The following is a 52,258-nucleotide window of genomic DNA, read 5'->3' on the forward strand; positions in this document are numbered from 1 at the left end:
GACGTGGAAGCGGTGCTCGGCTTTGCCGGTGCGCTGGACGCCTTTACGTTCGTGCCGGGTAGCCACCCAGCCTTGCATCCAGGCCAGACTGCACGTATCGAGCGTGAAGGTCGCTTGGTAGGCTTCGTGGGCGCCATTCACCCAGAACTGTCGAAAACCTTGGGGCTGGACCGTCCAGTCTTTGTGTTTGAGCTAGTCTTGGCTGAAGTTGCGTCGGGCAAGATGCCTAAATTCAGCGAGTTGTCGCGCTTCCCTGAAGTGCGTCGCGACCTGGCCCTGATTGCCGACCGTGAAGTCGCTGCCACTGCAGTTCTGGATGTAATCCGTGAAAATGCAGGGGAATGGCTGACAGACCTCAGGCTATTTGACGTCTATCAGGGTAAAGGCATTGATCCGCATAGAAAAAGCCTCGCAGTTGGCTTGACCTGGCAGCATCCATCGCGCACTCTTAATGACGATGAGGTGAATACCACGACGCAAAATATCCTCACCTCGCTCGAACAAAGGTTGAACGCCACGTTAAGGAAGTGACGTATGGGGGCTTTGACGAAAGCTGAGATGGCGGAACGTCTGTACGAAGAGTTGGGTCTGAACAAGCGCGAGGCCAAGGAATTGGTTGAGCTGTTTTTTGAAGAGATCAGACACGCTCTGGAAGACAACGAACAGGTCAAATTGTCCGGTTTCGGCAATTTTGACCTGCGAGACAAACGCCAGCGGCCTGGCCGCAATCCAAAAACGGGAGAAGAAATCCCGATCACGGCTCGCCGTGTGGTCACCTTTCGTCCAGGGCAGAAGTTGAAGGCCCGAGTTGAGGCTTATGCTGGAACCAAGTCATAACGACGAGCTACCCGTCATCCCAGGCAAGCGCTACTTCACCATCGGTGAAGTCAGCGAGCTGTGTGCGGTAAAACCGCACGTGCTGCGCTATTGGGAGCAGGAGTTTCCTCAACTCAACCCCGTCAAACGCACCGGGAACCGTCGGTATTATCAGCGCCAGGACGTGCTGATGATCCGACAGATCCGCGCGTTGCTGTACGACCAGGGGTTCACCATCAGCGGCGCACGTCAGCGTATGTCCGGTGATGAAGCCAAAGACGACACCACCCAATACAAGCAACTGATCCGCCAGATGATCTCCGAATTGGAAGATGTACTGGTGGTGCTGAAAAAATGATTCAAGCTTTAAAAATACTTCCACATTTCAAAAGCTTGCGGTATATTCCGGTTCGCTTCGTTAAGAAGCGAACCCAGTAACACGCCTAGTCGGGGCGTAGCGCAGTCCGGTAGCGCACTAGCATGGGGTGCTAGGGGTCGAGTGTTCGAATCACTCCGTCCCGACCATATTATTCAATGACTTAGGCCAATGTTCACAGCATTGGCCTTTTTCATGTGCGTGACATTTGCGTGACTTGTCGTTTTTTCACGCCTGCTTCCTCTTCAAGATTGTCAGCACCGGTCCGCGAGAATCGGTTACTGATACCATGTTCGCAGCTTCAATCAGATGACCGAGCTCAGCGCCCGAGTAGTGACTGGTGATGCTGCCGTTCTTGTGCCCCAGTAGGGCCTTGCGGTCTTCCTCGGTTACGCCTGCTGCTCGCAGCCGACGGCCAAACGTGTGTTTAAGGTCATGGATCCTGATGGATGCATACCCAGGGTGAGCGGGGCGAAGGTTTTCCTCCTGCCAGAGTTTCGCCGCTCTCACCCGCGCCTTCTTCCAGGCCGAGTCGTTCATGCGGTGCATCGCGGTGCCGTTGTATGGGAAAACCCATTCCTTGCTGATGCCGCGCTGCTTCTCGATGATCGACCTGGCCACACTGTTCAGCACCACCAGCCGCTCGTCACCGTTCTTCACGCCTGAGCGCTCATGCCGACCGCCAAAGTCGGCGGGTATCAGAAATACGCTGGTGCCCAGTTCCGGTACCGCAATCTCCCAATCCCATCTCAGCTTGCAGACCTCCTGCTCCCGTGTGCCGGTGTTCACCTTGAACAGCGCCATCGTTTGCAGGTGAGCCGGCAACTCTCCGAAAAGAATCGACTGCTCCGGCCATGACATCGGGTACGGCTTGCGGCTCGACTTCTTCTCTTCCAGCTTTGTGAGCATCGGCACGCTATCCAGCCACGGCCTGCGCTCATCGTCTCGCCACTTCCTGGCACACAACGACAAAACCCGCACCACGCGCTCGATCGAGATATTCACCGTTCTGTTGCTGACTCCCTTCCTTACTTTCCCACCTTCCAGCTTCTTGGTCGCCAACCTGTCTTTGATGAATGGCACCAAGGCCTGGTCATCAATGTGGGTCAGCGGCATTTCGCCAATGAACGGGTCGAGCTGAGAAAGGTGATGGGCCGAAAGCTTGATTGAAGGCTGATCCTTGAACTCCAGCAGGAAGCGAGTCGCCGCCTCCCGCCAGGTCCTGACCTGCTTCACACCGTACACCTTCTGCTGCCGGATCTGCTCCAACCTGAAGATCAGGTAGCGCTCCGCTTCTTCCCGGTCACCAGTTCCAGTGCTTTCGTAAAGTCGTTCTCCGTTGATTTTCTTGTCGATATGCCAGATACCTTTCCTTTGGGAGAGGCCTGTGATCGATTTTCGCGCCATGATTTATCTCCTTTCTGGCGCTCGCTGCGGGGCGATTGTTGCTCCGTTGCGCCTTTTTTATCAATCGCCTTTGCCTCGACGTACGCCGTGGCCCAGTCGTCCAGCTCCTGTCGATCAAAGCCAACGCCGCGCCCGCCGATGGGGAACTCGCTGACGAAGGGCCTGACGGTCTCGTCGAAAATTGCACGGCACATGCCCAGGTACCCAGGCGCTTCCTTTGCTCGAATGAACCGCGGTATCAGTTGTTGCGCGCCCATACCTACCTCCCGCCCACCGTGGGTCGCGCTGTCTTGATGATGTGGATTGCCAGGCCAAAGCTGATCAGCAGCCAGCCGCAGGTGCCGGCGAAGGCGTAGAGGATGTCGGCCGTTTCGCCGTCCGCCAGAAGGCGCGGGGCGATCCAGAAGAACCAGCAGCCGCTGCCGACCAGGTACAGCAAAGCGCCCAGCAGGATCAGGGTGAGTTTGATTGCGAACATGTGGTGTCCTTGCCGCGCTGGGCGGCAGAAGGTGGGGGAGAGTTATGCGATCGGCACGTAAGCTTCGCCGCGGCGTTCAGCCGAAGCCTTCCGGTAAGTCTCGTTGGTGTATGGAGCATCAGGCTCGCGACGGATAAAGGTCATCTGGTAGTGGGAGCCTTTGGCGCGATGCGTTCCGGCGCAGTACTTCTCAATCAGGTACTGGGCGTCGTGCTTGTCGCCTTTCTCCGCGCGGCTGCCCGTGCCAATCGTTCCGCCTTTCCACGAACCTTTCTCGGGGCCGGTCTCGCCATCAAAGGCGATATCCAGCTCAGCGAAAGTTCGTGTAGGGCGCAGTGCACTGAAGTACTTTTTCACCCAGCCGGTACCGATGCGGTACACGCGCTTCTCGATATGGCAATAGGCTCGTATTTCCTGGCCGTCATAGTCCTTAAGCAAAAACACATAGCGGGGCATTGTGTCTTTGATGGCCTGAGCTTCCTTGTAGTCAAGGCGAACACCTTTGCTCTTCTCGATATGCTCAACGCCGCTTGCGTCACACAGCGCATTCAGGACCAGATCGAATTCGCGCCAAGGGAATGAGAAGTACCGAGACTTTTCGGATTGCGAGTCCATTGTGCTAGGCCCGAAATTCGTGTGGATTCCTCGGGTTTGCAGGCGGAACCCATACTTGCGAGCGTGATACTCGAAGTAGTCGAGATGCCCGAACTGTTCAAGCCGTCGCGCTGTAGCTTCCGGGCTCAATGTAGTGAATGTGTGCTTCTGCGCCCAAGGCTTGATGATGTTGGGAATTTTGATCCAGGCTGAATACTTCCAGACATGGATGATCAGCTTGTTTCCTGGGTAGTCGCCGTTGTCGCCGGAGTCGATGGCGATGCCGAATATGCTGTCACGCTGGCCCTTGTAGTAGAGGTCGATGAAGTTGAGGATCACTAACTTGTCTTGCCATGGGTTGACCCTGAAAACATTGCGGGAAAACCAGGCTTTGATTATTTCGAACATGCAGGAATACCTCGCCCGCCGCTCACCGGCAGGCATGTAGGGGGATTGGGGTTAGGAGTTTTTGCTTTCTGGAGGGGAGGGCGGAAAGCTGAAGTAATGCCGGCTCTTGCCGGTGTAGCCACATTCGCTGCATCCCGCGGATGGGCCACAGCTGCAGCCGCCTTCGCACCCGCAGCTGCACCCAGAGCAATCCAAGGTGCACCAGCTTTCCTGCTCAACCTCTCCTTTCTGAGTGATCAGGTAGTTGATGCGCCGATCCAGGCGAAAGCCGGTGATTTTCTCGGCGTCCTCATAGGTGGCTGGTACAGAGCGGAAGCCGAACCTAGCCGCGGGGTCGTCGATGAAGCGGCTCACCTTTCTCATGACCTGCCCGCCTTGTAGATGAAGACGTAGGCGAACCAGCGGGTGGCGATCATAGTAGGTGTGCTCCTGCTTCGAGCAAGCCGTCCCGGTCTTCGCGCAGGCTGTCTCGCTCAGCTTTCAGTTCAACAACCATGCCCAGCAGCTCATCTCCGTCGGCGTTCATGTCGGCGTCGAGGGCATTCCCAATCGCACCCATGTCCATGCAGGCGGCAAGGAGCATGCGCTGGTTGCGCTCCAGGTCGGCGATAAGTTCAAGCACGACGGCTGGCGGTACCGCCATCCCGTAATCATTCAGTGCAACGTAGTCGCCGCAGTCGTTCTTGGCGGCCTCGGCCAACCGCTTCAATTCTGTGTAGTCAGTCATCAACATTCGCTCCAGTTCATGTCCTTGATGTATTCGCACGGAACCACCAATACATCAGGCGGTACGGTGTTTTCGATCCTTGCATCACCGAAATAGCCTATGGCAGCCTTAGCGCGCTCAAGCGCAAGTTCGGCATGGCGCATCTGCCAGGACTTGCGCTGCTTGTACGAGCGCAGCGCCAGGGATTTATCGGTGTACGCGAATCGCCGACCATGCTCGCCACCATCCTTCAGCACACGCTTGCGGTACTGCTTCAGCAGGGATTCACGTTGCGAGCCGCCGAAGAGGTTGTTGTGGAATTCGTCCACGATGTACCAGCACTGCTCGGTTTCGCCGATAACCACGTACTTTTTGCAGGTGACCTCCAGGCCTTTCGAGTCGAGCTCGTCGACGTAGCGATAATGGTCCGGGCCGAGTTTTATCTTTTCCATGGTCGAGCTCGTCCTTGCCGCTATAGCGGCTGACTTTGAAGGGGGAGGGGTTACAGGTTTTGCGTAGGAGTACATCCGTACTCTTTCAGGATTTGATGCCCAGCATCTTGTCGATGCAGTCGTTGTGACCGGTTACGTACTCGTAGGTGTGCAGGCCGTCGGTCATAACCAGGGGCTCAGGGGTTCGAACCGTGGCGGTCAGGCGGACTACTTCGTCGAGGCAGGCGTTCCAGCCCCGCGCTAAGCCATAGGTCGGGCTTCTCAGGTCGGAATCGCGGTGCTCAGGCAGCACCAACGCTACCGGCGCGGGCTGCTCGGCGTAGAGCGATTGAACCTGTTCCTTTTCATCATCCCAATCCATCACCTCGACGGCGCTGGTTGTGACGTGACCGGTAGCGACGTTCAGCCACGCCACCGGCTCGCCCTGGGGCTGGGCGGCTACGGGCTTGATGCAGATATTGCTATCCCAGTTAGAAGAATTGCCGCTGTTAGTGCTATCCAGAATAACGCTTGTACTTTTGACATTTTGATCGGCCTTGTGGGCGGAAAGAATTTCCCGCAGTTCGTTGATTGCATGTCCTTGCTCTTGGACGAATCCATTGCACGCGGTATTCAGAAGCTCCAGCGAAATTCGTATAACTGGTTTCGCAGGCGCATCCAGCAGGGCGCGCAGTTCACGAATAGCGGCATCTTTCACGGGCGTTTCATTGCTACGGACCAGGGTAACTGCCGCACGCAGTACCATCACGCCGTCAATCGTTTGGTTGGTGGTCATCCAGGTATCCCCTTGTTTGCCGGTAGCTCGCCGTCACGCCTAATGGCAACGGCAGTGCTAGACACTTCAAGCCATCCACCGCAGCGGCATTTGTACTGCTCTCCACGTACCTCGGCGAACTCTTCACCCTCGATCCCGATCACGTCCTGGCAGTGCGGGCAGCGACAGCAGATCGACATATCGCTGTCTCGCACGATGTGGTCCACGGTGTATATGTAATCGTCCGGCATAAATACCTCATCAAATCAGTTGTGCCAGTGCCAGCAGGCACCAGCAGTAGGCGGGGAGTTGGGTTCAGTACGGCACGCACTCTTTGCAGTTCGCCGTCCAGCCCTTGTTGCCGCAGCCAGTGCAGACGTGTCCTTCCTTGGCGGGCTCTGCTGGCTTGAGTGCGGCCCGCACCTTACTGCGTACCGGCATTGCGGACTTGAAAGCACTCGCGGCCAGGTCAAGGGCGGGCATAGCCTCACGCAACAACCCCTCCATCACATCCGCCCGTCCATCCGCTGCGGTCAGCAGGGCTTGCAGGGCGTCACGCTCGGCGGTTACCCGGTCGAAGTCGGCGGCCATCACAACATCAGGCCCGTGCGGGTCGTAGCCAATCGTCGCGCCTGCCGCTGAAAGCATCGTCACGACCTGGTATCGGTGAACTTCGGACACAGTAATTTCCTTCCGGGCCATGCCCGGGCGGTGGAGTGGGGGAGTTCAGAGTTGCTGCAGAAGCCGACGGCCAATCCAGATCACGACGAACACGGCTTTGGAATTGCCGATCGCCTTGTAGCGGGGACCGTCCGGGCATTCGCTGGCAGGCTTGCCGCGCCATGGGATCAGCGTGTAGTTGTCGGCCATGCCCTGGAGGCGTTCGCACTCCACGGGCGTTAGGCGGCGCACAGAGCTCGTATGCGACACAACGTTGGGGCCCAGAGCTGAGTCCGTGTTGTCGACCTGTTTGCCGTAGTTGCAGGCCAGCGTCTGGGCCACTTCTCGACATGCAACAATTGGCTGACCGCGCCCGGTGCCATCCTCGCTGCCGTCAAAACCCTCAGCCTTCAGCGTGTGCGTGACATCGCCGGTGATACACACGGCCACTTGGCCGCCCGCGTTGGCGTGACTTCCCGAATGATTCATAGCGCGCAGGGTAGGGGCGATCTCACCGGCCTGGAGAGTGCCGGTGACAACGAATGCCTCACTTTCGAAGTCCATCCTTCCGCTGGCACTGGCACATGCATTACGCGCTGGAGCCACCTCAATTGGGCCGCTGGTGTTGTTCCCTCCGAACACCAGAAGGGATTCTCTCGACTCATGGTCACCATATGGGCTGGTCGTTAAAGCTGCAGTTACGTGAGGGATGTCGTCGGCGCTATATCCGCCGTTTTTTCGAGCGCCACCCGCAATGGTTCCGGCAACGTCTTGCCCCTCACCTCGGCTCGGCGCAGTATCCCGGCGCACGCCTTCTCGCTCAAAAAGTACCTCGGTGGGATCGAACCCGTCACGAGCACTTGCGACAACGAACACACGACGGCGTCGTTGGGCCAGGCCGAAATATTGGGCGTCCAGGACCCGCCACGAGATTGTTCTTTTGGGTCCATACACACAACCAGCGTCCTGCCATTTCTTCCCTGGAGGCTGCAGCTCGCAGTCTTCCCCAGCAAGCGCGCCAAGAAAGCATCCGAAGGCGTTCCCTTTGTCACTGAGGACGCCTGGGACGTTCTCCCAGACGATAACGCTGGCGGGCTTTCGCTGGCCGGCGCGAACATAGTCAACTGCATCTGCAAGCTCCACGTATTTGATGGTGAGGGCGCCGCGCGGATCGGTGAGACCTTCGCGCATACCGGCGACCGAAAAGGCTTGGCATGGTGTGCCGCCGACCAGCACGTCCGGCGCCGGGATCTTGCCGGCCAGCACCATGGCAGCCAGCTTGGTCATGTCGCCGTGATTCGGCACGTCGGGGTAGTGGTGGGCCAGGACCGCCGAGGGGAACGGCTCGATTTCTGCGAACCAGGCGGCCTTCATGCCCAGCGGATGCCAGGCCTGGGTCGCGGCCTCGATCCCGCTGCACACAGAGCCGTAAGTGATATCGGGCATGGGGTATCCTCGCCGGCTGGCGCTGTTCAGTGATATGGGGTATTACGGGTGACCGGCATGGAGCCGGGAAATGGGGAAAATATGAGGCGAAGCGAAGTCGTTATCTTGGTTGTTTTTGCATTTGGTTTTACAGCTATTGGCGCCGTTTGGCGTCCAGCTTTTGGCAGTTATGAGAGTGTGAAAGCCGGAATTGAATGCACGAGTTACATAGCTACTACTCTTGCTGCAGTCGTAGCCATATACGCCTTAAACGCATGGAAGGCGCAATTCAATCATGCAGAGCGCTTCAAGTCTCTTAAGGAACTCAAAGATGCTGCCAAAGACCTAACTGCTTTCCGTGGTTATCTTCTTGCCGTCGAGAGGAGATGCGTCAATTTGATGGCTACTGGAGGTATGCCCGATGAGAATCTCGAAGCAGCCGAGCGGGCAGCCCGAGAAAAACTGACATCAGCCATCACTGCTTACAGCAGGGCTTGGAGTACGGCAGTTGTATTTTTTAGCGATGAGGATGAGCGTACTTTTAGCGGTCCGGCAAATGTGTTTGTTACTCGCGCTATCGAAGACCCTCTGAAAATCATAACGCTATACGCAAACTCACCGGGTCCGGAAAACTCCGCTCATTTTGCTTTTTCTGTTAGAGAAATAACCGACTCTGCCACACATCTATATGCAAGCACCGTCTCCGAGCTCGAAGGGATGCTGATACAGAAGTTCAGAAAATAATCCTGATCGTGGTTTCAATACGTGCTCCGCTGGTTACCGGATGCAGCGAGCAGGGTGGGTTATGCTGGTGTTTCGATTTCGTCGTCAGGCTCAGGCGGGTCGTCGGCGAGCGACTTCAGGCCCGCCGCCTTGATGATCTGCGACAACTTTTCTGTAACTACAAAAGGTGTCGTGACACACTTGAGCATCTGCGCCGCAGTTTCGAAGTCGGCGGCGATCACGTTGCGCAGTAGGGTCTGGTGCACCTCCTGCTGGTTGTTGAAGCCGTGCTGCTTCATCAGGCGTTTGAGGTCGGCCTTGAAGATGCCGGCCACCTCAATCGTAAACTTCTCGACACCCAATGCAGCGTCCTTCGCTGCTGCCTTCTCGCGCTTGCGTCGCTGCTTCAAGGCTTCCGCGGTCGGCTGCTGTTCTTCCTCGGCCATGGCCTACCTCTTCTATTCCGCTGGCCGGCAGTGCGAGCCAGGTTTGACGTTTGCGTTGCTGGGTGCGGGCTATGCGGCGCATGAAGGGCGCCCAAGACAGGCTTTCGGATAGTCAATGCCATGCTCCGTCAGGATGCGCACCAGCGTCTTGTTGGATATGGCGAGCTTCCCGCAGACTTGCCGCCGAGTTATTCCAAGCTCCTTAAACGCTCTGATGCGCTCAGCGAACTTCGCATCCCGCTGCGCCAGTTCGGCCTTGCGCTCAATCCCGTTGTAGCCGCCGTGATTTGAGCGCTTGAAGGCGAAGCCGAATTCGCTCGCCAATGACTTAAGCGTTTTGCTCGTTATGCCCAGGGCCATGGATACTTCGCTTTGAGTGTGAGTCGGAGCCAATTCCTTGACCTGCTCCGCTTGCTTCACGCGCCTGTCGTGTCTTGCATCGAGCGGTGCTATGGGAAGTGGCTCAGCTTCAACCCGGCGCCGAACGAATGGCTTCGGCGCGGGCGGCATCTGAGTTTTGTAGGTGATGGGTTTAGGGATATAGCCACTGGCCGGGCCTTCTTCGATCTTTCCGCCTGTCGCCAGGAACAGTTCAGTCCTGGCAGCGATATCTTCGGATGCCGGACGAAGGCGTTCTACTTCGTTCTGTAGGATGCTGATCATGCTGCTTCACTCCGAAGTTTCGCCTCGTAGTCATCCACCAGCAGCTTGAACTGCCAAAGGTCTTCTTCGAGCTTTTCGATGTAGTTGTCGTCGCGTTTGAATTCCTGCCACCAGAGCTGGCGGCCGACGACCTCCAAGGCGGGGCAATACATGCCGACGTGCCAGAACTTGCGACCAGTGATCCACATGCAGCCCTGGACCTGATCCATGATGCCGCTGGCGTCGTTATCGATGTGGAAGGCGCGGAGCTTGTCTGGCGCGATGAAGCACTTGTACTCGCTGCCGCCGTCTTCGCCGATCAAGCCGTCAGCGCTGGCGCCGAACGCGCCGTCATCCGTGGTTACGAACCCGGCGCGCTGTACCATCAGGCCGGTTTTCAGCTCATGCTCCATCCTGGCCATGGGCTCCAGTTCGTGGCCGCGCTTCATCTGCCAGGTCTCGAAGCCGTTATCCAGCGGAGTGCCGCTGATCCGCTCAACAGCCAGTCCGAATGCATAGTTCATTGCTGCTTCTGACGGTTGCCCGACTGGCTTGCCTGCCAGCGCAAGGCGTACAGACTCAGCCTTTGGCGCTGCCTTGTAGCCAGCCTCTGCCATGGCCTCCTTCTCCGTCATGCCAGCCTGAACAGCAGCGACATACATCTGTTGCTTTTCGTCCAGGCCACCGACCTTGGTACGGGCTACGCCGAACATACTGGCGGTAATGCATCCAGCCCTGGCCTGGTGCCACTCAGGGCTGCCTTGCTCACAATTGATAAGGATCATGTTGCACTCTCCAGTTCTGCCTTGCGCTTGTTCACCGCGCCGCGCAACTCCTCGGCGCCTACCGTGTCTTTCGCGGCGTGCAGCACCTTCAGCCCGTGCTGCCACACCTCTTGCAACGCTGACTTGTCGGTTGCTGCTTCCACCTTCGATGTCAGGTCGTCGAGGATTGCATTGCGGAAGTCGTCACCGCCGGCACCATTGCCGTCGTCGTCCTCTTCGCCGATAGCGACGTTGAAGATCATCTTCAGCAGGTACCGCATGCCGTAGGAGGTTCCAGAGCCAAAGGCGTGCGTCTTGGTCATGACGTCGCCGCCCTTGGCGCCCTTTCCATCAGACGGGACGTGGGCTCGATATTCACGGGTGTGGCCGCCGATGTGGCTGACGAAGCACACCATGCCAACCATCCCTTCAGGTGCTGGCTCGGTGCCGAAGGAAAGCGAGAACCCTTCCTTGGTGTACTTAGGCCGCAACGAGCTGTCGAGCTTCCCGTAGGTAGCGTACTGGCTGCGTGTCTGACTATTGGTAGCATCAGCAGCAATGCGGCCCATTTCACCCTGTACGCGGGACAGGGCGGCATTGAAGTCTGTTTCAGCGGTCTTGGCCTGCATGCGCTCATGCATCGCCATGAGGCGTTCCATCTTTTCGATATCGCAGGCCGGATCAGCGGCGGCGCGCTGGATGACAGAAAGGATCGTTGCGGACTCATTGAGTTGAGCCGGCACGCTCTCTCTCTGCTCAACTATGGAAGTGCTGGACATGACTATCTCTCCGCGCCACCGGAGAGGGGCGCCGTAATTGTTTAGGAGGTGATTCGATCAGCGAGAGCGCTGAGCAACATCAGGAAGGTGAGGATAGATAGCGCTATGGCAGACCCGCGCCAGAAGCAGTAGCGCTTGGCTCTTTGGTAGGAGGTCATTCAGACACCGGCTTACGCCAACCCTTGTCGATCAGGTTCTCGACCCAGGCCCTTGCCTCTGGATCACCGTCGAACGCGGTGGCGCACATGCCAGCGTCAATTTCCATGTAGTTAATCGCAGCAAGACGCTCTTCCGCTGCAATCTGTTCGGGCGTGCGGCAAGGCCTGAAATGGTCTCCAGAGCTTGAATGGCTTGAGCTTTGCGAGTAGACGAAAACCGCGCAGGGGTAGTCGTCGCCAACAAAGGTTCGGTGGGCGACTATCTCAACCTCCGTCCATTCTTCGCCAGGGATCAGTTTTCGATGCTCGCACACCGTTCCAACAGGCGGCAGGCCCTCGCCGGTCCAGGGCCTTTCCTCATAAGCCCACACGTCAAGGTAAGCGCAAAGCGCTGAGCCATCACAAGACTCGCCACGTACCCGGTTTTGCTCATGAATCACGCTTTTAACAAAGGTAACTCTCGGGAAATGGATATTCCCAACACAGGCGACAAGCGCGCCTACGCAGTCTTCTGGTGCACCACTCCAATCAACAATCATGCCTTCACCTCATAAGCAACAGTCCACTCACCGCACAGGCAGGCCCGACCACTCCATGCGTGCACATTCGGGATGCCAGCGTCATGTGCCAGCGACAGGGCGCCCAGCCACTTGGTGTGGGTGAAGGCCAGTATCATGCGGTCGGCGGGCAGCTCTTCTATTTGCTCGTCGACTAGCGATTTCACGACTGGAGTGGTCATGCTGCGGCCCTCTTAAGCTCTGCATTGCGCTCGACGAACTTGGCGTCCAGCGCATCGCGGTAACGGTTGGCGGTAGGGGAGTCGACCAGATCGGCGAACTCGGCCATTTCGATCATGCCCATGACGAAGGTGCGGTCCGGTACCGGTGTGCACGACTTCTTCATCTTGGCGATTTCCAGGCCCAGGCGGGCGAGGGCGGTAGGCGTGTTCATAGTTCGTCGTCCTCGGTCTGGGCGGCCAGTGCATCGTCAGCGAGGGGCCGAAGTAGGGCCTCTGCAATTTCGCCAAGCTTGCCGAAGGGGTGGTCGCTGTGGCCCAGCAGTTCGGCGGTCGACTCTTTATCGGCGCGCCCTGAGTTGTTGGCGATCAGCAGCCAGCCGAGAGCCGGTGTGCCGACCTCACAGCTCGCCTGCCGGTTGTTCGCCAGTTCGTCCGCCGCCAGTGCCAGTTGTGCGACCGTGACGGCCTGAGGCCTGCGCAGGCGCCGCTGGAACTTCACATCCTGACCGAAGCGCACCAACTGCTCGGTGGCGTTGTACAGCCACTCCATGCGGGCAATCTCCACCGCCGACTCGCTTACTGGAGGCGGCAACTGAGCGTCGTAACGCTCCTGGCATATCTTCCATGCTGCGTTCATGGTCGCCTCCAGTTATGGGCAGAGAGGGCAGCGCGCCGTCTTCGGTCGGCGCCATCCCTTGCCGCTGGTTACAGTTGAGTGCCCGCAAGATAGCTTGCAGTACCACCCTTGCTTGTCGTGGTCGCCAGTGGCTTGTGGTAAGCCGACGACCTTTCGCCGCTTGAGCATGGCGACCTCCAGTGTTTGGGGTTAGGCGGTGGCTTTGGCGATCAGGTTGTCGTATGCCTCGACTCGCTCACGCAGGACCGGCATCACATCGACGAGACCGCGAAATATCGTCATAGCATCTACAATAGCCAGAAGCAGTTGAGGCGACATCGCCATCAGCTTTGCGTTGGCTTCTCCCTCGGCGATCAGGTGGTTGTAGGAGGCGATCACGATGTCGCCATCTTCGGCCGTTACCTGGGCCTCGATCTTGTCGACGTGGTTGTAGCCAGACCAATACGACCAAGGCCCGGGCGTATGCTTCGTTTCCATGACTCTCTCCATTCGTTGGTTCACCCGGTTAGGCGGGCTATTCGTTCGCTTCAAGCCATTCGCGCACCTTGGCGATGCCCATATGCTCAAGCAGGTCGTCGGCGCCAAACTCTTCAATCACCTCGCCCAGTTCGAAGCACTGGAGAACATCTGAGGGATCAGCGTCGGCGGTAACGCGAAGCCAGCTACTGCTGGTGGGTTCCGACAAAATGCTGGATGCGGTAAAGGTTATTTCCTTGGTTTTCATCACAATCTCCGGCTGGTTCACCTGTATTCGTCAACACACATGCCTCCCGCTGGTTGCCGATGGGCGCGGGGGAGGAGTGCTGACGTAATAGAAGCGGAATAAAGAAAGCCCGGTTGGACGTCCGGGCTTTCGGATGCAGTGGTGTGTGTTTTTGGGGCGGGACCGTCAGCGCCAGAACGCCGAGAGCCCCAGTCGAGAACGCCAGCGCTCACGATGGAAGCGCAAGGGACCGGTTGGCAGGCCGTCATCAGGTGGCGGTTCTGGCCTCGCATGGCTGAGCGCTGCGCCGATCAGGAACAGTAGGAGCATGGTGATCTCCGGTTGGGGTGTGACGCAGGTGGGCGGTTATAGGCCGCAGTTTCGTCCGCATCGGGGTGTGATCTATCTCGTCCAGCACGGCGACCAGTTTTTATCCCGTCTTTCCGTCGTCCGTGGCGCCCGAGTTAGCGACCGGCACTTACTGGTAGATCACACTCCGATGCAGCCTGGTGCTGGGGGGGGGGTACCAGGGCCTCGGGTGGGTTAGCCGGGTTCGTCCTGACCACCCGGGACCTCAACCATCACCGGTATAGGGCAGTTATAGCCAAGCTGGCTTTGGCGCTGGTTGTTCAGCCGGCGCGCTCCAGGTCGCAGCATTCCGCGTAATGCGCCATCGCAATGGGCATGTGGTAGCTATCGAGCGGCCACTTGTTGACTTTGCACCCCTGACCGGCAGGGCAATAAAAAACGAACAGCTCGCCCGCTTCTTCGTCCATCTGCATGCTTACCTGGGCACCGCCTGTGAACTCGTCTTTGATGATGATCATCTCGTCTTGCTCCGGTTGTTTTCCCGATGACCACCGCTCTGGATGGGCATCAGTGAAAAGGTCCGTCAGTCTTCGTCGCTCGCTTCGATCATCTTTTCGATGTCGGCGGCAGCCGGCTTCTGCCAGTTCTTGATCTGGCCTGTCTCCAGATCGATGTTCAGGATCAGGTAGTCGCCGTAGTGCTGCCCAGGGAAGAAGTCCGGCACATAGCCTTCATAGCTGCCGACCTCTTCGCCCTGGGCGTCGTTCAGGCCAGCAGCGAATCCGTCGCTGACCTTGATGTGCAGGTGCAGCTCAGTCACGTCGACCTGCACCGTTTTCTGCTGATTGATTTGCATGCTGCTGTCTCCGGGTTGATTTCCCGTCAGGCCCTCTTGCGAAGGCCTGCCAGTGAAAGCTGTTGTCTCCACCACGCGCATCGCCCGATTCATATCTCTGGCCAGGTCACACATTTCGTGTCCGGTGTTCTTCCTGGCTGGCTTGCGTGGTTTCGCGTACTCACATGAGGGAGTACGGCAGCTACCAGAGGCTGCATGGGCGGCGATTTAGCTTCTTCCGACCCAGGTAATGGCCCGGGTACGTCGCGGTGGTCACGTCAGGCTGTTAAAGAGCGGCAGGCCTGAGGCCCTGGCGAGTCCCTGTTGGGTGACTCGATGGAGTGAACAATACCGCCGGTATTCTACAAGGTCAATACCGCCGGTCATGTATTTTTCATTGGGCGTAAAAAAACCCGCTCAGTGGCGGGCTGTTTGGAGGGCGCGATGCGTCAGTCGGGGCCCTGGGCCTTCAGCCTGGCCAGGCCCTGCTTGATGTGATCGGCATTCTCGCCGATGGTGAAGAGAGCGCCGCGCACGTTATCACCGGCCTCGGCATCGCCCTGGCGCTCCAAAAAGAGGGCGAGTTCCATGATGGCCGCCTCTAGGGCGAGCTGGTTCTCATAGATGCGCTCAAGCATATCGGGGAGTGAGTAGGGCGCAGGCATTGAAAGGCTCCGAGAATGGGAGCCGAAAGTGTAGCAAGGAGGACAGAAACAAGAAGCCCGGCGCTGGGCCGGGCGCTATTGCTAGCTCGATTTTACTGCCGGTGCAGGGGCTGGTGCTGGCGTGCTCTTTTGATTTTCCGCCGTGCTCGGCTCAAGAGTAGATGTAGCCGTGCTTTTACCCAACTGGAAAGCACTTAACATGTTCGATGTAAGCGCTGTATTGAATCCAGCCACTCCGAGCACGATAGCAAGCACAGTCGAGACCGCTGTCACGATCAAAGTGTTTTTCATTGAGCTGATGCTGGTCTTTGTGTCTCCGTTGTCCTTGCCAATTTGCGCAAGCACGCTGTCAAGACGCTTGTCCCGCTCAGCCTGAGCGGATAGAAACCCCTCTATCTTTGAAGACACTGATTCCACGCGAGCATCCATCTTGGCCTCGATGGTCTCGAGCTTAGCGTTGAATTCTTCACGAGTAATGTCATTCATGTTTTTAGTATAGGCCGGTAAATCGGTTAGCTGAAAGTCGTTTAAGGCCATCTCTGTCCAATTTGGAGACGACGCCGGCCTTCTAGATTTCCAAGGTCTCAGATCAGCGGTCTTTAATCCAAGCCCGTCATTCTGGAGCAATTCGCGAATCCTCGATGACGATTTCAAGCAGGCTTGGGGTAAGCGCGATGTTACGAACAAAATTACAGTTCTTACACACGAGGGCCAAAACAGGGTAACCGCCGATGTACATGTCGCCCTTTCCGTCGCCGTATGGGAGTGCCGACCCTACATGCCCAGATCCATTGACTGCCGACCAGTTATGGTTCGAGCAGAATGGGCATTTACTGCTGGTGGTCCGCTCAGCTAGCCAACCAGCTAGCTTTTCTATGTTTATTCCAGGTTTCGCATTTTCTAAAGCCATCACGACCTCCCTATCAATTTGTACGCGTTATGCGTCGAGCCGGCTGAATTATCAAAATTCGGGTCTAAAGCATCCCACCGCGCCAAACCACGCGACCGATGATGCGAACCTCGTTTATCTCCCCGTCGCGCAGCGTCTCATCGCCGTAGCGTGCCTTGTCCGGGTTGTCGCTGCGAATGATCCAGCCGTCGAAGTCTGACTTCACCAGGCGCTTTACGATCGTGCCCTTTGATTCGCTCTGCATGGCGAATATCTGGCCGTCCTTCGGTTCCACTCTCGATTCATCTACCAGCAGCACGTCGCCGTCATTGATGGTTGGCTCCATGCTGTGCCCGTTCGCGTAGATCACGTCCAGGTTCTTCTGGTTGAGGTTATTTGCGCGAAGCCAGGCCGACTTGAACGCCATGACACCGCGGATCTCGACGTGCGGGTTGTCGTCCCCGTCGCCGGTTGATCCGCGCGCGGTCAATTGCAGGACGCCGGTGTAGCCGGATTCGTCGTTCAGATCGAAGCTGCGCGGGGGGGTGCGGCCGTCAGATGCCTGTTGCGCAACTTTTCCAGGCAGCGCCTCGGACATTTTTTCGATTTGCGCAGCCAGGGTAGGGCTTATCTCAGAGACGGGAACTCCCAGAGCTCTTGCAAACACGACTGCCGCATTCACGCTCAGCGCGGTGCGGCCGTTCATGAAGTGACTGACAGCGCCTTGGGTGACGCCATCACCCAAATCGGCGGCGAGCTTTTCCTGCGTGAGCTTGAGCTCTCCGCGCTTAGCCTGGAATAGGGATTTGAGCCGGGCGCTGTCTTGCAGCTGCCATTCGGATAACGGAAGCCGTCGGGAGTCTTTTTTCATTCGCTGATGGTATTACCCACGGTATTTACTTAACCAATATCGCCGGTATTGACTATGAACAATACCGGCGGTCATACTTGTGGTGAAATCTACGTAGAGGACGCCGCAATGCGCCGAATCACACTCACCGAATTTGCCAAAGAGCACGGCCATACCAAGGCCGCACAAATGCTTGGCTGCACACAGGGCGCGCTGAGCAAGGCGATCCGTGTAGGCCGCGATGTGTTCGTGACCCTCGAAGAGGACGGCAGCTTGTCGGCCCAAGAGCAGCGTCCGTTCCCATCGCAGAAATCAGCTGCATAACCCTTTCGAACAACCAAGGAGCCTCACCAATGGCATACGACGACACACGCCACCTGAAAGACCGGGAGATCAAGTCCCGTTATGACGATGAAACCTATGAAGCGTTAAAGGCTGTGGCTCGCCTGCACAAGCTGCAGCTGGCCGTGTTTGTGCGCATGTGCGTCGAGGAGAAGTTGGAAAGCATCGTTGAACCGAATGCTACCGGTAAACACATGCAGGCCTGAAGGCCCTGAAGGAGGCTATGTGCCTGAAACCACGATCTGCCACGGGATCGATGGGCGCCTCTACGAAAAGCTTGAACGACTGGCGAAAGCTGAAGGGATGACCCCCGACGAGTACGCCGCAAAGCTTGGAGCGGAGCGTTTTTTCGAGAAGACCAGGCCAAGAGGCGCCGGAAAGATCCGGCATCTGCCAACAACAAGGCGAGAACCGCCGAAGCCCGGAATAGGGCCTGAAAAAGGAGGGCCTGATGAAGACCTCAACCAATAAACCCAAATCGCAGGCACAAAAAAGCCGGGGCGCAATCCCGGCTCTTTTTACAGCGCTTGCAAATAACGTTTCAACGTGGAGCTGATTATGCATACGTCGAACACTGATGTACAGGCCCTCAATAATCCCGCGCCACGTTTTCTGCAATCGCAAAACGTGGCGCGGACAATGTCATCCGTAGATCTGCGCGACCTTGTAAACGATGCCCGCACCCGTGCAGGCGAGTCAAAGGTCAGAAACGACCAGTTCATTATTCGCGTAGAGGACGAGTTATCCGGCGAGCTGGGGGTATGCAGTTTTATTGCACACCCCCAAAGCGGGGTAATGATGGCCTCGTACGAGCTCACCCTTGATCAATGCACCCTGGTGGGGATGCGGGAATCCAAAGCTGTTCGCCGGGCGGTCCTGCAAAAGATCAAAGATCTGGAGGGGCCTAAGCAGCTCTCGACCATCGAAATCCTGCAGATCGCCATGGAGTCTGAAAAGGCCCGCTTGATGCTCACCGCCCAGGTCGAGCAGCAGGCCACCAAGATCCATTCCCTGGAGAACCTGCTCAAGGAAGGCATGACCCACACCCAGTTCTGCAAGGGCCTCAATGGGGTCAACGTCATGCAGGTGGGCAAGTACTTGGAATCGCGCAGCTGGCTCTACAACGAGAGCAAGTCCGGCCTGCGCCATCGTGTGGGCTCATACGCCCGCGACAAGTACATGACCGAGCACCAGCACGAAGTCACCCCGCACGGCAAAGAACCTTTCATCTCCTACACGCCTGTTCTGCTTAAGAAGGGCGCCGCACGCCTGTACGACCTGTACCTGGCTGGCGATCTGCCCATGAAGAAGACCTGGGACGGCCTGTTCACCCATGACAAGGCTATGCGGGGTGCAGCGTGAGTATGGAGCTGATGGTTAAGGCCATGAAGACCAAGGTCGGTAACCCGCTGCGCAAGCTGGTGCTGATCAAGCTGGCCGACAACGCTAACGACGTGGGCGAGTGCTGGCCGTCCTACCAGCACATTGCCGACCAATGTGAGATCGACCGCAGCACTGTTCGCCGCCATATCAAGCACTTGGAAGAGCAGCGTCTGCTGAAAATTGAGAACCGCGATGGCCCGAAAGGCAACTCGTCGAACCTCTATTTGCTGACCCTTGGGTGTGTGGGCACAGAAAGCACACCTGTAGGCCCAAAAAGCACAGGTGTAGGCACACAGCCTACACCCCCTGTAGGCCCAGAAAGCACCAGAACCAGTCACTCTTTTGAACCAGTCATTGAACCAGTAGAGCAGCTGGTCGCTGACGCTCCCTCGACGAAGAAGAAGGCGACCAAGTTCGACCCGCTCACCTGCAAACCGGCCAACGTTAGCGAGCAGGTTTGGGCGGACTGGTGCCAACACCGCAAAGAGATCCGCAAGCCGCTGACCAAGACCACCTGTGAGCGCCAAGCCAAGACCCTGGCTGGCCACCACTGGCCCGACGCCGTGATCATCCAGTCCATCAGCAACGGCTGGACCGGCCTGTTCCCGGACAAGGTGGTGCCTGGCGGCAAAACTGTCAGCAACGGCCCGGACTTCTACGATCAGTCGTGGCGCACCGATACGAGTGATGACCTATGAAGAACGTCACTCAAATGATCCCCGGCGCTGCGCGGGCCCTGGCCACCGCCGCTCCTTATCAGGCCCCGGTGCAGCCAGGAAACCAACTGGGCGTAGTGGATGACGCCACCGGTGAAGTGGTCGAGCGCCTGTTTCGGCAGTTGCAGGCCATCTTCCCGGCCCACAAGCAGGCATGGCCGGACGACAAGGCCAAGGCCGCCGCGATGCGCAACTGGATGATGGGTTTCATGGCCGCGGGCATCCGCACGCTGGAGCAGATCCGTTATGGAATCGAGCAGTGCCGCAAAAGCGGCTCACCGTTCGCTCCAAGCGTCGGCCAGTTCATAGGCTGGTGCACGCCCGGCCCTGAGGCGTTCGGCTTGCCAGCGAGCGCTGACGCATGGGTGGAGGCATTGATGGGCGTCTACAGCCATGAAGGTGTGCGCGTCGCGGCCAACGAGACTGGAATATTCGACCTGCGCACCGCCAAGCAGGAAGACAAGGGCCTACGTCAGCGCTTCGACCACAACTACGCCGTGGTGATCCGCCGCGCCCAGGAAGGCCAGCCGCTGAACGGGAAGATCCTCACCGGGATCGGCCACGACAGCCAGAAGACGGCTTTCGAGCTCGCCAACGAGCTGGCCGACCAGCAGGTCCAGGCAAAAATCATTCAGCAAGGCATCCCGGCCGACGGCAAGTCCGCCCGCGAGCTGCTGCTGGCAAAAATGAACATCAAGCGCGATGCACAGCGCGGCTCGGAGCAAAGGAAATGACCGACTACACCGAACTGAAGCGTCTGGCCGAGGCATGTGTTGCTGCTGGCGAATACCTGCCGGGGGAAGCATGGGAAGAGGCTCGCAGTTATGGTCCAGACGAGGTGGCATTTCTTGAATTTGCACCCGTGGCAACACCAGCCGCTGTGCTGGTCCTTCTCGATGACATCGCAACGCTCAAGGCAGGCGGGCAGTTGCTGGTTCAGGATCGCAACGACGCATGGACAGAGCGCGACCAACTCCGCGCAGAAGTCGCCGGCCTCAAGACCGGCTACGAAGCCTACGAGCGGGTGAATGCTGAGCTGAAGGCTGAGAACGAGGCGCTGCGCCGTGAACGTGAGGGAAAAGTCCTTTGCGATCTGGAGCTGTTCGAGACTCTGCGCGATGCGGCCAACACCGAAGCGGACGAGCACCGTCAGTGCATGGCGACCTACCGCCCGCTGCGCCAGGAGAATCTGGATTCGGTCGTCAAGAAGTGCGACGACCTGCTCGCCGCCATGGGCAAGGGAGAGCAGTCATGAAGCGCAACTGGACAATTGTTGTTCCAGGCTACCCGCCATTCCCAATGATCCTGCTGGACGGCGAGCTGGATCATGCGGCTGCGACTCGTGAGGCTCGCGGTATCTGGCCTGCGTGTGAGGTGCAGCCATGACCAGCCTCCAGATCCGCAACGAATCAGACCGCAACAAGGCCATGGGCTACATCGCCGGCCTGGACCTGGCCAAGCCCAAGAAGCTGGCCATCACCGAAGTGGACCGCAGCGGTGAGCAGAACAAGGCTCTTCACGCGGCCCTGGCCGATATCGCCGCCCAGGTCGAGCACGCCGGGAAGAAGTGGGATGTCCTGATCTGGAAGCGCCTGCTGACCGCCGCCTGGCTGCGTGAGTCAGGCGATCAACCGCAGATGATCCCTGCGGTAGACGGGAACGGCTTCGACGTCATCTACGAGCGCACAAGCAAGCTCACCGTGAAGCAGTGCGGCGAGTTGATCGAATGGGTTTTTGCTTTCGGCGCCGAGCACCAGGTGCGGTGGACGCAAAAGGACAACTGGGGAGGTAGGTACTGATGGATTACGCAGACATTTACGGAGTCCTGATTGCCTTGGCTCTGGTCATTGGTGTGGTGCTCGATCACCGACGCAAGCGCGCAGTAGAAGACTTCGAACGCAAGCGCCGCGACCGTAAGGCCGAAGTAGAGCGGGCAGCGAGGAAGGCGCTATGACCCACGACAACGGATACGGAAAGCCTTGCCCTGACTGCGGCGAGCCAATGAGCAATACGCCAAGCCTGAACCTTCGACAGTGCGCCACAGGCTGCAAGGAGAAGTTCGACTGGAAGCTGGCCCAGGGTCAGGCGCCATTGTTCGGTAACAACCGGCAGACGGCCAAGGAGGCTGTATGACCATCGAGCGTAAGCAGCCCAAGCCGAAGAAGTGCCGCGTCGCTGCGTGCAGGGCCTCATTCGTGCCCTCGCGCATGGGGCAGGCGGTATGCAGTCCAGCCTGCGCGCTCATCGACGGGCCAAGGCACGCACCGAAAGCCCGCAAGGCCCTGGCCGACATTGAACGCAAGGACATCAAGGTCCGCAAGGAGAAGCTGAAGACCCGTGGCGACCACATGCGCGAGGCCCAGCAGGCATTCAACGCGTACATCCGTGCACGCGACCAGGCCGCCGGCCACCTGTGCATCTCCAGCGGCAAGCCATTGGACTGGAGCGGCAATGCGGTAGATGCAGGGCATTACCGCAGCGTCGGCTCCGCACCTCACCTGCGCTTCGATGAGCGCAACTGCCACGCACAGAGCAAGCAGGACAACCGGTTCCTATCCGGCAATGCCGTGGATTACCGGATAGGCCTGATCGCGCGCATTGGCCAGGAGGCCGTCGACGCGCTGGAGGCTGATCAGGCGCCGCGCAAGTACTCCCTCGAGCAGATCAAGGGCATCAAGGCCTACTACCGGGCAAAGACAAGAGAACTGAAAAAAGGGGAAGCCGCATGAAGCTGATCAACGCAAGACAGGTATGGACCGAAGCACAACACGAATCGAACGCGTCGATCAGCGCTGTGGCCATCGATCGGGCAGAGTCGGCACCAGTGAAGACTGGTGGACGCATCGGCAAGCGTGACGCCCAGTTCCCGGCCATGGGCAGCGAGAAAGGGGAGGAGGCCGGACGCTTCTCCGTGCCTGGGCAGCGGATCAGCATCAGCGAAACCCGGCGCACATCCGCTGGCAAGTCCACGGCCCGTGCTGCACACCTGGCGACAATCGGTAAAGTCCTGCGCGCTATCGGCACCCTGCCATTCCAAGAACAACAGTTCGGGCACTACCTGTATCACCCATGCATGACGCTCGCTCACGTGCTCAACGCCGAGAAGCTGATCTGGAGCTGCGTGGACTTTTCCACCCTGACCGAAGCGAAGGAAGCAAAGGTGCATTGCCTTGTGACGATGGCCCTGCAGTCCTACAAGGTCGAGGCTCACGACGGCGCTCAGTGGGGGCCCGCTCGTATCGCTGAGGGCATGCTCAAGCTCTACGGAGTCCACATAGAGCCAAAAGTGTGGGATCGGGACTGGAAAGAAGCGTGGAATTTCCTGCGAGACGCCATTGAAGAAGTGGATATTCGTGTGCAGCAGCCAGTGTGGCAGGTCATTCACGCAGAAAAAGAAGAAGTAGCGGCATAAAGGTGTTGTCATGTTGGGGTTTTTGAGGTACTTTCCCCATAGTGCACAAGTAACGCGAAACGCACACGAAATCTTAAACCCGGCCAAGCGCCGGGTTTTTTGTGTCCAAGATTTCCCCAAGCCCTCAGAGCCTCTGACTTGTCACGCTGATGAGGGACCTATTCAGGGCCTCGACATTGATCGAGGCTTTTTAGTTTTCGGTTCCACCACACCCATTGCCCCGAGCTGGGAGTGCTGTGTGAGCCGATTCAATTCCGCAGGCTTTGGCCTGTTGTATCCCTAACTCCCTGACGGGGAGGAACCGAGATGTCCAACATGCCAGACAAACCAGACACCTGGGCGATAGCGCTTGCGTGGTTGAGCCAGCATTCGCCAATCCTCTATGCGGCTGCGTTGTCCTGTGCGATGGCTGTTCTGCGAATCACCTACGGTGGCGGCACACGTCGCCAGATGATCGTGGAGGGCGCTATCTGTGGCGGCCTGGCCCTGACCATCATCAGCGGGCTTGAGTTCTTCTCCCTCCCACAGAGCATGGCTACCTTCGTCGGTGGTTGGGTTGGCTTCCTAGGCGTGGAGAAGATCCGGACCATTGCCGACCGAGTGACTGACTTCAAGCTGCCAGGCCGTAAGGCTGAATAATTCCGCGCCACGATTTCACAACCGCCGTTTCGTGGCGCGCAATGGAGTAGGGCATGACAGCGACCATTCACGACATCGCCGACCAGCGCCCGCACCTGATGGTAGTAGCGAGCGACGGTGTGCACGTACTCCCGTACGCCCCGGTGCAGTCAGTGATTGATGGCGACAAGCCTTCGTCCATCCTGACCGAGCCAGTGGTTCGCCGGATCATTGAAGAGTGGCTCCAGAAGGTGACCGAATGAGCGTCAAGGTTCTGGAGTTCAAGCGGGAAGACTGGCGCGACGCTGCCAAGACCCTGCGCAAGATCGCCGATGACCTCGATGCTGGTGAGCATCCCGAATGCACCGTAGGCGCCTTGACCCTGATCGGCGCGAAGGGTGAGGTGACCGTGTTTGGCCTCGGCCCCAAGTGCGACGACCTGCAATGCCTCGGTGCCATGCGTCTGGGTGAGCAGAAGCTGATTGATGTGCTGCTGGATACATCAAACGACCATTGAATGACGTTCGAACGACGTTGAATGACCATTCATTCGCGAAACACCCCATGAATGAGGCTTAGCCATGGCCCTATGCGGCGCAAAGAAGCGCAGCAACGGGGAACCATGCAAGCGACACGCTGTTCCGGGTTCCTCTCGCTGCAAGCTACACGGCGGGGCTGCCACCAAGGCCAACAAAGGCAATCAGCACGCCCGCAAGCACGGGATCTATTCGGACACTCTGACTGCTGATGAGCATGGCCTCTGGGATGACATCGGCATCGGGACGCTCGACGACGACATCAAGATCGCCAAGCTCCAGTTGCGTCGCGCGCTGATTGCCCAAGCCAAGGCTGAAGCGGGTGACGGGCTTGTTCTGGATATGGAGAGCATCCACACCCAGGCGACCGATCCTGTTGAAGAGAGTGAGCCTGCGAAAGAGCCAGGCCGTCCATCAATGACAACCCAGCGTCGACGCCAGGGCTACGAGGACATCATCAACCGCCTGCTGGGCCGTATTGGTGACCTTGAGTCCAAGCGCGCCGACATGATCAAGAAGCTCGACCCTGAAGACGACGGGCCATTGCCTCAGCGCATCGAAGTGGTGGTGACTGACGCGAGACGCCCCAATGCCGAGCCTTAACGTACCTCAAGCCCAGTTCCTGGCACTGCCTCACAAGTTTCGCGCATTCGTGGCTGGTTTTGGCTCTGGCAAGACCTGGGTAGGCTGCTCGGCGCTCGGGAAACACTTCTGGGAGTGGCCGCGCATCAACGCCGGCTACTTCGCTCCTACATACGCCCAGATCCGCGACATCTTCTACCCGACAATGGAAGAGGTGGCGCATGACTGGGGGCTTCGCACTGAGATCAATCAGTCGAACCATGAAGTCCACGTCTACAGTGGCCGGCAGTACCGCGGCACCGTGATATGTCGATCCATGGAGAAGCCGCAGACAATCGTCGGCTTCAAGATCGGTCACGCGCTGGTCGATGAGCTCGACGTAATGAGTTTGGTTAAGGCGCAGCAGGCATGGCGCAAGATCATTGCCCGGATGCGCTACAACGCCCCAGGGTTGCGCAACGGGGTGGACGTAACGACGACCCCTGAGGGTTACAAGTTCGTCTACCAGCAGTTCCTGAAACAGGTGCGCGACAAGCCTTCGCTGGGTGATATGTACGGCCTGGTGCAGGCCAGCACGTTCGACAATGAACTGAACCTGCCACCTGACTACATCCAGTCGCTGATGGAGTCTTACCCGCCGCAGTTGATCCTGGCCTACCTCAATGGTCAGTTCGTCAACCTGACGTCCGGTTCGATTTATCACTCGTACGACCGCAAGCACAATCAGTGCTTCGACACTGTGCAGCCTGGCGAGCCACTGTTCATCGGCATGGACTTCAACGTCGGCAAGATGGCAGCGATCACGCACGTAAAGCGCGACGGGTTACCCAGGGCGGCTGATGAGCTGGTAGACGGCTACGACACACCGGACATGATCAGGCGCATCAAGGAGCGCTACTGGCGGTACGACGGCAAGGATTACGAGAAGACCTGCGAAATCAGGATCTACCCGGATGCCTCGGGCGGTTCACGCAAGTCGGTGAATGCCAGCGAGACGGACATTGCCATTCTTCGGCAGGCCGGTTTCACGGTGATAGCGCCAGCAGCGAATCCGCCGGTGAAGGACCGCATCAACGCCATGAACGCCATGTTCTGCAATGCCCAGGGCGAGCGCCGGTATCTGGTGAATCCGTTTACCTGCCCGACATACGCAGACGGCCTTGAACAGCAAGTGTGGGCTCCCAACGGCGAGCCAGACAAAACGGCTGGTGTCGACCATGCGAACGACGCTGGCGGCTACTTCATCCACCACGATTACCCAATCATCAAGCCGATGACCCACATCCCTGTCACCTTCACCTTCTGAGGCCGATATGCCCAACTACAGCGCCATCAGGCAAGAGTACAGCGATGCCTTGCCCGGTTGGCAGCTGGTCAAGCGTTGCGTAAAGGGGCCGAGAGAGGTCCGCAAGTACGACGAATATCTGCCAATGCCTGATCCGCTCAACCAGAGCGAAGAGAACAAGGCTCGGTACGAGCAGCTGAAGAAGCGCGCCATGTTCCTGAACGTGGTGGGTCGCACTCGCACCGGCCTGCTTGGTGCTGTGTTCCGCAAGACTGCCGAAATCAGCCTGCCCACGGCCATTGAGTACCTGAAAGAGAACGCCAGCGGCGACGGGGCGAGCCTTGAGCAGTTGAGCAAGGAGTCGACCGGTGAATGCCTCGACACGGGGCGTGGTGGCCTGCTGGTGGACTTTCCAAAGGTCCAGCTGCCAGAGGGCCAGGTCGCGCTCACCGTCGCCCAGGCCGCGAACTCACGCGCCTTCATCCACTTCTACTGCGCCGAGAGCATCATCAACTGGCGCGAGGACGTGATCGACGGCGTGCGCCGGCTGACGCTGGTGGTGCTGCACGAAAAGATCAATGAGCCAACGCCCGATGGCTTTGAGTTCACCGCCAAGGACCAATACAGGGCCCTGATGCTGCGTGACGGCAAGTATGTGCAGAGCGTGCACAGTGCCGATGACCCAGAAGGCGAAGAGACAGAGCCCAAGGACAAGGCCGGGCAGCCGTTCTATCACATCCCGTTCCACTTCTTCGGCGCCGAGAACAACGACGCGAGCATCGACAAGGCGCCGCTGGAAGATCTGGCCGAGGTGAACGTCTTACACTATGGCAACAGTGCCACAGTGGAAGAGTCGGGCTTCATCGCATCGCAGCCGACACTGTTCATCACCACTGACATTGACCCGGACAGCTTCATCAAGCTGAACCCGAACGGCATGCAGATCGGATCGCGCAGGGGTCACAACCTCGGCAAAACAGGCTCCGCCACGTTTCTTCAGGCCGATGAAAGCCAACTGGCCCGCGAGCTGATGAAGGACAAAGAGCAGCAGATGCTCATGATCGGCGCCCGTATCGTCCAGCAGGGCAGCGGCGCAGAGACGGCCGAGGCGGTGCGAATTCGTTACAGCTCCGATAACTCTGTCCTGGGCACCATCGCCGGCAACGTGAGTGAGGCTGTGCGGTTGTCCCTGTTCGACGCCCAGCGCTTCATGGTTGGGGATGTGGACGAGGAAGGCACCGTCTTCTGGCTCAACCAGGAGTTCTTTGACGAGGTTATGGACGCCCAGGCGATCCTGGCCCAGATGCAGCTCTGGCAACAGGGCATCATCGCCAAGAAGGACTTGCGCACCAACCTGCGCCAGTCCGGCGTGCTGGATTCGGACCGCACGGACGAAGACATCGACGCTGACCGAGAGGAAGAGGCGCCAGTGGTGGGTAGTGAGCCTGTGACCGGTGAGCCTCCACCCAATCAGCCGCCCGAGGTGAACGATGAGTAGTGAAGGCTACCTGACGGATGCCACCACCCGCCACCAGGTCTACGTCCAGCGTTATGCCGGCGGAAACCTGAAGCGGGTGGCAGCCTTCATCAGCAAGGCCATCAAGACGGCAAAGGATCGCGTATCAGCCGGGCTTAGCGATTACGGCACCAGACGCTACACATCGCAGATAGAAACGCTCCAGGGCGATTTGCGGGGCATCTACGACGACATGAAGGGCAGGGCGCAGCTCGACCTTGGCGAGTTTGCGGTCTACGAGGCTGAGTTCAACGGCAAGATGCTGGGCAAGGTCATCAAGGCCGTTGTCCAGTTCAGCGTGCCATCGGCTGAGATGGTGAGCGCGGCGGCACTGGCTGACCCGATGCTGCTGGAGGCTCGCAAGGGCGTGCAGCGGATCAGCATCAGCGGTGCGCTCGACCAGTTCGGCACGAAGAAGGCGGCCGAGATCATCGGCGAGATTCAGATCGGCTCAAGCTTGGGTGAGACCAGCCAGCAGATCGGCCGGCGGCTGACCAGCATCCACCAGTTGCATCAGGATCAGGCCTCGTCGCTCGTTCGAACCATGACCAACCACGTCGCCAGCACGGCGCGCATGGAAACGCTGAAGGCCAACGACGACATCCTGCAGGGCTGGCGCTGGATATCCACGCTCGACAGCAAGACCAGCGCCATGTGTCAGGCGAGGGATCAACACATCTACGGATGGGACGACCCCAAGCCTCCCGGCCACTGGAATTGCCGATCGAGCGCGCTGCCCGTGCTGAAAGATCAGTTTGCCCGCGAGATTCCAGGGTCTACTCGGCCATCAATCGGCCCTGACGGCGCTGAACTGGTATCGAGCAAGACGAGCTATCAGGAGTGGCTTGCCCGCCAGCCTGCGGCCTTCCAGCGCGACGTGCTAGGGCCGAACCGCTATGCCTTGTTCACCAAGGGCGACCTGACGCTCGACAAGTTCGTCGACGATTACGGAAAGACGCTGACCCTTCAACAACTGAAAGACCTTGAGACGCTGGCTTTCGAGCGAGCAGGGCTCTGACAACGGACCACACAAACGACCGGCCTTAAGCCGGTTTTTTTATGCCTGCGGCTGAGCCAACGGCAAATCATCCGGGGGATGACATGAAGTACAAGATCAGCAAGGCGGAATACGAAGCGCTCGATGCGGCCATGCAGGCGCTCTACAAGGCGATGGGCGATGACTTCGTTCTTAGCGTTGAGGGCTTGCCCGCCGGCGGCGAGGATCTGGAAGGCCTGAAGCGCCAGAACCAGACGCTGCTAGACGAGGCCAAGGAAGCCAAGCGCCTGAAGCGTGAGGCGGACGAGAAGCTCGAGCGCGAAAAGCTCGACGCCGCCAAGGCGAAAGGCGACTTCGAGCAGCTGTACGCAAGCAGCGAGCAAGCCCTTGCGGCTGAGCGCACGCGCCTGGCTGAGCTGACCGCCAGCATCGAACGTCGAGACCTGACGGCGGCAGCGTCGAAGGTATCCACCAGCATCGCCGACGGCGAGAACGCTGAGATCCTGGCCGAGTTCGTCCAGCGCCGCCTGAAGATCGTTGAAGGCCAAGTCAAGGTCACGGACGCCTCCGGAAACCTGACCATCGCAACACTCGATGACCTGGCGAAAGAATTCCAGCAAGCGCCGCGCTACGCAGCATTGGTGCGCGGCACGCAAGCGAACGGTGGCGGGGCTGCCGGGGGGAAGGGTGGCGGGGCCACCAAAACGTGGGACCAAATGACCGGTATGGAGCGTGTTGAGCTTCGCCGAACCAACCCCGCCGAGCACGCGCGCATGAAAGCCGCTGCTGAGGCCAAGTAAAAGGAACTGCCGCAATGCCAACCATTCTCTCGGACGTCGTGTTCCGCGACGAACTGCGCGACTACATCACCGTCAACAGCGTGGAGCGCACCGCGTTCTTCGAGTCGGGCATCCTGACCAGCAACAACGACATGTCGACCCTGCTGTCCAGCCCGTCCAATACCTTCACCATTCCGTGGTGGGTTGACCTGGACGCGTCCATCGAGTCCAACTACTCGAACGACGTCTACACCGACATCGCGGTACCGCTGTCGGTCACCAGCTCCAGCATGCAGGCGCGCGCCGCGTACCTCAACGAAGGCTGGAACTGCATGAACCTGGTGAAGAACATCACCAACCAGGATCCCCTGGAGTTCGTTGCTGGCCGACTGCTCAGCTACTGGCGCCGTGTGGCCCAGCGCCGCGCCATCGCTACCGTCGTGGGCATCTACAACGACAACGTTGCCTCCAATGGCGGCGACATGGTGGTGGACGCCGGCGGCCAGATTACTGCCGCAGCAATCATCCGCGCCAAAGCGACCATGGGCGACTACTCCGGCCAGTTGGGCGGCCTGAGCGTGATCGCAATGCACTCGGCCGTACAGACCGAGCTGCAGATCCTCAACCTGATCGACTTCACCCCGATTGCCGACCAGACCCCAGAGTTCGGTCGCTTCCAGGGTATGCGCGTTGTGGTGGATGACGGCATGCCGGTCATCACCGGTACGCCGAACAAGTATCTGTCGGTGATCTTCGGCCCGGGCGCCCTTGGCTTCGCCGAGGAAACCCCGCCTGGCGAAGACGGCCTGGAATACGAGCGCGCCCCAGATCGCGGCAATGGTGGTGGTGCGGAAACCCTGTGGAACCGTCGCAACTTCGTGATGCATCCACTGGGCTACTCGTTCCTGAGCGCGACCATCACCGGCACCCCGACCACCACCCGGCCGATCTCGGCCAACTGGGCTGACCTGGCGCTGGCGACCAACTGGGAGCGCAAGTTCGCTCGCAAGCAGGTGCCACTGGCGTTCATCACTTCCACCGTTGGCGCGTAAGCGCTTTCCGGCCTCTTCGGGGGCCGGAGCACCTGAAGGAGAAGAATCATGGCAGTTGAAAAAGACAACCACATCGACCCTAACATCAAGGCCCGTTGGGGTTTCGGCGGTACCGAAGGTAATATCACCGTCGGCCCAGAAACCGTCGGTGAAACTGGCGGTGTGGATACCGCTCGCACTCGGTCGGACGAAAGCGCGGCCCGCAACAATGGCGGCGGCGTCGACGAGACGCAGGCTATTCGCCTTGAACTCACCGACACTCAGACCCAGCTCAGCCAAGCCCTGGCCGAGCTCGCCGCCGAGCGCGCTAAGAATGCCGACCCGCTCGACGAACTGACTGTTGTGCAGATCAAGGAACAGCTCGACGCCAAGGGCGTTACCTACAAGGTCAACGACTCGAAGCCTGAGCTGCTCGCTCTGCTGAAAGCCAACCAGTAACACCGGGGCTCCGGCCCCACTCATTCGAACGGAGGCCAGATGGCAACCTACATCACTGTGGCGGACGTAGACGCCATCCTCGGATCCAGCTGGACCACCGAGGACAAGAAGGCGCGCGCAGTCTTGCAGGCGAATGCCTATCTGAACTCGCTCAATCTGGTCGGCGTCGATATGGACGCAATCCCGGATGAGGTTAAGCAGGCCGGCGCCGAACTGGCTAAGGTCGCCTCAGAGGGAAAGCTGTACCAGCAGCACACCGAGGGATCGCTGGAGGCCAAGACGGTGAAGGCCGGATCGGTCAGCACCAGCAAGACGTTTGCCACGCTGGACAGTAGCAAGATCATTGCGCAGCCCGGTGATGTGCAGTTCGCGTTGGCGATGCTTTCCCCTTGGCGGTCGAGCCCATTCTCGTTCCGCGTAGATCGGGGGTGACCCATGGGCTTACGCGACGATATCCAGGCCGACCTGGCCGAGGCCTTCGATACGGACCTTGCCGATGCCGTACAGCCATTCTCTGGCGGCGTGACGATCCCTGGTACGTGGGACCCGGTCACCGAGGCCGCAGGGCCGCCCGTTGTGATCGCCTACAACGGCCGCGGCGTGTTCGACGCATTCAAGATGGCTCAGGTGGATGGCGTGAACATCCGCGCCACTGACCAACTACTGATCGCGCTGACCAACGAAACGCTCGGCGGTACGCCAGACATTGGCCATAAGATCAACGGGTTCGACGTGGTCAACGTGCAAACTGACCCGGCCGGCGCCCACTACGAGATCCAGCTGAGGAAAGTCTGATGACCACCAAGGCAGGCTGGAGTCATAGCCTCACCGAGTTCGCCGACCAGGCCGGTGAGGACATCACACAGATGGCCCGCGCCATTGGCATAGCGATGCTCACCGAGGTGGTGAGCCGCTCACCGGTCGGCAATCCTGACCTGTGGGAGGCGAACAAGGCCCTCAGATCGAAGAACACCGCACTGGCTGATGCATACGACGCCAACGTCGACGCTCGCAATGCCAGCAACACAGGGCGCAAGAAATTCAAGAAGCTGACCCAGCGCGAGCGCAAGGAAAACTTCTATGTGGACGCCAAGGCGGCGGGTAAGGGTTATATCGGCGGCACATTCCGAGGTAGCCACATGGTTTCCATTGGCGCTCCGGATTTAACGGTCGTCGAAAACGTAGACCCGTCCGGCCGCGAGACCATCAACAAAGGCGCGATGCTCATCAGGGCCTCTGGCCAGTTCCCCGTCATCTACATCCAAACGAACAGCCCCTACGGCGAGATGTTGGAGTTGGGGCATTCCACCCAAGCGCCCGGCGGCGTATACGACCTGGCCTTCATTGGCGTATCTGAGGCCTACAAATGACCTACGAGCAGATCAGGGCGGCGCTCACTGCGCGAATGGTCGCCTTCAATGGTATCGCCCAAAAAAATATAGGCTACCCAAATCAACCGAAGCTGTTCGACCCTCCAGAAGAGGGTCTGTGGTGCGCTTTCAACCTGCAGTACGCCACAGCATTTATGGCGGGCATGGCCGACAAGCCTTACACCCGCAAGCCCGGCCAAGTGAGCATTCAGTGCTTCGCTAGGCTCAATACCGGCACAAAGGCCATCAACGAACTGGCCGGCGCACTCGAAGCGCACTTCGCCTACTGGATGTCCGGTGACCTCGAATGCATGGAGGCCAGCCAGGTCGTCGCCGGTGAGTTTGAAGGCTTTTACCAGATCAACGTGAACATCCGGTTCCGCGCCGGCTGAGCCAGGCAACACCATCCACCCGCCTTGAGCGGGTTTTTTTATGCCCGCAGATAGGAGACTCACCCCATGAGTTCCGGCGCAAAAGTCGTTTCGCACATCATCAAGGAGGTGACGCCCGGCGTTACCCCCGTAGGCACCTGGGACACGCTGCGCCTGACCGGCAACGCACTGACCCCAACGGTCAACACCGAGGTCAGCGACGAAATCACCGATACCCGCCTGAGCCAAGGCTCGGTGGCCACCAGCATCGATATCGGCGGCGACCTGACGGCGGAGTTCTCGTTCGGCTCGTTCGACCAGCTGCTGGAAGCCGCCTTCTATGGCGTGTGGACCGCTGACGTGCTGCGTGTGGGCGATACACGCAACACCTTCAGCATCGCCAAGGGCTACAACGATGTCGGCGTATACGGCCTGTTCAAGGGTGCACACGTCTCTACCTTCGCCCTCGACATTCCGTCCGAAGGCAAGGTGACTGCCACGTTCAACATGGCCTGCCTCGACTACACCGACGGCGAAGTGCCGATTGTGGTGTCGCCCAATGCCCCGACCACTACACCGTTCCTGTCGAACAACAACGTCGGCACGATCCTGGTCAATGGCCAGTCCCTGGAAGGCGTGGCCTGTGTATCGGCCATGACCATCGCCCTGGACAACAGCCTGCAAACCCAGCGCTGCCTGGGCTCTGAAAGCCTGGGGCCTGGCGCCCACATCGCCACCGAGGCGGCGATCACCGGCAGCATCACCCTGGCCTGGTCCAAGCGTGCATGGCAGCTGTGGAAGAACACCTTCACCCGTACTCCCATCGCGGTGGTGTTCCCGATCACCGACGCCCTGGGCAACAAGTACACGTTCAACTTCCCAGCCGTGGAAGTGGATGGCGAGCTGCCCAATGGCGGCAAGCGCGACCTGATCGAAGTCACGCTCAACTACACCGTTGCCAAGCTCAGCCCGACCATCACCCGTGAAGCGGCTGACCCAGCACCGTAAACCCTTTGACTGCCTCGGCTTGAACGCCGGCCGGGGTGGTCCTTTTATTGGCGTGGCGTTGAGGATTTATCATGGCTTTGCAACTGACCAAGAAAGACCAGGCGGCCGCCGGCGCACGCTGGGTGGAATTCGACAAGGACACGAAGGTGCTGCTGGTCGGCATCGACAATTCGGAGTACCAGGTTGGCCTGGAGCGCATGCGGCGCCGCATTACTCGCAACGACGCGCGCTTCGAGGAGGGCCAGGTTGGAGTTATCGCCGGCGAGCTGACCGAGCATCAGAACCACGCCATGCTGATGAGTCACTTCATCGTGAAGGATTGGTCGGGCGTGCTGGATGCCGAAGGCAACCCACTCAAGTACAGCCCGTCTGTTGCGGCAGAGCTGCTCGATAGCAATGTGGACTTCTTCCTATTTGTCCTGCGGCACAGCGCATCAGTGGCAACCGAAGCAGCCGAAGAGCTGGCTGATACCGTAAAAAAGCCGTCGCCCGCTTCGAGTGGGAAAAAGAGTGGGCAGTCGGCCAAGCCGAAAAGCGCAGCCTGATCTATCAGCGCCTGGGCTTTGAACTTCCCGATGAGCCAGCGAACGACCCCATCACCGCCTACCTGTTGAGTGCCTTCCGCAGCATCACGCGCGGGCGGCGGTTCCTGGCCACCATGGCGGGTGCTTTCCCGCTTCCCCTATCGGCCAGGGAGATATCTGACTGGGTCGAATCGCACCCGGCGCCGATGACACGAGACGAGCTGGACGCTGTGATGTTTGCGTTGGATGCGGTGTGCCTGGCCGACGACAGCGATGACTGACAACCAACATGACGCGGCATGGCCGCAGGAGATAGCTATGTTTTATATTGCTGAGACTGTCAGATCTGAAAATTTTGAAGATGGTGTTGCAGGCTGGGAGTTGGGGGCAGATGGCTCGATTCGATTTTTTGGATCATCGTCGAGCCATTTTCTCAACGCGGTTACAGGCTTTGATTAATCCACTTCAGAGCCTGCTCTTGGTCATTGGCCAAGGCTTCTAGTGTCCTGCGGTACGATACGAGCGCTTCGGGCGTACTGATTGCTGCAGGCGGCTCCGAGATGAATTTCTGAGCGACTAACTTTAGTGCTTCGTTGTTGAACCCCGGCGACGCCTTCAATGCCAGAGCTATAGCTAGAATTGATTGTTGCAGTCCAATCTCATTAGGGGTTGCCAAACTTTCGTTTTTACTCACATTGACCTCCAGGTCATAAACGCGCCGATATTGGCGCTATCCCAGTCCTTGGGCTTGCAGGCGTAGGACTGGGGAATCCTTGCGTGTGGCAGGAGGCTACTACTGGCGAGTGGTCGGGCGTTACTGGGGATTCGTACAGGAAGCTTTGGTGCGACCATTGGATAGTGGTAGATTGCCGCTATCTACAGGGAGATGTCTGATGAGGCTTTTAACCGCCGCGATCGCATGCTTGATTTTCTCGCCAGGCGTAATCGCCGCGCCAACGTTCTTACAGATGCTCGAGGGGTCTGCGGCTTATTGCAGCTTTAGAGGTTCTGAGGCGCTTCATGAGGCTAACAATTCTCTTAAAAAGCATGGTAAGGCAAGCGCTCAATATAGAGCAGCCGTGGCGGCGTCATTTCGAGTTTCTTCAAGCTGCATAGATGCCGAGGCGCCGAAGCTAAAGCCTCTCCTGCAACAAGAAATTGAAGTGCGACCAGTCTTGGCAGTAGCAATAAAAGACGCTTATGCATCTTGGCTTGGATACATGGAGTGGCTTCGCACGCCGCGCCCTGCAGGGGTCGAGAGCTTTGAAAAATATACATTCGAGTCAAAAGTGAACGTGCTTAAGGCTGAGATGGATTCCATTTAGCCAGACAATTTTTTTAATGACCCGCAGCGAGCGGGTTTTTTTATGCCTGGAGAAAAGTAATGACTCAGACATCCCGCCTTGTTTTGGAGATCGATAGCCGGGATGCCGAACAAAAAGCGGCAGATACTCGCAAGGCTCTGGAAGCCCTCGAGGGCGCCGGCCTGCGGGTAAAGCCAGCCATGGACAAGGCTGGGAGTGGGATAGGTGGCGCAGGTAAAAGCGCTGAGGCGGCAGGTAAATCATTTTCCAGCCAACGCGAAGAGATTGATCAGTTGCTTGGTCGAATTGATCCGCTCAGCAAAAAGCTTGGAGAGCTTGACCGGCAAGAGCAAGAGCTTGCTCGACACCGCAAAGCAGGGACTATCGAACTTGATACTTACACCGAGTATCAGCAGAAGATCGCCGCTACGCGTAACGATTTGAACAGGTTCAGCGATTCCTTGACCCGAACCGGAAATACCGCAAAGCAAACAGCGGCCGCCTTGAGAGGGGTGCCAGCCCAGTTTACCGACATTGCCGTATCCCTCCAGGGCGGCCAGGCTCCGCTAACGGTATTCCTGCAGCAAGGTGGTCAACTCAAGGATATGTTTGGCGGAGCAGGCCCAGCGGCAAAAGCTTTGGGTGGCTATATCCTTGGTCTAGTGAATCCGTTCACTGTCGCCGCTGCTGCCGTCGGTGTACTTGGGCTGGCCTACTACCAGGGCTCAAAGGAGCAGGACGCCTTTCGCCTGTCTCTGGTGTCCACCGGCAATGCCTCCGGCACTACTACCGGCGCACTTGCCGAGATGTCCAGGCGTATTGGCGATACCGTGGGCACCACTGGTCAGGCTGCATCGGCCCTGGCCCAATTGGCCGCTTCTGGAAAGATTGCCAGTTCAAGCTTCGAAGAGATCGCGATAGCCGCTATCTCTTGGGAGAAGGCCTCCGGCCAAGCTGTCGGCACGACAATTGCCGAGTTCAACAAGCTGGCTGATGATCCGGTAAAGGCCGTCGCCGAGCTCAACGAAAAATACAACTTCCTCACTGCTTCCGTATATGAGCAGGTGCGCGCCGCTCAGGATCAGGGCGAAAAAGAAGCGGCGGCAGCTATTGCTCAAGAGGCGCTTGCCAAGGCGCTGGGCCAGCGCGCCGCGACGATCAAAGAAAATCTCGGAAGCCTTGAGAAGGCATGGCGTGATCTTGCGGGCGCCGCCAAAAGCGGTTGGGATGCAATTTTGGGGGTCGGCCGAGAGTCGAGCGCCGGGCCCGATCTGACCAAGCTGCGGCAGGAAATCGCGTACAGGAAAAGCCTGCTTGATACTGGCTTTGAAGACGATGACACTCGCGAGCGCATAAAGGCTATCGAATCCGAGATTGCCGCGTATGAAAAAAAGAGCAAAGCGGAGCAAGATTCGGCAGCGGCGGCCGCCCATGCCGCACAGGTTCAGCGAGACGGTCAGATAGCCTACGAGAGCTTCCAAAAAAGCATTGAGCAAAACTTCACCAAGCGCCAGAAGATGAACAAGGCTCTCGAGGAGGACGAGAAGCGCATCAATGCCGCCCGAGCCGCCGGCTACATCATCAGTGAGCAGCAGGCCGCCGCATCGCAGAAGGCCATTCGCGATAACCCGATCTATAAAGAGTCGGCGCCGAAGAAGGAGAAGGCCTACCGCGAAGACGCCGGCATGAAGGCGCTGGACGCAGCACGCCAGACCCAGGCCGTCCTGCTCCAGCAGAACGCTTCGCTCAACGCCCAAGGCATCGCCACGGAGAAGGTCGGAACCCAGGCCCAGGCCCTGATCAAGTGGGAGCAGCAACTCGCCGACATCAAAGCCAAGAAGACGCTCACCGCCGATCAGAAGTCGCTGCTGGCCAGCCAGGATCTGATCACCGCCCAGCTCAAGAAAAACGTTGCGCTTGAGCGTGAGGCGCAGATCAGCCGGGATATTCAGCAGGCACAGAAGGACCAGGTGCAGCTGCTGACCCTCACTGGCCAGCTACGGGAGGCAAACAGCCTCAAGTCTTCGCTGGATGACGCAGCTCAAATGGCGGAGTACGAGCGCCAGGGCAACACCGAGGCGATGAAGCGGCTCGAAACCCTGATCAAGATTCGTGACGTCAATCTAAAGGCATCCCAGAAGCCTGGAACCATCGAGGGTGTTTCGCAGGCACCTCAGGTGACCGGCGTCGACGCCTCTGTGGGCGGTGCCTACAGCGAAATCCAGCGCCTCAACGAAGAGTCAGCGAAGGTTGACGCCTGGCGCACCATGGAGCTGGAAAAGCAGAAGGCCTATCTCGACCTCAAGGCTATCAACGAGGAGACCTATGCCGAGCGCGTCAACAACATCAACCAGCAGGGCCGGGACAACCAGGCGAAGATCGAGCGCGCCAAGAACTCGGCAGTACTGACGTCGAGCGCTGACTTCTTCGGCAACATGACCGCGCTCAGCCAGTCGGGAAACAAGAAGCTGGCTGCGGTAGGGAAGGCGGCGGCAATCGCGCAGGCCACCATTCAGGGGTATGTGGCAGTCCAGAATGCCCTTGCGGTTCAACCTTACCCGCTGGGCATGGCCCTGGCCGTCTCTGCTGGTGTTGCCGCTGCTGCCAACGTGGCAGCTATCGCCGGGATTGGGTTCTCTGGTGGCGGCTACACAGGGCCTGGTGGCGTTAACGAAGTCGCTGGCACCGTGCACAAGGGCGAGGTGGTCTGGAGCCAGAAGGATATCCAGCGCTACGGCGGTGTCGCCGCTGTCGAGGCCCTGCGCAATGGCAACGTTTCTGCGATTCCATCAGCGCCGTCGGCTCAGGGCGGCGGGACAATGTCATCTATGTCCAGCGCGCCGCCCCAAATTCACATCACAGTGAATGGGGATGGCTCGAGCGGGTCGGCCAACGCGACGGCAGGCTACGAGCAGATGGGCCAGGCTGTCTTGGCCACCGTGCGGTCAGAGATGCCAAAGGTGGCCAGGGCCGTGATTCAGCAAGAGAAGGGGCAGAACGGCCTACTTGACCCAAGCAACCGGAGGAACGCGGCATGAGTGAGTTATTCACGTGGTGCCCGGAAAAAGGCACGACCGGTGATGATGATACGGACATCCTCGTCTCTCAGTTTGGCAATGGTTACAGCCAGCGCCTGTCGGTAGGTATCAACAACATCTCCACCTCATGGCCCGTCACGTTCATGGGGAAGACTGACTACATCGTCCCCATTCGCGACTTCTTTGTGAGGCACAAGGGCGTTACCCACTTCCTGTGGACGCCACCGTTGCACGAGCAGGGCGCTTTCGTCACGGATGGCGGCTGGAGCCTGCAACCGCTCGGGGCTGGCGTATACATCCTTTCCACCAAATTCCAGCAGGTGTTTAACCCATGATCACCTTGGACAACCAGAAGCTTGAGCCTGGGGCGCTTATCCAGTTGATCGAACTGGATGGCGAGGCTCGCGGCATGGGGATTTTGCGCTACCACGCGCACCAGCAGTCCACGCCGATCATCTGGAAGGGTGACTCCTACGCCCCTCGGCCCTACCAGACCGGCGGCTTCGGTCGAAGCGTCGAGGGCAACAACTCGACGCCAGTGTTGAAGATAAGCAACATCGACGGAACCATCACCGCGCTGTGCCGGCAATTCCAGGGCATGAGCGGCGTCAAGCTGACAGTTCGCCAGACTTATGCCAAGTACCTGGATGCCGCGAACTTTCCAGATGGGAACCCCACGGTCACACCAATGGAAACGGTCGACATCTCCTACATCAACCAGGTTACGAGCCTGCTGCGCGAAGAGGTGGTGTTTTCATTGGCGCCGCCTACGGCAGTTAAAGGCCAGCGCCTGCCAGGCGGGCTCATCATGAACCGGTGCGAGTGGTGCCTGTGGGGTGAGTACCGCGGACCGGACTGCAACTACACCGGCATCAAGATGTTTGACCTCGACGGCAACCCCGTAGACGACCCAGCGCTCGATCGCTGCGGTGGGCGCGTGAGCGATTGCGAAAAACGCTTTGGCAAGGGGAACCCGTTGCCGATTGGGGCCACCCCTGGCGCCGCACTAATTGGATAGGTAGGCCATGAACAAAGTGATGCTGAAACAAATCCAGGCTCACGCCGAGGCGGAATTTCCCAAAGAAAGCTGCGGCGTGGTGATCCGTGAGGAGGGGCGGCTGAAGTACGTTCCATGTCGGAACGATGCCAAAACACCGAGCGAGCACTTCATCATCAACCCTGAGGATAAGTGTTACGCGGAGGACAGAGGCGAGGTGACCATGATCATCCATAGCCACCCTGACGTACCGCCAGTGCCGAGCATGGCCGATCGGGTGAGCTGTGAATTGCACGAAAAACCCTGGGGCATCGTCAGCTGGCCATCCGGCGAGTACTTCGAGTTCAAGCCAGTGGGCTATATGGCCCCCCTGGTTGGGCGAGACTTCGGTCATGGGTTGTTGGATTGCTACGCTCTGTGCCGAGATTATTACCTTCGCGAGCACGGAATCGAGCTGCCCAATTATCCGCGCAGGGACGGCTGGTGGAACGCCGGTGAAAGCCTCTACGAGAAGTACTACGGGGAGGCCGGCTTCTACCCCGTAGCCGAGCCGCGCAAAGGCGACATGATCGTCATGCAGATCAATGCAGACGCACCCAACCACGCAGGTATTTATCTGGGCGACGGCCTTCTCGCCAGCGAGCCAGACTTGCACCCGGCCCCAGGCACATTCCTGCATCACCGCTACAACAAGAAATCCACCCGCGACGTGTACGGCGGCATGTGGGCTGATTACACCGTGCTGATTCTTCGGCACCAGCGCGTTCCGGAGGCTGACTGATGGCAATGCGAACAAAGATCAGCCCTCAGCCACTGGTGGTGCTGGTGATGCTTTATGGAGTGCTGGGCGCCAGGTTCGGGCGAGTTCATCACTTGGCTGTTGCGTCTTGTGCTGAGGCGGTCCACGCCTTATGCGTGAAAATTCCAGGGTTCAAGCGGTTCCTGAGGCTCTCCGAAGAGCGCGGCCTGACTTACGCCGTTTTTCGAGGAAAGCAAAACCTTTCGGAAAACGAGGTCGCCATGCGCCAGGAAACGGTGGAGCCAATACGCATTGCCCCCATCGTAATAGGCAGTAAGGGTGGCGGACTTTTCGCCACCATTGCAGGCCTGGCCCTAATCGTGATCGGTGCTTTCACTGGGCAGTACTACCTAGCCATTGCCGGTGCAGGGCTTATGCTCGGCGGTATCGCAATGAGCATGTCCCCATCACCCGTCGGCGTCCTGGACAAGGAGGGTGACGGCAACAAGCCCTCGTATGCCTTTGGCGGCGCGGTTACCACCACCGCCCAAGGCCGCTGTAAACCACTTCTGTATGGCGAGCGCGATATCGGCGGCGCCCTCATCTCGGCCGGTGTCTTCTCGGAAGACCAGCAGTAAGGAACGGATATGTCCAAGACCGCAACAGCGTCTGCTGCAAAGCAACGGCGCCGGCCTACTGCTGCCCGCGTTTCCGGGGCCAAGGGCGGCGAGCAAAAGCCCTACACCCCATACAAGGCGCCCGATAGCGCTCTGTCTATCGCTACGGTAAAGCTCCTGTATGCGCTCAGTGAAGGCCCTATCGTAGGCCTGGTCGACGACAAGCGTTCAGTGAAGCTCAACGGCACGCCACTGATATCTCCAGACGGCAGTGAGAACTTTCCTGGGACAACATGGGATTTTCGCCCGGGAACAGTCGATCAGGAGTATATGCCGGGCTTTCCGGCCATCGAGAATGAGGCATCACAGGGCTTGCCTATCGAGCTGAAATCGGACAACGCCTGGACTCGCGCGATTACTGATCAGCAGTTGTCGGCTGTGCGCATCCGATTATCGTGGCCGCAGATTTGGCAGATAAAGACCAACGGCGACCAAATTGGTTACCGCATTGATTATGCGATTGACCTGTCCGTGAATGGCGGTAGCTACCAAACAGTCCTTTCGGCAACCCTGGATGACAAAGGAACAACCGAATACGAGCGCACCCATCGAATCGACCTCCCTGAGGGCTTCACCAGTGCGCTGGTTCGCGTGCGCCGACTCACCCCCAACCGCAACGACTCCAACTTCGCAGACCTGATGCGCATCAAAGGGCTTACGGAGGTCATCGACAAAAAGCTGCGCTATCCGAACCTGGCGCTGGGAGGCCTGCAGTTCGATGCGAAGCAATTTCAGGACACGCCGAAGGCCAGCTTCCTGATGCGCGGACGCATTGTTCAGGTGCCGACCAACTACAACCCGGAGACTCGAACCTATACAGGTGACTGGAACGGCACTTTTAAGCTTGCCTACACCAACAATCCTGTCTGGGTATGGCGCGACCTGTTGTTGCATCGTCGCTACGGCCTGGGCCGTCGCATCACCGCCGACATGGTGGACCATTGGACGCTGTACGAGATCGGCCGCTATTGCGATGTGATGGTTCCAGACGGGAAGGGCGGCATGCAGCCGCGTATGACCACCAACGTTTACATTCAGGATTCGGTTGAGGGCTACGCACTCCTTTCGGACCTGGCCAGTGTGTTCCGTGGGAGCAGTTGCTGGAACGGTTCCCAGGTCACCATGGTGGCGGATATTCCAGGCAACGAGGACGGCTACGTCTTCACCCGCTCGAACATCATCGGTGAATTTGAGTACGTCTCCGCAGCGCTCCCTGATCGCCATACACGGGCGAAGGTTGCCTGGGACAATCCTGAAAACGAGTTCAAGACACAGCCGGCCCCCGTTACCAACGAAGAGTTGATCGGTGAGCTCGGGCACCGGATGCTGGATATCTCGCGTTTCGGCTGTACCGTGGAGGGAGAAGCAATCCGCCACGGTATCTGGGCGCTCAAGTCTGAGCAGTATGAGGAGTGGTCGGTAAGCTTCACCACCGGCATGGAGGGCCGCAACGTCGAGCCTGGCCAGATTATCTGCGTGGCTGATGAGTTGTTCTCGGGGCGCGCAAATGGTGGGCGTATCAGCGCCGCGACCAAGCGCGTGATCACGCTGGACATCGACGCAGAGGTGCACGAGGAAGACCGTTTAATCCTTAACCTGCCGAGCGGCAAGTCCGAAGGGCGCATCGTGAAGTCCGTCTCTGGCCGCTTGGTCACCGTCATGGCGGACTATTCGGAACTCCCAGAGCCGGAGTGCAGCTGGTCCGTGGAAAGCGCTGATCTGGCCGTGATGCGCTTTCGTGTGCAGACCATCGAGCCGCAAGGGCTGCATCAGTTCAAGATAGCTGCCACTCAACATGAGCCACTGAAGTACCAGGCGATCGACACTGGCGCCCGGATTGATCCGCAGCCAACGAGCATCATCCCGCCCGGGGTAATGTCTCCGCCGGATAACATCGGCATCGAGGCGCGCAGCGTCGTGTCGCAGGGCATTGCTGTCACCAGTATGCGTATTACGTGGGATTCGGTGCCTGGGGCTATTGCGTACAACGTGGAGTGGCGCAAGGACAGCGGTAACTGGATCCGCTTGCCGCGCACTGGGAATCTCGGCGCGGACGTTGAGGGCATTTACAGCGGCCGCTACGTTGCACGTGTCAGCTCGGTTAACGCCATGGATGTGGCTTCTATCTGGGGCGCCAGCCCTGAGGTAGAACTGACCGGCAAAACCGGCTTGCCGCCGGCGTTGTCGTTCCTGACCACCACCAGCGAGCTGTTCGGCATCGGCATCAAGTGGGGCTTCCCTGCTGGCGCCGAGGACACCCAGCGGACCGAGCTTTGGTATGGCCCGGCGAACAACCTGCAAGCCGCGACGAAGCTTGCCGACCTGGCATATCCGCAGGCCGACTACCGTATGCAGTCACTGCTGGCGGGTGCAACGTTGTTCTTCTGGGCGCGCCTGGTGGACCGTACCGGCAACATTGGACCGTTCTATCCGGTGGTGAATGGGGTGATGGGCCAGGCCAGCTCGGATGCTGGGCCGATCCTTGAGCAGATCAAAGGGCAGATCGACGAGACGTCCCTGGGGCAACTGCTGAATGAGCGCATCAACCTTATCGACGGCAATGGCCCAGGCTCGGTCAATGGGCGCATCGAAGCGGCCAAGGATGAGCTGGAAGGTTTGATTGACCAGATCGTCGACGCGCTTGAGTACGATCCTTCCAAGGCTTATACCCTTGGCAACATCGTCCGAGTCGGACAGCACCTTTACCAGGCGCGTGGAGACGTCCCGGCGGGAATGTCTCCACCGAATGGGACGTATTGGTTCGATATTGGCACTGTGGCGCAAACGGTTGACGCACTGGCTCTGCAAGTTCAGCAGAACTCCGCAACGATCACGCAACACGGTCAGGACATTACCGCCCAGGCTTCGCAATTGAACGCCGTCAAAGCAACAGTGAATGATCCTGTCACCGGGGTGGTTGCGACTGCAAGCGGCCTGAGCACGCTCAAGACCACGGTCACCACGCTAGATGGCAAGGTGACCACCACGGCAGAGCGGGTTGACGGCATTTACCTGCAGGTCAATCCGCCGCTCCAGGGCGATAGCGGTTCGATGATGGGGTCGGAGGCAAGCTATGTGGGTGTCTGGTCTACCCAGTCCGCGCTGATCGAGGGCGACTTGGTACAAGGCCAGCGCACAGATGCGGTCGAGGTCAAAACCTCGGCGAACGCTGCTGCCGTGCTGTCTGAGCAAACCGCTCGCATCAATGCGGATGGTGCTCTTTCCACTCGGATCGACACCGTTACAGCGCAGACGGCGAGTAATGCCTCGGCGGTCCAGGCAGAAATCATTGCGCGGACAAATGCGGATCAGGCGCTTGGCCAGCGCATCGACACCGTTCAGACGACGGTGGGCGGGAATACGCTCGCAATCCAGACCAACGCCACAGCCATACAAACGGTCGACGGCAAGGTCACCGGGAGCTGGTCGGTGCGTATGCAGTACGAAAGTGCCAGCGGCTTGTACAAGTACGCGGGTATCGGCCTGGGCCTGGAGAACGGTCCCGGTGGGTTGCAGTCGCAGTTCATTATCGACGCCGACAGGTTCGCTATCGGCCAGGCCGGGACTGTGCCGTTCGCAGTCACGGGTGGGCAGACCTTCATCAAGGCTGCGTTCATCCAGGATGGCACGATCACCAACGCCAAGATCGGTAATTACATCCAGTCGAACAACTACGACCCGCAAAAGGCTGGATGGAAGCTGTTCTTCGACGGGACGTTCGAAATCAACGGCGTAGCTCCAGGTCAAGGACGATCAATGATGACAAATCGGTCGCTGCGCTTTTGGGATGCGGGCGGTGTAAAGCGCCTACAGCTTGGAGATCAAACCGAATGAGTTCTGCCTTAAGGATCTGGTCTTCGTCGGGGGTGCTGGAGTTCGATACGAGTGTCGCCACATACAGGATTGTTTTATCTGTTCTGGTTTCTTATTCGTCGGGCCCAGCAGGAACTCGAGAGTTTTCGGTGCCGGGTTGCAATACAAGCAACTCGATATGCTTTTTTTTGCCGATAAATAACGATACCTCGCAAGTTTCTGAAAATAGACAGTTGGAGTGCGAGATGGGTCAGGATGTGGTTTATACACGAAACTTCCTGAAAGGCAGCCCGTCTGGGTCTTTTTCATCCGCAACAATGCGGCTAATAGTTGCGAGGTGGGGGTGATGACCTATGGCTTGAGCGTTGTTAACGATGCTGGAGCGATCTCCCTAGACTCTGAGTACGCAAGGCTATGTGTTTTTCATAAAGGCACCTACAGCGCTGGCGTCACAGTCACATTCCAAAATGTGGTTGATACACAGGAACCACCGCTAATTTTCATCAGGCCGCCTGACAATGGATCGCTTATACAGTTAGGCGTTCTGCTTGAGGGTTCTGCGGGGGCTTGGACTGGCGCTACTGTTGTGTCCGGGCAAGTCCACTCGGGCAATATTTTCGTGGGGGCGTTTTCGTCGAAGCCCTTAGCATCGTACGGGCTAAGAATGTGGGATGCCAATGGCAAGCAAATCTTCGATTCTGGTACTCAAGCAGCAGTATTTACCAGATCGTTACAAAATTGGACTTACACGCATACTACGTATAGCGCCCAAGGATTGCCGACTAATTGGTATTCTGTTCCGCTGAGTTATGAGCTCGGCGATTACTTGATGATTAATAACGCCAGAATGCCGATGATGGCAGGAAATAATGAGTCTCGTGGAACGGGACTTAGATATGACTTTCCTGCTGGGCTTATAAGATTCAGCGTGACCACCGTGACGAACCCATTTTACTTCTCCCTTGCTGCAGTTTTTGGGAAGGTGGTTGTTTAAATTTAAGTCATCATAAGGATGCAAGCACATGGCAAGACAAGAGATAAACCTTGGTACGGCCCCTACTGGTGTAGGCGGGGATACCACTCGTACGGCTGGCGTCAAGATCAACGCCATGACAGATGAGATATATAAGAACTTCTATCAGAGGTCGAATATTCTCGCTGATGTTGCTGATTTAAACGGCCTTCCGAACGGCGGTATTATCGAGACAAAAACAAACTCAAACGGAACCTATACGAAATTTGCAGACGGCACTCTAATTTGCTTTAACACGTTTATCGTAACTGCGACCGTTAACCCTGGCGCGTCTGTGGTGCCATCTGTAGTTATGCCGTACGCTTTTTCAGGCTCGCCTTATATTGCCAATTCTCTGATTTTTTATACGGCGGGGCAGGGCGCGCAGATATACTCATCCAAGCAAAACTATGGTTTGATTGGGGCGTTCATAAACACTGGTGTGTCTGCATCTTCATCGTTCCCGAGCTTTACGACACTAGGAACTAATATTTCTTATTCCTATGAATATCGCTATTTGGCAATAGGGAGGTGGAAATAATGATAATCAAATTATCGCCGCAGCGTCGGGATGATCAGCTGGTCGTCAGTAAGCGGAATGATGTGCTGACAATCAACGGTGAACGGTTCGACTTCCGAGAACTTCCTGAAGGTGCAGTCTTGCCAGCATCTGCTGTGGCTTGCGAATTCGTCGTCGGCGACGTTATGAGGCTCAACGGAGATCTGATCATAACCTTGCTCCTTCCGTGCGGACCTGAAGCAAGCAACTCAGCTTGCTTCCCTGCCGATATCGTCGCCCCACCGAACGGTAATGTGAGTCTTCCCCTATGAGTAATATCGATTTCAGCAAGATGGTTACCGCCGAGCAACGTCATGCGGATGAAGAGCGTGCCGCCCTTGAGTCCGTTCTGTCATCGCGTCGCGCTGCCTACCTGTCCGAGTCCGACCCGCTCAGGCTGGAAGCCGACTACGACGCGTTGAGCCGTGGCCTGGAGCCCGACTACACCGCCTGGCTGGCGTCAGTGGCCGCGATCAAGGCGCGTTTCCCTTTACCGGTGAGCGCTTCCGCCTTAGACGCCTAAAGCCACCAGTCACCGCCACCCGCCTTGAGCGGGTTTTTTATTGCCTGGAGAAAGCCATGCCTATTACTGAAAGTCGCGGGGTGCGCAATCGCAACCCGGGCAACATCGATTACAACCCGGCAAATCAATGGCAAGGACAGCTCAAGCCAGATCCTGCCATTGAGAAGCGCTTCGCCCGCTTTGACACTGCCGAAAACGGTATACGCGCCCTGGGCAAGCTGCTGCTGACCTACCAACGCAAGCATGGCTTGAAGACCGTGAAGGCGATCATCAGCCGTTGGGCGCCGTCGGTCGAGAACGACACCGCCGCGTACGTGCGCGCTGTTGAGGCGAACACTGGAGCACGACCTGGTGCCGAGGTCGATCTGACTCGCCCCGTGGTAATGGCTGGCTTTGTCAAGGCGATCATCCACCACGAGAACGCAGGCTATGCCTACCCTGATGCGGTGTTGGCCGAAGGCGTGCGGCGGGCGCTGACATGAGTGAAATAAAAACGATCTCACGCGTACTGGGCCAGGCAGCAGACGGCTCGCTGTGGTTCTTCTGCAATGGTTGCGACCTCCCGCATAGCCTGAATGTTGGACCTGGCCCAGGCCCGCGGTGGGGCTACAACGGTATCGCCGAGGCGCCGACGTTCACGCCCTCTGTACTGTCCCGCTATGGGATGCATGGAAAGGATGTTGTCTGCCACTCATTCGTCACCGATGGGCGAATCCAGTACCTGGGCGACTGCACGCATGCACTGGCTGGTCAAACTGTCGATCTGCCGAATTGGGAGGAGTCATGGGCGAATTGGTAAAGCAGTACAAGGTCGCGCTGATCCTATTTTCATGCCTGCTGCTGATTGGCATTGGTGCTGGCGCCGCCTGGGAGGTCCAGGACTGGCGGATGGGCAAGAAGATGGCTGAGCGTATCGCGGAGCAGGGCGCCCGCCACCAGAAGGAACTGGATGCAATCACTGGTGAGGCGTGGCGTCAGCAGTCGGCCGAACTGGATAAGCGCCTGGACACCGAGGAAAAGCTCGCGCTCCAGGACCAACAACACACCAAGGAATTATCCGATGCCCAGCGCAACCAGGCTCGCCTGCGTGACCAGCTTGCTACTGCTGATGTCCGGCTGTCAGTCCTCCTTGCCGAGGATTCAGCCAGTAGCTGCAACGTGCCTACCACCCCCGGCGCCGTCGGCGTGGTTCATGCAGCCCGTCGAGCCCAACTTGACCCAGCGCATGCGCAACGAATTATCCGCATCACCGATGACGGGGATAACGCCATAATCGCCTTGCGTGCTTGCCAGGCGTACGTCAGGGCTGTGGCTCCTTGAGTGCCCGCAGCTCATCCAGCAATCGCTGGTTTTCCCTGAGAAGGTGGTCTCTCTGCTCCGTGATTATCGCCAAACCGTTTAACTTGCGGCCCTGACGTGAGGTTTCCAGGTTCAAGGCAGCGACTTGGGACAGTGCGGCTTTCAAGGAGGTCTCCGCCTGGTCCTTTCCTGTCATCAACAGGTCATTCATCTGCACCAGGCCTGCGATATTCGCCCGCGCTCGACGCAGCATGCGTTCGGTCTCCACCAGCTCATCTACAAGGATTGAGCATTGGTGCTGGTACATTTCCAGCGGAGTGGGGCAGCCGAGCCAATCATCGGTGTCCATGTCTACGTTCATAGCGTGAATCTCAAATACTGTATGTGCGTACAGTAATCGAGGTGTGGCAGGTTTGGGGAGTGGTGTTCGTCGGCAGGACGCCGGGGAGGGTGCGTGACTTTTGCGTGACACTCTCACGCGCTTGTAAGCTCTTGTGGGCATTCGATTGCAGCGAGCGCCAATAAAAACAGCTACTTAACAAGGTCTTACAGGTGTACTGCGTGCATGGGGTGCTAGGGGTCGAGTGTTCGAATCACTCCGTCCCGACCATTTATTCCTGAGTAAAATCAGTCACTTAAGCCGATAAGATGAATCGGCTTTTTTGTGCCTGCGCAAAACCTGCACAAAACTACCCAGTGATTTCGCAGATATTCAGGTCCGGAACTGCCTCGGACCAGATGATTTCCTCATGGTCTCGCTGGTATTTTTTGGTCATGCCCTCGCTCGCATGACCCGCAGATCTTCTGCCCCTCGAAACGCATGTCTAGGATGTCGGTCCGCCGCTGAGCGATGATAAGCGCCAGGCCGATGGCGTTCTGTAGCCAGGCAGGCGACTTTTCCCTGATAGCCTTCAGGCCCTCAACGGTGTGCCGCTTGCGCTGCTTCTTCTCGACTCGTTTGATGGTGCTGGCCGCTGGGTTGTCCGGGCAGAGGCTCTTGGCTGCGGCGTGGTTGAAAAAGTCGACCAATGGCGCCCGGCATTGGTTGGCTGAGCGCGGGGTGAACCATGATCCCAACATGCTCGACGCTGATTACCGGGATGGGGCTGACGAAGCTGGAAGCTCTGTGGCGGGAGCGGGACGCAGACCTGCTGGCTTAGCAGGTAGCAATGACGATAGCCCGGCCCAGCGCCGGGCTATTGTTTCGCCTCAAGGCAACCCGACTGGTAGGTAATCCATAGCCTTTACCGGGCGGGGCTGCTTTCGGCTCCGGGTTCATACGGATGGGCGTGCAGATCGGCATCAACTCTGTTCTCAGCGCGGCCTTTTCCGTTGAAATCGCCCAGTCGACGACCGAGACCAGCAGAGGTGTCCGCTTGCATGGGGCGCCAGGGGGCGGGTGTTCGAGTCACTCCGTCCCGACCATATTATTCAATGAATTAGCCCAATCGGTGACGGTTGGGCTTTTTCAGGGAATAAATGCCCTTCCCAGCATCCGTCGCCATTTTTCATAATCACCACACACCAAGGAAATTTCCCACATCCAACGCCGGTACCCCGTTGTTAGGCTCCCACTCTTTGACCTAACTTCAAGGAGTTACCTGATGACAAAACGTCTAGCCGCCGAGTTCTTCGGCACATTCTGGCTGGTACTGGGCGGTTGCGGCAGTGCCGTTCTGGCTGCCGCCTTCCCTGAGCTGGGCATCGGCTTTGTCGGCGTGGCCTTGGCATTTGGCTTAACCGTATTAACCATGGCCTACGCCGTCGGCCATATTTCCGGCGGGCATTTCAATCCCGCGGTCACCCTGGGTTTGCTCGCCGCCGGGCGGATTGACGGCAAGGACGTGGCGCCCTACATCCTCACTCAGGTCTTGGGCGCGATTGCAGCTGCCGGGGTGTTGTACCTGATCGCCAGCGGCAAGGCCGGGTTTGATGTGTCGGCGGGGTTTGCCACCAATGGTTATGGTGAGCACTCTCCAGGTGGCTTCTCGTTTCTGTCAGTGGTGGTCACCGAGTTTGTACTCACGGCGTTTTTCCTGCTGATTATCCTGGGTGTTACCGATAAAAAGGCGCCGGCCGGTTTTGCGCCGCTGGCCATCGGGTTCGCCCTGGTCTTGATTCACCTGATCAGCATTCCGGTGAGCAATACATCGGTTAACCCGGCGCGCAGTACGGGCGTGGCACTGTTTCAAGGCGATTGGGCGATAGCCCAGTTGTGGGTGTTCTGGGTGGTGCCTTTGCTCGGTGGCGTGTGTGGTGGGCTGGTGCACAGGTTCGTGTTGGCGACAAAACAGTAATCGCTCAGGCCACCTTTGCTCGGCGAGCTGGCCGTGTTCTTCATGATCGAGCCGCCTTGTAACGGTTGCCCGGGCGCGCCAAACCAAGGTTTTCACGCAGTGTGGTGCCGGTGTATTCGCGACGAAACAAGCCGCGTCGCTGTAATTCGGGAATGACCAGGCGGGCAAAATCCTCCAGCCCGCCCGGCAGGTGCGGTACCAGAATATTGAAGCCATCCGCCGCACCTTCTTCGAACCAGCGCTGCAGTTCATCGGCGATCTGAATCGGCGTGCCGATCACGCTGTAATGACCGCGGCCACCGGCAATGCGTCGGCCCAGTTGCGCCAATGTCAGGTGTTCGCGCTGGGCCAGTTCACTCAGCAGTTGCTGGCGGCTGCGTTGACCGCTGTCGGTCAAGGGTAACTCGGGCAGCGGCCCATCCAGGGGGTAGCCGGACAGGTCGAAATTACCCAACATGCGCCCCAGCAACGCCACCCCCACCTCGGGTTCGACCAGCGCCTGGAACGCTTCGAATTTGGCCTGGGCCAAGGCTTCGGTTTGCCCCACCACCACAAACACGCCCGGCATGATTTTCAGCGAGTCGGCCTCGCGCCCGTATTGGCCCAGGCGAGCTTTGAGGTCGCTATAGAAGGCCTGCGCGTCGGCCAATGAGGTCTGCGCGGTAAACACCACTTCGGCGGTCTGCGCGGCCAGTTCACGACCGGTTTCCGAGGAACCAGCCTGCACGATCAAAGGCTGGCCCTGGGGCGAGCGCGCCACGTTCAGGGGGCCTTTGACTCGGAAGTGTTCGCCCACATGGTCCAGCACATGGCGCTTACTTGGCTCGTAATAGCGCCCGCTGGCCTTGTCGCGCACGAAGGCGTCGTCGTCCCAGCTGTCCCACAGCCCCGTCACCACCTGATGAAATTCCCGTGCGCGGCTGTAGCGTTCGGCATGCCCCAGGTGCTCGTCGCGACCGAAATTCAGCGCCTCGGCCGCGTTATCCGAGGTCACCAGGTTCCAGCCTGCGCGACCGCCGGAGAGGTGATCCAGCGAGGCGAATTTGCGCGCCACGTGGTACGGCTCGTTATAGCTGGTGGTGGCGGTGGCGATCAGGCCGATATGTTCGGTCACGGCACTGAGGGCCGAGAGCAGGGTGAGCGGCTCGAAATGATCCGAGCGCGCCATCTGGCTGGCGACCTCGCCGGTGGCGGCGGCAATGCTGTCGGCCACGAACAGGGCGTCGAACTTCGCCGCTTCCGCCACCCGTGCCAAATGCTTGTAGTGGGCAAAGTCCAGGCCAGCGTTCGCCGGTACGTCGGGGTGGCGCCAGGCGGCCACATGGTGCCCGGTGGCCATCAGGAAGGCGCCGAGTTTGAGTTGACGGCCCATGCTAGAAATCCTTGCGCAGTTGCACGCCGAAGTAACGCTCATCGTCACGAGGCACGGCGCGGTAGATGTAGTTGCCGCCGCTGGCCAGCAGCGGTGAGTAGGATTTGTCAGCGAGGTTCTTCGCCAACAGCGCCACGCGCCAGCCATTGGTGTAGTCGGCCAGGGCCACGCTGGCGTTCCAGAGGCCGTAGGCGCCTTGCTTGGTGTCGAGGTTCTGGCTGATGTCGTACTGCACTTCGCTCTGCCAGCTGTAGTCAGTGCCCAGTTCGATATCCAGGCCGTTCTCCAGAGGGATGCTGTAGTCGGCGCGCACGTAGCTTTTCCAGTCCGGGCTGAACGGCAGTGGTTTGCCATTGACGTTGCAGGTTGCTGCTGCGCCTGGCGGGCACGCGAACTGATCGATGCGCGCTCGGGTATAGGCCAGGGCGCCGGAGAGCTTGAGTTGCTGAGTGGCTTGCAGGGCGTAATCGAGCTCGACGCCTTC

76 protein-coding genes and 1 tRNA gene (2 of these 77 cut by a window edge) are annotated in these 52,258 nt (G+C 58.6%); 48 read left to right on the forward strand and 29 right to left on the reverse strand.

The window, feature by feature from the left end:
• The 4 genes from pheT to JMV15_RS10880 all read left to right on the forward strand — a co-directional run.
• Positions 1-531: the 3' portion of a phenylalanine--tRNA ligase subunit beta gene (gene pheT / locus JMV15_RS10865; RefSeq protein ID WP_003192485.1), read on the forward strand. The gene continues 1,848 nt to the left of window position 1, outside the view; the window shows 531 of its 2,379 coding nt (coding positions 1,849-2,379); its start codon lies beyond the left edge, outside the window; it ends in the stop codon at positions 529-531.
• Between the two features lie 3 nt (positions 532-534).
• Entirely contained in the window at positions 535-837 is a 303-nt protein-coding gene (ihfA, locus tag JMV15_RS10870; RefSeq protein WP_002553164.1) for an integration host factor subunit alpha, read from the forward strand.
• Entirely contained in the window at positions 818-1,174 is a 357-nt protein-coding gene (locus JMV15_RS10875; protein WP_003174972.1) for a MerR family transcriptional regulator, read from the forward strand. The genes ihfA and JMV15_RS10875 overlap by 20 nt, the downstream gene beginning before the upstream one ends.
• 90 nt (positions 1,175-1,264) lie before the next feature.
• Positions 1,265-1,341, forward strand: a tRNA-Pro gene (locus JMV15_RS10880).
• A gap of 79 nt (positions 1,342-1,420) precedes the next feature.
• On the opposite strand, the gene JMV15_RS10885 is transcribed toward JMV15_RS10880, so the two are convergent.
• From JMV15_RS10885 to JMV15_RS10920, 9 genes are all read right to left on the reverse strand, one after another.
• Positions 1,421-2,584 (reverse strand): tyrosine-type recombinase/integrase, encoded by a 1,164-nt coding sequence (locus JMV15_RS10885; RefSeq protein ID WP_235991949.1) that lies wholly within the window; start codon positions 2,582-2,584, stop codon positions 1,421-1,423.
• Positions 2,470-2,856 (reverse strand): hypothetical protein, encoded by a 387-nt coding sequence (locus JMV15_RS28335; protein WP_223817938.1) that lies wholly within the window; start codon positions 2,854-2,856, stop codon positions 2,470-2,472. Before JMV15_RS28335 ends, JMV15_RS10885 begins: the two co-directional genes overlap by 115 nt.
• 2 nt (positions 2,857-2,858) lie before the next feature.
• Positions 2,859-3,077: a hypothetical protein gene (locus tag JMV15_RS10890; RefSeq protein ID WP_201491433.1), complete on the reverse strand. Its 219-nt coding sequence runs from the start codon at positions 3,075-3,077 to the stop codon at positions 2,859-2,861.
• Between the two features lie 42 nt (positions 3,078-3,119).
• Complete coding sequence (locus JMV15_RS10895; RefSeq protein WP_201491434.1) at positions 3,120-4,079, reverse strand: hypothetical protein; 960 nt, start codon at positions 4,077-4,079, stop codon at positions 3,120-3,122.
• A gap of 412 nt (positions 4,080-4,491) precedes the next feature.
• Entirely contained in the window at positions 4,492-4,806 is a 315-nt protein-coding gene (locus JMV15_RS10900) for a hypothetical protein (RefSeq protein WP_093113995.1), read from the reverse strand.
• Complete coding sequence (locus tag JMV15_RS10905; RefSeq protein WP_201491435.1) at positions 4,806-5,237, reverse strand: hypothetical protein; 432 nt, start codon at positions 5,235-5,237, stop codon at positions 4,806-4,808. Before JMV15_RS10905 ends, JMV15_RS10900 begins: the two co-directional genes overlap by 1 nt.
• 85 nt (positions 5,238-5,322) lie before the next feature.
• Entirely contained in the window at positions 5,323-6,012 is a 690-nt protein-coding gene (locus tag JMV15_RS10910; RefSeq protein ID WP_201491436.1) for a hypothetical protein, read from the reverse strand.
• 294 nt (positions 6,013-6,306) lie between these two features.
• On the reverse strand, positions 6,307-6,639 hold the full coding sequence (locus JMV15_RS10915; protein ID WP_201491437.1) for a hypothetical protein: 333 nt from the start codon (positions 6,637-6,639) through the stop codon (positions 6,307-6,309).
• Positions 6,640-6,717: 78 nt separating this feature from the next.
• Positions 6,718-8,097, reverse strand: a complete 1,380-nt coding sequence (locus JMV15_RS10920) for a DNA cytosine methyltransferase (RefSeq protein ID WP_201491438.1) — start codon at positions 8,095-8,097, stop codon at positions 6,718-6,720.
• Between the two features lie 48 nt (positions 8,098-8,145).
• Between JMV15_RS10920 and JMV15_RS10925 the strand changes: the two genes are divergently transcribed.
• A complete protein-coding gene (locus JMV15_RS10925) occupies positions 8,146-8,820 on the forward strand; it encodes a hypothetical protein (RefSeq protein WP_201491439.1) in 675 nt (224 codons plus the stop codon).
• Positions 8,821-8,879: 59 nt separating this feature from the next.
• Here JMV15_RS10925 and JMV15_RS10930 read toward each other — a convergent pair whose 3' ends face one another.
• From JMV15_RS10930 to JMV15_RS11005, 16 genes are all read right to left on the reverse strand, one after another.
• Positions 8,880-9,245 carry a hypothetical protein gene (locus JMV15_RS10930; RefSeq protein WP_201491440.1) on the reverse strand — a complete coding sequence of 122 codons (366 nt, stop codon included), beginning with the start codon at positions 9,243-9,245 and terminating at the stop codon, positions 8,880-8,882.
• A 69-nt stretch (positions 9,246-9,314) separates the two neighbouring features.
• The gene (locus JMV15_RS10935; RefSeq protein ID WP_201491441.1) at positions 9,315-9,908 is read right to left on the reverse strand and encodes a hypothetical protein; all 594 of its coding nucleotides are present in this window, start codon (positions 9,906-9,908) and stop codon (positions 9,315-9,317) included.
• Positions 9,905-10,672 (reverse strand): lambda exonuclease family protein, encoded by a 768-nt coding sequence (locus tag JMV15_RS10940; RefSeq protein ID WP_201491442.1) that lies wholly within the window; start codon positions 10,670-10,672, stop codon positions 9,905-9,907. Before JMV15_RS10940 ends, JMV15_RS10935 begins: the two co-directional genes overlap by 4 nt.
• A complete protein-coding gene (locus JMV15_RS10945) occupies positions 10,669-11,430 on the reverse strand; it encodes an ERF family protein (protein WP_201491443.1) in 762 nt (253 codons plus the stop codon). The genes JMV15_RS10940 and JMV15_RS10945 overlap by 4 nt, the downstream gene beginning before the upstream one ends.
• A 154-nt stretch (positions 11,431-11,584) precedes the next feature.
• A complete protein-coding gene (locus JMV15_RS10950; RefSeq protein ID WP_201491444.1) occupies positions 11,585-12,127 on the reverse strand; it encodes a hypothetical protein in 543 nt (180 codons plus the stop codon).
• Entirely contained in the window at positions 12,124-12,327 is a 204-nt protein-coding gene (locus JMV15_RS10955) for a hypothetical protein (RefSeq protein ID WP_177013502.1), read from the reverse strand. Before JMV15_RS10955 ends, JMV15_RS10950 begins: the two co-directional genes overlap by 4 nt.
• On the reverse strand, positions 12,324-12,539 hold the full coding sequence (locus JMV15_RS10960) for a hypothetical protein (RefSeq protein WP_073842603.1): 216 nt from the start codon (positions 12,537-12,539) through the stop codon (positions 12,324-12,326). The genes JMV15_RS10955 and JMV15_RS10960 overlap by 4 nt, the downstream gene beginning before the upstream one ends.
• The gene (locus JMV15_RS10965; RefSeq protein WP_201491445.1) at positions 12,536-12,964 is read right to left on the reverse strand and encodes a hypothetical protein; all 429 of its coding nucleotides are present in this window, start codon (positions 12,962-12,964) and stop codon (positions 12,536-12,538) included. Before JMV15_RS10965 ends, JMV15_RS10960 begins: the two co-directional genes overlap by 4 nt.
• A 189-nt stretch (positions 12,965-13,153) precedes the next feature.
• Positions 13,154-13,441, reverse strand: a complete 288-nt coding sequence (locus JMV15_RS10970) for a hypothetical protein (protein ID WP_201491446.1) — start codon at positions 13,439-13,441, stop codon at positions 13,154-13,156.
• Between the two features lie 37 nt (positions 13,442-13,478).
• A complete protein-coding gene (locus tag JMV15_RS10975) occupies positions 13,479-13,688 on the reverse strand; it encodes a hypothetical protein (RefSeq protein ID WP_201491447.1) in 210 nt (69 codons plus the stop codon).
• 165 nt (positions 13,689-13,853) lie between these two features.
• Entirely contained in the window at positions 13,854-13,997 is a 144-nt protein-coding gene (locus JMV15_RS10980) for a hypothetical protein (RefSeq protein ID WP_201491448.1), read from the reverse strand.
• Positions 13,998-14,296: 299 nt separating this feature from the next.
• Positions 14,297-14,494, reverse strand: coding sequence for a hypothetical protein (locus tag JMV15_RS10985; protein ID WP_054898784.1), 198 nt, complete (start codon positions 14,492-14,494; stop codon positions 14,297-14,299).
• 65 nt (positions 14,495-14,559) lie between these two features.
• Positions 14,560-14,832, reverse strand: a complete 273-nt coding sequence (locus tag JMV15_RS10990; protein WP_201491449.1) for a hypothetical protein — start codon at positions 14,830-14,832, stop codon at positions 14,560-14,562.
• Between the two features lie 428 nt (positions 14,833-15,260).
• Positions 15,261-15,476, reverse strand: a complete 216-nt coding sequence (locus JMV15_RS10995) for a hypothetical protein (RefSeq protein ID WP_201491450.1) — start codon at positions 15,474-15,476, stop codon at positions 15,261-15,263.
• Between the two features lie 81 nt (positions 15,477-15,557).
• On the reverse strand, positions 15,558-16,013 hold the full coding sequence (locus tag JMV15_RS11000; protein ID WP_201491451.1) for a hypothetical protein: 456 nt from the start codon (positions 16,011-16,013) through the stop codon (positions 15,558-15,560).
• A gap of 437 nt (positions 16,014-16,450) precedes the next feature.
• Positions 16,451-17,236: a LexA family transcriptional regulator gene (locus JMV15_RS11005; protein ID WP_201491452.1), complete on the reverse strand. Its 786-nt coding sequence runs from the start codon at positions 17,234-17,236 to the stop codon at positions 16,451-16,453.
• A gap of 108 nt (positions 17,237-17,344) precedes the next feature.
• Between JMV15_RS11005 and JMV15_RS11010 the strand changes: the two genes are divergently transcribed.
• The 29 genes from JMV15_RS11010 (at position 17,345) to JMV15_RS11150 (ending at position 34,603) form a co-directional block, all read left to right on the forward strand.
• Positions 17,345-17,539 carry a Cro/CI family transcriptional regulator gene (locus tag JMV15_RS11010; protein WP_040267806.1) on the forward strand — a complete coding sequence of 65 codons (195 nt, stop codon included), beginning with the start codon at positions 17,345-17,347 and terminating at the stop codon, positions 17,537-17,539.
• A gap of 29 nt (positions 17,540-17,568) precedes the next feature.
• Complete coding sequence (locus tag JMV15_RS11015; protein WP_040267807.1) at positions 17,569-17,763, forward strand: hypothetical protein; 195 nt, start codon at positions 17,569-17,571, stop codon at positions 17,761-17,763.
• Positions 17,764-17,782: 19 nt separating this feature from the next.
• Positions 17,783-18,028: a hypothetical protein gene (locus JMV15_RS11020; RefSeq protein ID WP_201491453.1), complete on the forward strand. Its 246-nt coding sequence runs from the start codon at positions 17,783-17,785 to the stop codon at positions 18,026-18,028.
• A gap of 168 nt (positions 18,029-18,196) precedes the next feature.
• Complete coding sequence (locus JMV15_RS11025; RefSeq protein WP_235991941.1) at positions 18,197-18,919, forward strand: phage antirepressor protein; 723 nt, start codon at positions 18,197-18,199, stop codon at positions 18,917-18,919.
• A 23-nt stretch (positions 18,920-18,942) separates the two neighbouring features.
• A complete protein-coding gene (locus tag JMV15_RS11030) occupies positions 18,943-19,638 on the forward strand; it encodes a helix-turn-helix domain-containing protein (protein ID WP_235991942.1) in 696 nt (231 codons plus the stop codon).
• On the forward strand, positions 19,635-20,390 hold the full coding sequence (locus JMV15_RS11035; protein WP_201491455.1) for a replication protein P: 756 nt from the start codon (positions 19,635-19,637) through the stop codon (positions 20,388-20,390). The genes JMV15_RS11030 and JMV15_RS11035 overlap by 4 nt, the downstream gene beginning before the upstream one ends.
• On the forward strand, positions 20,387-20,911 hold the full coding sequence (locus JMV15_RS28340) for a hypothetical protein (protein WP_235991943.1): 525 nt from the start codon (positions 20,387-20,389) through the stop codon (positions 20,909-20,911). Before JMV15_RS11035 ends, JMV15_RS28340 begins: the two co-directional genes overlap by 4 nt.
• A gap of 127 nt (positions 20,912-21,038) precedes the next feature.
• Positions 21,039-21,455 (forward strand): recombination protein NinB, encoded by a 417-nt coding sequence (locus JMV15_RS11045; RefSeq protein WP_169956907.1) that lies wholly within the window; start codon positions 21,039-21,041, stop codon positions 21,453-21,455.
• On the forward strand, positions 21,455-21,610 hold the full coding sequence (locus JMV15_RS11050) for a hypothetical protein (protein WP_158068755.1): 156 nt from the start codon (positions 21,455-21,457) through the stop codon (positions 21,608-21,610). Before JMV15_RS11045 ends, JMV15_RS11050 begins: the two co-directional genes overlap by 1 nt.
• The gene (locus tag JMV15_RS11055; protein WP_201491456.1) at positions 21,607-21,789 is read left to right on the forward strand and encodes a hypothetical protein; all 183 of its coding nucleotides are present in this window, start codon (positions 21,607-21,609) and stop codon (positions 21,787-21,789) included. Before JMV15_RS11050 ends, JMV15_RS11055 begins: the two co-directional genes overlap by 4 nt.
• Positions 21,786-22,385, forward strand: a complete 600-nt coding sequence (locus JMV15_RS11060) for a recombination protein NinG (RefSeq protein WP_201491457.1) — start codon at positions 21,786-21,788, stop codon at positions 22,383-22,385. The genes JMV15_RS11055 and JMV15_RS11060 overlap by 4 nt, the downstream gene beginning before the upstream one ends.
• Positions 22,382-23,068: a hypothetical protein gene (locus tag JMV15_RS11065; RefSeq protein WP_072433972.1), complete on the forward strand. Its 687-nt coding sequence runs from the start codon at positions 22,382-22,384 to the stop codon at positions 23,066-23,068. Before JMV15_RS11060 ends, JMV15_RS11065 begins: the two co-directional genes overlap by 4 nt.
• A 306-nt stretch (positions 23,069-23,374) precedes the next feature.
• Positions 23,375-23,707, forward strand: a complete 333-nt coding sequence (locus JMV15_RS11070) for a phage holin, lambda family (RefSeq protein ID WP_201491458.1) — start codon at positions 23,375-23,377, stop codon at positions 23,705-23,707.
• 53 nt (positions 23,708-23,760) lie between these two features.
• Positions 23,761-23,949: an ATP-grasp domain-containing protein gene (locus JMV15_RS11075; protein ID WP_201491459.1), complete on the forward strand. Its 189-nt coding sequence runs from the start codon at positions 23,761-23,763 to the stop codon at positions 23,947-23,949.
• Positions 23,946-24,203 (forward strand): hypothetical protein, encoded by a 258-nt coding sequence (locus JMV15_RS11080; protein WP_201491460.1) that lies wholly within the window; start codon positions 23,946-23,948, stop codon positions 24,201-24,203. The genes JMV15_RS11075 and JMV15_RS11080 overlap by 4 nt, the downstream gene beginning before the upstream one ends.
• Before the next feature lie 64 nt (positions 24,204-24,267).
• A complete protein-coding gene (locus JMV15_RS11085) occupies positions 24,268-24,825 on the forward strand; it encodes an HGGxSTG domain-containing protein (protein ID WP_201491461.1) in 558 nt (185 codons plus the stop codon).
• Entirely contained in the window at positions 24,812-26,110 is a 1,299-nt protein-coding gene (locus JMV15_RS11090) for a terminase large subunit domain-containing protein (RefSeq protein ID WP_201491462.1), read from the forward strand. Before JMV15_RS11085 ends, JMV15_RS11090 begins: the two co-directional genes overlap by 14 nt.
• 7 nt (positions 26,111-26,117) lie before the next feature.
• Positions 26,118-27,587, forward strand: coding sequence for a DUF4055 domain-containing protein (locus JMV15_RS11095; protein ID WP_201491463.1), 1,470 nt, complete (start codon positions 26,118-26,120; stop codon positions 27,585-27,587).
• Positions 27,580-28,623, forward strand: a complete 1,044-nt coding sequence (locus JMV15_RS11100) for a minor capsid protein (RefSeq protein WP_201491464.1) — start codon at positions 27,580-27,582, stop codon at positions 28,621-28,623. Before JMV15_RS11095 ends, JMV15_RS11100 begins: the two co-directional genes overlap by 8 nt.
• Positions 28,624-28,706: 83 nt before the next feature.
• On the forward strand, positions 28,707-29,402 hold the full coding sequence (locus tag JMV15_RS11105; protein WP_201491465.1) for a hypothetical protein: 696 nt from the start codon (positions 28,707-28,709) through the stop codon (positions 29,400-29,402).
• Between the two features lie 14 nt (positions 29,403-29,416).
• Entirely contained in the window at positions 29,417-30,433 is a 1,017-nt protein-coding gene (locus tag JMV15_RS11110) for a coat protein (protein ID WP_201491466.1), read from the forward strand.
• A gap of 48 nt (positions 30,434-30,481) precedes the next feature.
• Complete coding sequence (locus JMV15_RS11115; RefSeq protein WP_201491467.1) at positions 30,482-30,871, forward strand: hypothetical protein; 390 nt, start codon at positions 30,482-30,484, stop codon at positions 30,869-30,871.
• 39 nt (positions 30,872-30,910) lie between these two features.
• The gene (locus JMV15_RS11120; protein WP_201491468.1) at positions 30,911-31,303 is read left to right on the forward strand and encodes a protein singed; all 393 of its coding nucleotides are present in this window, start codon (positions 30,911-30,913) and stop codon (positions 31,301-31,303) included.
• A 3-nt stretch (positions 31,304-31,306) separates the two neighbouring features.
• Entirely contained in the window at positions 31,307-31,666 is a 360-nt protein-coding gene (locus JMV15_RS11125; RefSeq protein WP_201491469.1) for a hypothetical protein, read from the forward strand.
• On the forward strand, positions 31,666-32,241 hold the full coding sequence (locus tag JMV15_RS11130) for an HK97 gp10 family phage protein (protein WP_201491470.1): 576 nt from the start codon (positions 31,666-31,668) through the stop codon (positions 32,239-32,241). Before JMV15_RS11125 ends, JMV15_RS11130 begins: the two co-directional genes overlap by 1 nt.
• Entirely contained in the window at positions 32,238-32,633 is a 396-nt protein-coding gene (locus tag JMV15_RS11135) for a phage tail terminator-like protein (RefSeq protein WP_201491471.1), read from the forward strand. Before JMV15_RS11130 ends, JMV15_RS11135 begins: the two co-directional genes overlap by 4 nt.
• Positions 32,634-32,699: 66 nt before the next feature.
• Positions 32,700-33,620, forward strand: a complete 921-nt coding sequence (locus JMV15_RS11140; protein WP_201491472.1) for a phage tail tube protein — start codon at positions 32,700-32,702, stop codon at positions 33,618-33,620.
• A gap of 71 nt (positions 33,621-33,691) precedes the next feature.
• Complete coding sequence (locus tag JMV15_RS11145) at positions 33,692-34,165, forward strand: hypothetical protein (RefSeq protein WP_201491473.1); 474 nt, start codon at positions 33,692-33,694, stop codon at positions 34,163-34,165.
• A 252-nt stretch (positions 34,166-34,417) separates the two neighbouring features.
• Positions 34,418-34,603 carry a hypothetical protein gene (locus JMV15_RS11150; RefSeq protein ID WP_201491474.1) on the forward strand — a complete coding sequence of 62 codons (186 nt, stop codon included), beginning with the start codon at positions 34,418-34,420 and terminating at the stop codon, positions 34,601-34,603.
• On the opposite strand, the gene JMV15_RS11155 is transcribed toward JMV15_RS11150, so the two are convergent.
• Entirely contained in the window at positions 34,587-34,838 is a 252-nt protein-coding gene (locus JMV15_RS11155; RefSeq protein ID WP_201491475.1) for a hypothetical protein, read from the reverse strand. The two genes, JMV15_RS11150 and JMV15_RS11155, sit on opposite strands and share 17 nt — an antisense overlap.
• 199 nt (positions 34,839-35,037) lie before the next feature.
• Here JMV15_RS11155 and JMV15_RS11160 point away from each other — a divergent pair, with 199 nt between their 5' ends.
• From JMV15_RS11160 to JMV15_RS11215, 13 genes are all read left to right on the forward strand, one after another.
• Positions 35,038-35,469 (forward strand): hypothetical protein, encoded by a 432-nt coding sequence (locus JMV15_RS11160; RefSeq protein WP_201491476.1) that lies wholly within the window; start codon positions 35,038-35,040, stop codon positions 35,467-35,469.
• A 59-nt stretch (positions 35,470-35,528) separates the two neighbouring features.
• Entirely contained in the window at positions 35,529-38,486 is a 2,958-nt protein-coding gene (locus JMV15_RS11165) for a phage tail length tape measure family protein (protein ID WP_201491477.1), read from the forward strand.
• Complete coding sequence (locus JMV15_RS11170) at positions 38,483-38,821, forward strand: phage tail protein (RefSeq protein WP_201491478.1); 339 nt, start codon at positions 38,483-38,485, stop codon at positions 38,819-38,821. The genes JMV15_RS11165 and JMV15_RS11170 overlap by 4 nt, the downstream gene beginning before the upstream one ends.
• Positions 38,818-39,504, forward strand: coding sequence for a phage minor tail protein L (locus tag JMV15_RS11175; protein ID WP_201491479.1), 687 nt, complete (start codon positions 38,818-38,820; stop codon positions 39,502-39,504). The genes JMV15_RS11170 and JMV15_RS11175 overlap by 4 nt, the downstream gene beginning before the upstream one ends.
• Positions 39,505-39,511: 7 nt before the next feature.
• Complete coding sequence (locus tag JMV15_RS11180) at positions 39,512-40,264, forward strand: C40 family peptidase (RefSeq protein ID WP_201491480.1); 753 nt, start codon at positions 39,512-39,514, stop codon at positions 40,262-40,264.
• Positions 40,264-40,860 (forward strand): tail assembly protein, encoded by a 597-nt coding sequence (locus tag JMV15_RS11185; RefSeq protein WP_235991944.1) that lies wholly within the window; start codon positions 40,264-40,266, stop codon positions 40,858-40,860. Before JMV15_RS11180 ends, JMV15_RS11185 begins: the two co-directional genes overlap by 1 nt.
• 9 nt (positions 40,861-40,869) lie before the next feature.
• Entirely contained in the window at positions 40,870-44,733 is a 3,864-nt protein-coding gene (gene gpJ / locus JMV15_RS11190; RefSeq protein WP_201491481.1) for a TipJ family phage tail tip protein, read from the forward strand.
• Between the two features lie 325 nt (positions 44,734-45,058).
• Positions 45,059-45,706, forward strand: coding sequence for a hypothetical protein (locus tag JMV15_RS11195; protein ID WP_032903613.1), 648 nt, complete (start codon positions 45,059-45,061; stop codon positions 45,704-45,706).
• A 28-nt stretch (positions 45,707-45,734) separates the two neighbouring features.
• Entirely contained in the window at positions 45,735-46,265 is a 531-nt protein-coding gene (locus tag JMV15_RS11200) for a hypothetical protein (RefSeq protein ID WP_153649790.1), read from the forward strand.
• Between the two features lie 286 nt (positions 46,266-46,551).
• Complete coding sequence (locus tag JMV15_RS11205; RefSeq protein ID WP_019816795.1) at positions 46,552-46,806, forward strand: hypothetical protein; 255 nt, start codon at positions 46,552-46,554, stop codon at positions 46,804-46,806.
• Between the two features lie 56 nt (positions 46,807-46,862).
• Positions 46,863-47,288, forward strand: coding sequence for a structural protein (locus JMV15_RS11210; protein WP_201491482.1), 426 nt, complete (start codon positions 46,863-46,865; stop codon positions 47,286-47,288).
• Complete coding sequence (locus JMV15_RS28350; RefSeq protein ID WP_235991945.1) at positions 47,285-47,605, forward strand: DUF6527 family protein; 321 nt, start codon at positions 47,285-47,287, stop codon at positions 47,603-47,605. Before JMV15_RS11210 ends, JMV15_RS28350 begins: the two co-directional genes overlap by 4 nt.
• A complete protein-coding gene (locus JMV15_RS11215; RefSeq protein ID WP_201491483.1) occupies positions 47,590-48,126 on the forward strand; it encodes a lysis system i-spanin subunit Rz in 537 nt (178 codons plus the stop codon). Before JMV15_RS28350 ends, JMV15_RS11215 begins: the two co-directional genes overlap by 16 nt.
• Here the strand turns inward: JMV15_RS11215 and JMV15_RS11220 are convergent.
• Positions 48,107-48,466, reverse strand: coding sequence for a hypothetical protein (locus tag JMV15_RS11220; RefSeq protein WP_201491484.1), 360 nt, complete (start codon positions 48,464-48,466; stop codon positions 48,107-48,109). The two genes, JMV15_RS11215 and JMV15_RS11220, sit on opposite strands and share 20 nt — an antisense overlap.
• 1,243 nt (positions 48,467-49,709) lie before the next feature.
• Here JMV15_RS11220 and aqpZ point away from each other — a divergent pair.
• Positions 49,710-50,402: an aquaporin Z gene (aqpZ, locus tag JMV15_RS11225; RefSeq protein WP_014719121.1), complete on the forward strand. Its 693-nt coding sequence runs from the start codon at positions 49,710-49,712 to the stop codon at positions 50,400-50,402.
• A 40-nt stretch (positions 50,403-50,442) separates the two neighbouring features.
• Here aqpZ and JMV15_RS11230 read toward each other — a convergent pair whose 3' ends face one another.
• On the reverse strand, positions 50,443-51,774 hold the full coding sequence (locus tag JMV15_RS11230; RefSeq protein ID WP_014719120.1) for an LLM class flavin-dependent oxidoreductase: 1,332 nt from the start codon (positions 51,772-51,774) through the stop codon (positions 50,443-50,445).
• Between the two features lies 1 nt (position 51,775).
• Positions 51,776-52,258: the end of a TonB-dependent receptor gene (locus JMV15_RS11235; RefSeq protein WP_038450678.1), read on the reverse strand. The gene runs 1,710 nt beyond the window's last position; 483 of the gene's 2,193 nt are visible here — the last part of the coding sequence; the start codon falls outside the window, past its right edge — the gene reads right to left on this strand; it ends in the stop codon at positions 51,776-51,778.

It is taken from the genome of Pseudomonas paracarnis (assembly GCF_904063055.1).
GTDB classification, from domain to species: domain Bacteria; phylum Pseudomonadota; class Gammaproteobacteria; order Pseudomonadales; family Pseudomonadaceae; genus Aquipseudomonas; species Aquipseudomonas paracarnis.

Excerpts from the sequence above, each read along its gene's own strand:
- JMV15_RS11200 (WP_153649790.1), top strand. The coding sequence starts at position 45,735 with ATGGCAAGACAAGAGATAAACCTTGGTACGGCCCCTACTGGTGTAGGC.
- aqpZ (WP_014719121.1), top strand. The coding sequence starts at position 49,710 with ATGACAAAACGTCTAGCCGCCGAGTTCTTCGGCACATTCTGGCTGGTA.
- JMV15_RS11065 (WP_072433972.1), top strand. The coding sequence starts at position 22,382 with ATGAAGCTGATCAACGCAAGACAGGTATGGACCGAAGCACAACACGAA.
- JMV15_RS11015 (WP_040267807.1), top strand. The coding sequence starts at position 17,569 with ATGGCATACGACGACACACGCCACCTGAAAGACCGGGAGATCAAGTCC.
- JMV15_RS11205 (WP_019816795.1), top strand. The coding sequence starts at position 46,552 with ATGAGTAATATCGATTTCAGCAAGATGGTTACCGCCGAGCAACGTCAT.
- JMV15_RS10985 (WP_054898784.1), bottom strand. The coding sequence starts at position 14,494 with ATGATCATCATCAAAGACGAGTTCACAGGCGGTGCCCAGGTAAGCATG.
- JMV15_RS11160 (WP_201491476.1), top strand. The coding sequence starts at position 35,038 with ATGAGGCTTTTAACCGCCGCGATCGCATGCTTGATTTTCTCGCCAGGC.
- JMV15_RS11005 (WP_201491452.1), bottom strand. The coding sequence starts at position 17,236 with ATGAAAAAAGACTCCCGACGGCTTCCGTTATCCGAATGGCAGCTGCAA.
- JMV15_RS10905 (WP_201491435.1), bottom strand. The coding sequence starts at position 5,237 with ATGGAAAAGATAAAACTCGGCCCGGACCATTATCGCTACGTCGACGAG.
- JMV15_RS10940 (WP_201491442.1), bottom strand. The coding sequence starts at position 10,672 with ATGATCCTTATCAATTGTGAGCAAGGCAGCCCTGAGTGGCACCAGGCC.
- JMV15_RS11030 (WP_235991942.1), top strand. The coding sequence starts at position 18,943 with ATGAAGACCAAGGTCGGTAACCCGCTGCGCAAGCTGGTGCTGATCAAG.
- JMV15_RS10980 (WP_201491448.1), bottom strand. The coding sequence starts at position 13,997 with ATGCTCCTACTGTTCCTGATCGGCGCAGCGCTCAGCCATGCGAGGCCA.
- JMV15_RS11085 (WP_201491461.1), top strand. The coding sequence starts at position 24,268 with ATGGCCCTATGCGGCGCAAAGAAGCGCAGCAACGGGGAACCATGCAAG.
- JMV15_RS11210 (WP_201491482.1), top strand. The coding sequence starts at position 46,863 with ATGCCTATTACTGAAAGTCGCGGGGTGCGCAATCGCAACCCGGGCAAC.
- JMV15_RS11010 (WP_040267806.1), top strand. The coding sequence starts at position 17,345 with ATGCGCCGAATCACACTCACCGAATTTGCCAAAGAGCACGGCCATACC.
- JMV15_RS10875 (WP_003174972.1), top strand. The coding sequence starts at position 818 with ATGCTGGAACCAAGTCATAACGACGAGCTACCCGTCATCCCAGGCAAG.
- JMV15_RS10965 (WP_201491445.1), bottom strand. The coding sequence starts at position 12,964 with ATGAACGCAGCATGGAAGATATGCCAGGAGCGTTACGACGCTCAGTTG.
- JMV15_RS10955 (WP_177013502.1), bottom strand. The coding sequence starts at position 12,327 with ATGACCACTCCAGTCGTGAAATCGCTAGTCGACGAGCAAATAGAAGAG.
- JMV15_RS10915 (WP_201491437.1), bottom strand. The coding sequence starts at position 6,639 with ATGCTTTCAGCGGCAGGCGCGACGATTGGCTACGACCCGCACGGGCCT.
- ihfA (WP_002553164.1), top strand. The coding sequence starts at position 535 with ATGGGGGCTTTGACGAAAGCTGAGATGGCGGAACGTCTGTACGAAGAG.
- JMV15_RS11105 (WP_201491465.1), top strand. The coding sequence starts at position 28,707 with ATGAAGTACAAGATCAGCAAGGCGGAATACGAAGCGCTCGATGCGGCC.
- JMV15_RS11055 (WP_201491456.1), top strand. The coding sequence starts at position 21,607 with ATGACCCACGACAACGGATACGGAAAGCCTTGCCCTGACTGCGGCGAG.
- JMV15_RS11120 (WP_201491468.1), top strand. The coding sequence starts at position 30,911 with ATGGCAACCTACATCACTGTGGCGGACGTAGACGCCATCCTCGGATCC.
- JMV15_RS11140 (WP_201491472.1), top strand. The coding sequence starts at position 32,700 with ATGAGTTCCGGCGCAAAAGTCGTTTCGCACATCATCAAGGAGGTGACG.
- JMV15_RS11070 (WP_201491458.1), top strand. The coding sequence starts at position 23,375 with ATGTCCAACATGCCAGACAAACCAGACACCTGGGCGATAGCGCTTGCG.
- JMV15_RS10960 (WP_073842603.1), bottom strand. The coding sequence starts at position 12,539 with ATGAACACGCCTACCGCCCTCGCCCGCCTGGGCCTGGAAATCGCCAAG.
- JMV15_RS10945 (WP_201491443.1), bottom strand. The coding sequence starts at position 11,430 with ATGTCCAGCACTTCCATAGTTGAGCAGAGAGAGAGCGTGCCGGCTCAA.
- JMV15_RS11100 (WP_201491464.1), top strand. The coding sequence starts at position 27,580 with ATGAGTAGTGAAGGCTACCTGACGGATGCCACCACCCGCCACCAGGTC.
- JMV15_RS28340 (WP_235991943.1), top strand. The coding sequence starts at position 20,387 with ATGACCGACTACACCGAACTGAAGCGTCTGGCCGAGGCATGTGTTGCT.
- JMV15_RS10995 (WP_201491450.1), bottom strand. The coding sequence starts at position 15,476 with ATGCCTGCGCCCTACTCACTCCCCGATATGCTTGAGCGCATCTATGAG.
- JMV15_RS11150 (WP_201491474.1), top strand. The coding sequence starts at position 34,418 with ATGACTGACAACCAACATGACGCGGCATGGCCGCAGGAGATAGCTATG.
- JMV15_RS28335 (WP_223817938.1), bottom strand. The coding sequence starts at position 2,856 with ATGGGCGCGCAACAACTGATACCGCGGTTCATTCGAGCAAAGGAAGCG.
- JMV15_RS11175 (WP_201491479.1), top strand. The coding sequence starts at position 38,818 with ATGATCACCTTGGACAACCAGAAGCTTGAGCCTGGGGCGCTTATCCAG.
- JMV15_RS10935 (WP_201491441.1), bottom strand. The coding sequence starts at position 9,908 with ATGATCAGCATCCTACAGAACGAAGTAGAACGCCTTCGTCCGGCATCC.
- JMV15_RS11075 (WP_201491459.1), top strand. The coding sequence starts at position 23,761 with ATGACAGCGACCATTCACGACATCGCCGACCAGCGCCCGCACCTGATG.
- JMV15_RS10920 (WP_201491438.1), bottom strand. The coding sequence starts at position 8,097 with ATGCCCGATATCACTTACGGCTCTGTGTGCAGCGGGATCGAGGCCGCG.
- JMV15_RS11025 (WP_235991941.1), top strand. The coding sequence starts at position 18,197 with ATGTCATCCGTAGATCTGCGCGACCTTGTAAACGATGCCCGCACCCGT.
- JMV15_RS11220 (WP_201491484.1), bottom strand. The coding sequence starts at position 48,466 with ATGAACGTAGACATGGACACCGATGATTGGCTCGGCTGCCCCACTCCG.
- gpJ (WP_201491481.1), top strand. The coding sequence starts at position 40,870 with ATGTCCAAGACCGCAACAGCGTCTGCTGCAAAGCAACGGCGCCGGCCT.
- JMV15_RS10900 (WP_093113995.1), bottom strand. The coding sequence starts at position 4,806 with ATGACTGACTACACAGAATTGAAGCGGTTGGCCGAGGCCGCCAAGAAC.
- JMV15_RS11110 (WP_201491466.1), top strand. The coding sequence starts at position 29,417 with ATGCCAACCATTCTCTCGGACGTCGTGTTCCGCGACGAACTGCGCGAC.
- JMV15_RS11080 (WP_201491460.1), top strand. The coding sequence starts at position 23,946 with ATGAGCGTCAAGGTTCTGGAGTTCAAGCGGGAAGACTGGCGCGACGCT.
- JMV15_RS10975 (WP_201491447.1), bottom strand. The coding sequence starts at position 13,688 with ATGAAAACCAAGGAAATAACCTTTACCGCATCCAGCATTTTGTCGGAA.
- JMV15_RS11215 (WP_201491483.1), top strand. The coding sequence starts at position 47,590 with ATGGGCGAATTGGTAAAGCAGTACAAGGTCGCGCTGATCCTATTTTCA.
- JMV15_RS11050 (WP_158068755.1), top strand. The coding sequence starts at position 21,455 with ATGGATTACGCAGACATTTACGGAGTCCTGATTGCCTTGGCTCTGGTC.
- JMV15_RS11115 (WP_201491467.1), top strand. The coding sequence starts at position 30,482 with ATGGCAGTTGAAAAAGACAACCACATCGACCCTAACATCAAGGCCCGT.
- JMV15_RS10950 (WP_201491444.1), bottom strand. The coding sequence starts at position 12,127 with ATGATTGTTGATTGGAGTGGTGCACCAGAAGACTGCGTAGGCGCGCTT.
- JMV15_RS11035 (WP_201491455.1), top strand. The coding sequence starts at position 19,635 with ATGAAGAACGTCACTCAAATGATCCCCGGCGCTGCGCGGGCCCTGGCC.
- JMV15_RS10890 (WP_201491433.1), bottom strand. The coding sequence starts at position 3,077 with ATGTTCGCAATCAAACTCACCCTGATCCTGCTGGGCGCTTTGCTGTAC.
- JMV15_RS11185 (WP_235991944.1), top strand. The coding sequence starts at position 40,264 with ATGGCAATGCGAACAAAGATCAGCCCTCAGCCACTGGTGGTGCTGGTG.
- JMV15_RS10970 (WP_201491446.1), bottom strand. The coding sequence starts at position 13,441 with ATGGAAACGAAGCATACGCCCGGGCCTTGGTCGTATTGGTCTGGCTAC.
- JMV15_RS11170 (WP_201491478.1), top strand. The coding sequence starts at position 38,483 with ATGAGTGAGTTATTCACGTGGTGCCCGGAAAAAGGCACGACCGGTGAT.
- JMV15_RS11130 (WP_201491470.1), top strand. The coding sequence starts at position 31,666 with ATGACCACCAAGGCAGGCTGGAGTCATAGCCTCACCGAGTTCGCCGAC.
- JMV15_RS11180 (WP_201491480.1), top strand. The coding sequence starts at position 39,512 with ATGAACAAAGTGATGCTGAAACAAATCCAGGCTCACGCCGAGGCGGAA.
- JMV15_RS11135 (WP_201491471.1), top strand. The coding sequence starts at position 32,238 with ATGACCTACGAGCAGATCAGGGCGGCGCTCACTGCGCGAATGGTCGCC.
- JMV15_RS11090 (WP_201491462.1), top strand. The coding sequence starts at position 24,812 with ATGCCGAGCCTTAACGTACCTCAAGCCCAGTTCCTGGCACTGCCTCAC.
- JMV15_RS11230 (WP_014719120.1), bottom strand. The coding sequence starts at position 51,774 with ATGGGCCGTCAACTCAAACTCGGCGCCTTCCTGATGGCCACCGGGCAC.
- JMV15_RS10910 (WP_201491436.1), bottom strand. The coding sequence starts at position 6,012 with ATGACCACCAACCAAACGATTGACGGCGTGATGGTACTGCGTGCGGCA.
- JMV15_RS11145 (WP_201491473.1), top strand. The coding sequence starts at position 33,692 with ATGGCTTTGCAACTGACCAAGAAAGACCAGGCGGCCGCCGGCGCACGC.
- JMV15_RS10990 (WP_201491449.1), bottom strand. The coding sequence starts at position 14,832 with ATGCAAATCAATCAGCAGAAAACGGTGCAGGTCGACGTGACTGAGCTG.
- JMV15_RS10930 (WP_201491440.1), bottom strand. The coding sequence starts at position 9,245 with ATGGCCGAGGAAGAACAGCAGCCGACCGCGGAAGCCTTGAAGCAGCGA.
- JMV15_RS11165 (WP_201491477.1), top strand. The coding sequence starts at position 35,529 with ATGACTCAGACATCCCGCCTTGTTTTGGAGATCGATAGCCGGGATGCC.
- JMV15_RS11195 (WP_032903613.1), top strand. The coding sequence starts at position 45,059 with ATGACCTATGGCTTGAGCGTTGTTAACGATGCTGGAGCGATCTCCCTA.
- JMV15_RS11000 (WP_201491451.1), bottom strand. The coding sequence starts at position 16,013 with ATGGCCTTAAACGACTTTCAGCTAACCGATTTACCGGCCTATACTAAA.
- JMV15_RS11060 (WP_201491457.1), top strand. The coding sequence starts at position 21,786 with ATGACCATCGAGCGTAAGCAGCCCAAGCCGAAGAAGTGCCGCGTCGCT.
- JMV15_RS28350 (WP_235991945.1), top strand. The coding sequence starts at position 47,285 with ATGAGTGAAATAAAAACGATCTCACGCGTACTGGGCCAGGCAGCAGAC.
- JMV15_RS11125 (WP_201491469.1), top strand. The coding sequence starts at position 31,307 with ATGGGCTTACGCGACGATATCCAGGCCGACCTGGCCGAGGCCTTCGAT.
- JMV15_RS11095 (WP_201491463.1), top strand. The coding sequence starts at position 26,118 with ATGCCCAACTACAGCGCCATCAGGCAAGAGTACAGCGATGCCTTGCCC.
- JMV15_RS10895 (WP_201491434.1), bottom strand. The coding sequence starts at position 4,079 with ATGTTCGAAATAATCAAAGCCTGGTTTTCCCGCAATGTTTTCAGGGTC.
- JMV15_RS11045 (WP_169956907.1), top strand. The coding sequence starts at position 21,039 with ATGACCAGCCTCCAGATCCGCAACGAATCAGACCGCAACAAGGCCATG.